The 57,671-nt window shown below is 36.7% G+C and carries 52 protein-coding genes and 1 tRNA gene (2 of these 53 only partly in view); 18 read left to right on the top strand and 35 right to left on the bottom strand.

The annotated features are described in order from the left end of the window. A protein-coding gene (nadK, locus tag ACGH47_RS05245) for an NAD(+) kinase (protein ID WP_411622892.1) crosses the window boundary here: on the bottom strand, positions 1-584 show its 5' portion. Its footprint begins 295 nt before the window's first position; the window shows 584 of its 879 coding nt (coding positions 1-584); its start codon is at positions 582-584; the stop codon falls past the left edge of the window. Between the two features lie 157 nt (positions 585-741). Between nadK and grpE the strand changes: the two genes are divergently transcribed. Next, positions 742-1,326 carry a nucleotide exchange factor GrpE gene (gene grpE / locus ACGH47_RS05240; protein ID WP_065558494.1) on the top strand — a complete coding sequence of 195 codons (585 nt, stop codon included), beginning with the start codon at positions 742-744 and terminating at the stop codon, positions 1,324-1,326. Between the two features lie 92 nt (positions 1,327-1,418). Here grpE and mobB read toward each other — a convergent pair whose 3' ends face one another. Beyond that, a complete protein-coding gene (mobB, locus tag ACGH47_RS05235; RefSeq protein ID WP_411622891.1) occupies positions 1,419-1,925 on the bottom strand; it encodes a molybdopterin-guanine dinucleotide biosynthesis protein B in 507 nt (168 codons plus the stop codon). 85 nt (positions 1,926-2,010) lie between these two features. On the opposite strand from mobB, the gene ACGH47_RS05230 reads away from it, so the two are divergent. Beyond that, complete coding sequence (locus ACGH47_RS05230) at positions 2,011-3,039, top strand: threonine aldolase family protein (RefSeq protein WP_411622890.1); 1,029 nt, start codon at positions 2,011-2,013, stop codon at positions 3,037-3,039. 24 nt (positions 3,040-3,063) lie between these two features. Here ACGH47_RS05230 and mobA read toward each other — a convergent pair whose 3' ends face one another. Continuing rightward, positions 3,064-3,648 (bottom strand): molybdenum cofactor guanylyltransferase MobA, encoded by a 585-nt coding sequence (gene mobA, locus ACGH47_RS05225; RefSeq protein WP_411622889.1) that lies wholly within the window; start codon positions 3,646-3,648, stop codon positions 3,064-3,066. 286 nt (positions 3,649-3,934) lie between these two features. On the opposite strand from mobA, the gene ACGH47_RS05220 reads away from it, so the two are divergent. Together ACGH47_RS05220 and ACGH47_RS05215 are read left to right on the top strand one after the other, a co-directional pair. Then, on the top strand, positions 3,935-4,201 hold the full coding sequence (locus ACGH47_RS05220; protein WP_065558498.1) for a YihD family protein: 267 nt from the start codon (positions 3,935-3,937) through the stop codon (positions 4,199-4,201). A gap of 16 nt (positions 4,202-4,217) precedes the next feature. Further along, a complete protein-coding gene (locus tag ACGH47_RS05215) occupies positions 4,218-4,919 on the top strand; it encodes a DsbA family protein (protein WP_411622888.1) in 702 nt (233 codons plus the stop codon). A gap of 156 nt (positions 4,920-5,075) precedes the next feature. Here the strand turns inward: ACGH47_RS05215 and ACGH47_RS05210 are convergent, their stop codons facing one another. Further along, the gene (locus tag ACGH47_RS05210) at positions 5,076-7,046 is read right to left on the bottom strand and encodes a MacB family efflux pump subunit (RefSeq protein WP_411622887.1); all 1,971 of its coding nucleotides are present in this window, start codon (positions 7,044-7,046) and stop codon (positions 5,076-5,078) included. A gap of 1 nt (position 7,047) precedes the next feature. Beyond that, on the bottom strand, positions 7,048-8,244 hold the full coding sequence (locus ACGH47_RS05205; protein WP_411622886.1) for an efflux RND transporter periplasmic adaptor subunit: 1,197 nt from the start codon (positions 8,242-8,244) through the stop codon (positions 7,048-7,050). A gap of 265 nt (positions 8,245-8,509) precedes the next feature. Here ACGH47_RS05205 and ACGH47_RS05200 point away from each other — a divergent pair, with 265 nt between their 5' ends. Further along, on the top strand, positions 8,510-8,764 hold the full coding sequence (locus tag ACGH47_RS05200) for a YfhL family 4Fe-4S dicluster ferredoxin (RefSeq protein WP_220216264.1): 255 nt from the start codon (positions 8,510-8,512) through the stop codon (positions 8,762-8,764). A gap of 4 nt (positions 8,765-8,768) precedes the next feature. Here the strand turns inward: ACGH47_RS05200 and ispH are convergent, their stop codons facing one another. From ispH to folE, 6 genes are all read right to left on the bottom strand, one after another. Then, entirely contained in the window at positions 8,769-9,716 is a 948-nt protein-coding gene (ispH, locus tag ACGH47_RS05195) for a 4-hydroxy-3-methylbut-2-enyl diphosphate reductase (RefSeq protein ID WP_065558502.1), read from the bottom strand. A gap of 1 nt (position 9,717) precedes the next feature. Then, positions 9,718-10,188, bottom strand: a complete 471-nt coding sequence (lspA, locus tag ACGH47_RS05190; protein ID WP_411599273.1) for a signal peptidase II — start codon at positions 10,186-10,188, stop codon at positions 9,718-9,720. Between the two features lie 105 nt (positions 10,189-10,293). Then, positions 10,294-13,101: an isoleucine--tRNA ligase gene (gene ileS / locus ACGH47_RS05185; RefSeq protein ID WP_267350225.1), complete on the bottom strand. Its 2,808-nt coding sequence runs from the start codon at positions 13,099-13,101 to the stop codon at positions 10,294-10,296. A 38-nt stretch (positions 13,102-13,139) separates the two neighbouring features. Continuing rightward, the gene (gene ribF / locus ACGH47_RS05180; protein WP_267350226.1) at positions 13,140-14,078 is read right to left on the bottom strand and encodes a bifunctional riboflavin kinase/FAD synthetase; all 939 of its coding nucleotides are present in this window, start codon (positions 14,076-14,078) and stop codon (positions 13,140-13,142) included. A 199-nt stretch (positions 14,079-14,277) separates the two neighbouring features. Then, positions 14,278-14,790, bottom strand: coding sequence for a hypothetical protein (locus ACGH47_RS05175; protein WP_411622885.1), 513 nt, complete (start codon positions 14,788-14,790; stop codon positions 14,278-14,280). A gap of 14 nt (positions 14,791-14,804) precedes the next feature. Then, a complete protein-coding gene (gene folE, locus ACGH47_RS05170; protein ID WP_220216270.1) occupies positions 14,805-15,464 on the bottom strand; it encodes a GTP cyclohydrolase I FolE in 660 nt (219 codons plus the stop codon). A 203-nt stretch (positions 15,465-15,667) separates the two neighbouring features. Between folE and polA the strand changes: the two genes are divergently transcribed. From polA to asnB, 6 genes are all read left to right on the top strand, one after another. Beyond that, the gene (polA, locus tag ACGH47_RS05165) at positions 15,668-18,442 is read left to right on the top strand and encodes a DNA polymerase I (protein ID WP_411622884.1); all 2,775 of its coding nucleotides are present in this window, start codon (positions 15,668-15,670) and stop codon (positions 18,440-18,442) included. A 269-nt stretch (positions 18,443-18,711) separates the two neighbouring features. Continuing rightward, positions 18,712-20,142: a glutamate--tRNA ligase gene (gltX, locus tag ACGH47_RS05160; protein WP_411622883.1), complete on the top strand. Its 1,431-nt coding sequence runs from the start codon at positions 18,712-18,714 to the stop codon at positions 20,140-20,142. A gap of 59 nt (positions 20,143-20,201) precedes the next feature. Continuing rightward, positions 20,202-21,812, top strand: coding sequence for a YdbH domain-containing protein (locus tag ACGH47_RS05155; RefSeq protein WP_411622882.1), 1,611 nt, complete (start codon positions 20,202-20,204; stop codon positions 21,810-21,812). A gap of 14 nt (positions 21,813-21,826) precedes the next feature. Beyond that, a complete protein-coding gene (locus ACGH47_RS05150) occupies positions 21,827-22,012 on the top strand; it encodes a YnbE family lipoprotein (RefSeq protein WP_065558684.1) in 186 nt (61 codons plus the stop codon). Between the two features lie 112 nt (positions 22,013-22,124). Continuing rightward, the gene (locus ACGH47_RS05145) at positions 22,125-22,469 is read left to right on the top strand and encodes a YdbL family protein (RefSeq protein WP_220216274.1); all 345 of its coding nucleotides are present in this window, start codon (positions 22,125-22,127) and stop codon (positions 22,467-22,469) included. Between the two features lie 232 nt (positions 22,470-22,701). Continuing rightward, complete coding sequence (gene asnB / locus ACGH47_RS05140; RefSeq protein ID WP_220216275.1) at positions 22,702-24,375, top strand: asparagine synthase B; 1,674 nt, start codon at positions 22,702-22,704, stop codon at positions 24,373-24,375. Between the two features lie 91 nt (positions 24,376-24,466). On the opposite strand, the gene satP is transcribed toward asnB, so the two are convergent. Further along, the gene (gene satP / locus ACGH47_RS05135) at positions 24,467-25,045 is read right to left on the bottom strand and encodes an acetate uptake transporter (RefSeq protein ID WP_411622881.1); all 579 of its coding nucleotides are present in this window, start codon (positions 25,043-25,045) and stop codon (positions 24,467-24,469) included. A gap of 233 nt (positions 25,046-25,278) precedes the next feature. Between satP and dnaK the strand changes: the two genes are divergently transcribed. After that, the gene (gene dnaK, locus ACGH47_RS05130; RefSeq protein WP_065558514.1) at positions 25,279-27,198 is read left to right on the top strand and encodes a molecular chaperone DnaK; all 1,920 of its coding nucleotides are present in this window, start codon (positions 25,279-25,281) and stop codon (positions 27,196-27,198) included. Positions 27,199-27,321: 123 nt separating this feature from the next. After that, positions 27,322-28,455, top strand: coding sequence for a molecular chaperone DnaJ (dnaJ, locus tag ACGH47_RS05125; RefSeq protein WP_411622880.1), 1,134 nt, complete (start codon positions 27,322-27,324; stop codon positions 28,453-28,455). A 515-nt stretch (positions 28,456-28,970) separates the two neighbouring features. Here dnaJ and grcA read toward each other — a convergent pair. Next, positions 28,971-29,354, bottom strand: a complete 384-nt coding sequence (gene grcA / locus ACGH47_RS05120; protein WP_220216278.1) for an autonomous glycyl radical cofactor GrcA — start codon at positions 29,352-29,354, stop codon at positions 28,971-28,973. A gap of 203 nt (positions 29,355-29,557) precedes the next feature. Between grcA and ung the strand changes: the two genes are divergently transcribed. Continuing rightward, positions 29,558-30,235, top strand: a complete 678-nt coding sequence (gene ung, locus ACGH47_RS05115; RefSeq protein ID WP_411622879.1) for a uracil-DNA glycosylase — start codon at positions 29,558-29,560, stop codon at positions 30,233-30,235. Positions 30,236-30,365: 130 nt separating this feature from the next. Here ung and ACGH47_RS05110 read toward each other — a convergent pair whose 3' ends face one another. Then, a complete protein-coding gene (locus ACGH47_RS05110; protein ID WP_267379573.1) occupies positions 30,366-30,713 on the bottom strand; it encodes a DUF805 domain-containing protein in 348 nt (115 codons plus the stop codon). Between the two features lie 260 nt (positions 30,714-30,973). Here ACGH47_RS05110 and upp point away from each other — a divergent pair, with 260 nt between their 5' ends. Further along, positions 30,974-31,600 carry a uracil phosphoribosyltransferase gene (upp, locus tag ACGH47_RS05105; protein ID WP_065558519.1) on the top strand — a complete coding sequence of 209 codons (627 nt, stop codon included), beginning with the start codon at positions 30,974-30,976 and terminating at the stop codon, positions 31,598-31,600. A gap of 86 nt (positions 31,601-31,686) precedes the next feature. Next, positions 31,687-32,955 carry a uracil-xanthine permease family protein gene (locus ACGH47_RS05100; protein ID WP_411622878.1) on the top strand — a complete coding sequence of 423 codons (1,269 nt, stop codon included), beginning with the start codon at positions 31,687-31,689 and terminating at the stop codon, positions 32,953-32,955. A 623-nt stretch (positions 32,956-33,578) separates the two neighbouring features. On the opposite strand, the gene lysS is transcribed toward ACGH47_RS05100, so the two are convergent. From lysS to tyrA, 21 genes are all read right to left on the bottom strand, one after another. After that, positions 33,579-35,093: a lysine--tRNA ligase gene (lysS, locus tag ACGH47_RS05095; RefSeq protein ID WP_411622877.1), complete on the bottom strand. Its 1,515-nt coding sequence runs from the start codon at positions 35,091-35,093 to the stop codon at positions 33,579-33,581. Between the two features lie 30 nt (positions 35,094-35,123). Further along, positions 35,124-36,222, bottom strand: a protein-coding gene (gene prfB, locus ACGH47_RS05090; protein WP_324101002.1) for a peptide chain release factor 2 whose coding sequence is annotated in 2 segments (ribosomal slippage) — positions 35,124-36,146 and positions 36,148-36,222 — 1,098 coding nt in all. Because the reading frame shifts where the segments join, the coding sequence is not laid out codon by codon here. 168 nt (positions 36,223-36,390) lie between these two features. Continuing rightward, positions 36,391-37,017, bottom strand: coding sequence for a Fe-Mn family superoxide dismutase (locus ACGH47_RS05085; protein ID WP_220216282.1), 627 nt, complete (start codon positions 37,015-37,017; stop codon positions 36,391-36,393). Positions 37,018-37,373: 356 nt separating this feature from the next. Further along, on the bottom strand, positions 37,374-38,102 hold the full coding sequence (locus ACGH47_RS05080; RefSeq protein ID WP_411589568.1) for a type 1 glutamine amidotransferase: 729 nt from the start codon (positions 38,100-38,102) through the stop codon (positions 37,374-37,376). A gap of 210 nt (positions 38,103-38,312) precedes the next feature. Continuing rightward, positions 38,313-38,388 (bottom strand) — tRNA-Asn (locus tag ACGH47_RS05075). A gap of 95 nt (positions 38,389-38,483) precedes the next feature. Beyond that, positions 38,484-39,059 carry a YiiX/YebB-like N1pC/P60 family cysteine hydrolase gene (locus ACGH47_RS05070; protein ID WP_411622876.1) on the bottom strand — a complete coding sequence of 192 codons (576 nt, stop codon included), beginning with the start codon at positions 39,057-39,059 and terminating at the stop codon, positions 38,484-38,486. Continuing rightward, positions 39,043-39,630 (bottom strand): biotin transporter BioY, encoded by a 588-nt coding sequence (locus tag ACGH47_RS05065; protein WP_267358952.1) that lies wholly within the window; start codon positions 39,628-39,630, stop codon positions 39,043-39,045. Before ACGH47_RS05065 ends, ACGH47_RS05070 begins: the two co-directional genes overlap by 17 nt. Positions 39,631-39,781: 151 nt before the next feature. After that, entirely contained in the window at positions 39,782-40,414 is a 633-nt protein-coding gene (locus tag ACGH47_RS05060) for an MBL fold metallo-hydrolase (protein WP_267358950.1), read from the bottom strand. Positions 40,415-40,418: 4 nt separating this feature from the next. Then, a complete protein-coding gene (locus ACGH47_RS05055) occupies positions 40,419-41,822 on the bottom strand; it encodes an MFS transporter (RefSeq protein WP_065558527.1) in 1,404 nt (467 codons plus the stop codon). A 371-nt stretch (positions 41,823-42,193) separates the two neighbouring features. Continuing rightward, positions 42,194-42,979 (bottom strand): TatD family hydrolase, encoded by a 786-nt coding sequence (locus tag ACGH47_RS05050; protein ID WP_411622875.1) that lies wholly within the window; start codon positions 42,977-42,979, stop codon positions 42,194-42,196. A gap of 8 nt (positions 42,980-42,987) precedes the next feature. Then, positions 42,988-46,182: an exodeoxyribonuclease V subunit gamma gene (gene recC, locus ACGH47_RS05045; protein WP_411622874.1), complete on the bottom strand. Its 3,195-nt coding sequence runs from the start codon at positions 46,180-46,182 to the stop codon at positions 42,988-42,990. Positions 46,183-46,594: 412 nt separating this feature from the next. Continuing rightward, positions 46,595-47,020, bottom strand: a complete 426-nt coding sequence (locus ACGH47_RS05040) for a F0F1 ATP synthase subunit epsilon (RefSeq protein ID WP_220216301.1) — start codon at positions 47,018-47,020, stop codon at positions 46,595-46,597. 26 nt (positions 47,021-47,046) lie between these two features. Then, positions 47,047-48,429, bottom strand: coding sequence for a F0F1 ATP synthase subunit beta (gene atpD, locus ACGH47_RS05035; protein ID WP_065558531.1), 1,383 nt, complete (start codon positions 48,427-48,429; stop codon positions 47,047-47,049). 49 nt (positions 48,430-48,478) lie between these two features. Next, on the bottom strand, positions 48,479-49,348 hold the full coding sequence (atpG, locus tag ACGH47_RS05030; protein ID WP_411622873.1) for a F0F1 ATP synthase subunit gamma: 870 nt from the start codon (positions 49,346-49,348) through the stop codon (positions 48,479-48,481). Between the two features lie 14 nt (positions 49,349-49,362). Continuing rightward, positions 49,363-50,904, bottom strand: a complete 1,542-nt coding sequence (atpA, locus tag ACGH47_RS05025) for a F0F1 ATP synthase subunit alpha (protein WP_411622872.1) — start codon at positions 50,902-50,904, stop codon at positions 49,363-49,365. Between the two features lie 11 nt (positions 50,905-50,915). Beyond that, on the bottom strand, positions 50,916-51,449 hold the full coding sequence (gene atpH, locus ACGH47_RS05020) for a F0F1 ATP synthase subunit delta (protein WP_267350255.1): 534 nt from the start codon (positions 51,447-51,449) through the stop codon (positions 50,916-50,918). Between the two features lie 13 nt (positions 51,450-51,462). Continuing rightward, complete coding sequence (atpF, locus tag ACGH47_RS05015) at positions 51,463-51,933, bottom strand: F0F1 ATP synthase subunit B (RefSeq protein WP_065558535.1); 471 nt, start codon at positions 51,931-51,933, stop codon at positions 51,463-51,465. A gap of 24 nt (positions 51,934-51,957) precedes the next feature. Then, the gene (gene atpE / locus ACGH47_RS05010) at positions 51,958-52,185 is read right to left on the bottom strand and encodes a F0F1 ATP synthase subunit C (RefSeq protein ID WP_370632135.1); all 228 of its coding nucleotides are present in this window, start codon (positions 52,183-52,185) and stop codon (positions 51,958-51,960) included. A 34-nt stretch (positions 52,186-52,219) separates the two neighbouring features. Continuing rightward, a complete protein-coding gene (gene atpB / locus ACGH47_RS05005; RefSeq protein ID WP_065558537.1) occupies positions 52,220-53,002 on the bottom strand; it encodes a F0F1 ATP synthase subunit A in 783 nt (260 codons plus the stop codon). 258 nt (positions 53,003-53,260) lie between these two features. Then, positions 53,261-54,592: a phosphoglucosamine mutase gene (gene glmM, locus ACGH47_RS05000; protein ID WP_267358943.1), complete on the bottom strand. Its 1,332-nt coding sequence runs from the start codon at positions 54,590-54,592 to the stop codon at positions 53,261-53,263. Between the two features lie 118 nt (positions 54,593-54,710). Continuing rightward, the gene (gene tyrA / locus ACGH47_RS04995) at positions 54,711-55,832 is read right to left on the bottom strand and encodes a bifunctional chorismate mutase/prephenate dehydrogenase (RefSeq protein ID WP_411622871.1); all 1,122 of its coding nucleotides are present in this window, start codon (positions 55,830-55,832) and stop codon (positions 54,711-54,713) included. Positions 55,833-55,947: 115 nt separating this feature from the next. Here tyrA and xthA point away from each other — a divergent pair, with 115 nt between their 5' ends. Next, positions 55,948-56,754 (top strand): exodeoxyribonuclease III, encoded by an 807-nt coding sequence (xthA, locus tag ACGH47_RS04990; RefSeq protein ID WP_411622870.1) that lies wholly within the window; start codon positions 55,948-55,950, stop codon positions 56,752-56,754. Positions 56,755-56,784: 30 nt separating this feature from the next. Further along, positions 56,785-57,671: the 5' portion of an exodeoxyribonuclease VII large subunit gene (xseA, locus tag ACGH47_RS04985; RefSeq protein ID WP_267379607.1), read on the top strand. Its footprint extends 445 nt past the window's final position; the window shows 887 of its 1,332 coding nt (coding positions 1-887); the start codon lies at positions 56,785-56,787; the stop codon falls past the right edge of the window.

Genomic DNA, 57,671 nt, shown 5'->3' with positions numbered 1-57,671 from the left:
CCAGCAGACAAGGAGTAGGCGGTAGAGCCGGTTGGGGTTGCAATAATTAAACCATCCGCACGCTGTGAGAATGCATTGCGTTCATTGATATACACATCGTAATCAATCATATGCGCAACCGTGTTGGGCGTAACGACAATTTCATTAACGGCAAAACCGGAATTGATGAGATTGCCATTATCATAAATTGAAACTTCAAGTAAAAAGCGAGGGTCATCGTCATATTCTCCGGCAATAACTGGACTTAACTGTTCCACGACTTGCTCATGCGAAATGTCGGTTAAAAAGCCCAAATTACCCCGATTCACGCCGATTACTCTAATTTTATAGTGTGATAAATAGCGAGCCGAACGCAACATATTGCCATCGCCACCAACAACAATGGCCAGATTAGCTTGTTCTCCAATCGTATCCAAATTGGCATAGACATTGGCTGGAAATTTAATAAATTCCGCTAATCGGTCTTCAACTAAAACACGAATACCTAATTTGATTAACCAATCATAAAGCACTCTGTGGGTTTCGATAGCGTCTAATTTGCGTGGAATGCCAACTAAACCAATACATTTAAATGGTGCACCCATAAAATATCCTTGTCATTTTTTTATTTAAGTATCATTGATTTTTTTAATTAAAAATAAAAAAATATATATTAACCTATAGAGATAACCTTGCAATAACAAAAATCGTCCCCATAATAACCTTAATTCACTAAGTTTTCGACTATATTTGGAGTACCTTATGACAGAGCAAGACAAGAACATGTCAGAAAATGAACCTAACATTGATGTAGCGGTAGAAGAACCAAAAGAATCAGAAGCACCAGCTGAACCGAATTACGAGGAGCAATTAAAAGCGAAAGATGCACGTATTGCTGAATTAGAACAGGCATTACAAATTGCGAAAAAAAATGAGAGTGAGGCGATGATTCGTGCCCGTGCTGAGATTGATAATGTTCGTAAACGTGTTGAACAAGACGTTGATAAAGCACGAAAATTTGCGTTAGAAAAATTTTCGAATGAACTGTTGCCAGTTATCGATAATTTAGAGCGAGCTCTAGAATCTACCGATAAAAATAATCCTGAACATCAAGCAACTGTTGAAGGATTAGAGCTTACCTTAAAATCATTTTTAGATACCGTCAAAAAGTTTGGGATTGAAGTGATTAACACAGTAGATTCACAATTAAATCCTGATGTTCACCAAGCGATTAGCATGGTTGAATCGCCAGATCATCAATCAGGTCAAATCGTCAATACCATTCAAAAAGGTTATACCTTAAATGGTCGTTTAATTCGTCCGGCAATGGTGATTGTTGCGAAATAAATAAGCGATTATGCTGAAATAAAAGGGAAATGAAGTATTTCCCTTTTTTGTTTCAGTTTGCTTAAAAGATAGGTTAATACACCCTTTATTTTCTATTTATGCTGTTTTGGCAATGATAAATATCCTTTTATAAACTCAACGATTGGATCGGCTTGATTGATATCAAATACAGGTAGATGACTCTCTAATGGTTCATCACTGGCGATGGCTAAGGTATATTCGTCAATATACAGCTGAGGTTGATTTGTATGCCGATGACAAATAATTTTAGGTATTTTCTCTTCTTTAAATCCTTCAACCAAAACGATATCGACATGGCTAAATTGGTTAATCAGTGTCGTTAAATCGACAGGATTGTTTGGGGTCTCTTCAATAAATGCATAGCGGTTATCACAAGCAATAATGGTTTGTAAAGAACCGGCTTTTCGCAGTTCATAACTATCTTTTCCGGGAATATCTAGTTCAATATTATGATGCGCATGCTTTAACGAGCCAATGCGAAAACCCTGTTCGACCAATAAAGGAATTATTTTCTTGAGAAGGGTCGTTTTACCACTGCCACTATAGCCACTAATTCCAATCATTTTTGTATTGTTCATAGACTCTCTGCTTTATCGTGTTATATTGAAGATGCGATTAATATAACATCATATTAAAAAATGAAGGCGGAATAAAGGTAATGATATGTATGATTTTTTGAATGATTATAACCAAACAATGCATCCAAGCTTGTTAAAAAGCTTTGTTGAAACGACCAATAAAAAGTTAAGTGGCTATGGTTTAGATGAGTGCTGTCATCAAGCTAAAGAAAATATCAAAAAGCGTCTAAAATCGCCGAATGCAGATATACATTTTATGCCAGGTGGAACTATCACGAATTTAACAGTTATTTCACATATTTTAAAACCTTATCAAGCGGTTATTGCGACCGAAAGTGGACATATTAATGTGCATGAAACAGGGGCGATTGAAGCAACAGGACATAAAGTATTAACGGTGAAAAGCCAAGATGGAAAATTGACGCCTGAATTGCTAAAACCCGTTTTGGCACATCATCATGATGAACATATGGTACAACCTAAATTAGTGTATATTTCAAACACCACCGAACTTGGTACTATTTATAGTAAGCAAGAGCTTAAAAAGCTATATCAATTTTGTCAAAATAATCAACTTTATCTGTATTTAGATGGTGCACGTTTGGCAATGGCATTAGCGGCTAAAGATAATGATCTAACCTTTCCGGATTTAGCTAAATATACCGATGTTTTTTATATAGGTGGCACGAAAGTGGGGGCATTTGCGGGTGAAGCATTGGTGTTTAATAACCTGACGATTAACCAAGATTTTCGATTTAGTATGAAGCAAAAAGGCGCAATTTTAGCTAAAAGTTGGATTGTTGCCGTACAGATGAATGCGTTGATGCAAAACAACTTGTATATCAAACTGGGTAAGCATAGTAATTATATGGCAGATAAACTGCAAACACTGTTTGAAAATGCTGGATTTTCATTCTTAAGTAAACCACAAAGCAATCAATTATTTGTTAGTGTGCCAAAACGATTAGCCAAGAAAATCCTTGCACATTATTCGGTCGATAATCTTGGGGCAATTGATGAGGCACATATCGGGTTACGTTTTTGTACTTCTTGGGCAACACAGGATGTTGAAATAGACGATTTTGCTAAACACCTAACAAAATGGATTAAATAGCAGTTTAATCTAGAAATAAGAGATTTATTTTTTTGATTGAGTGAGTTGCTCAAGTATCTCAGGGGTATTAATATTGGTAAAACATGATGGTTTATCACTAAAATCGACAGCATAAGCATTGATTTGTTGTAAAAATAACATCAATTTACGTTCACCTTGTGCCAAATAAGTTTTAAGTGGGGTAATTATGGTTTTATGAATCAATAAAATGGTTGGATGATGATACCGCCCGTCAAAGGGATAAATAGCGTAATGTGTCGTGGTGTGTTGGGTTAAACGAAAGATTAAATCGTCAGGTAAAAAAGGCGTATCACAACTGACAAATAAGTTCCAGTCGGTAGTGCTACGTAATAACCCACTGTAAATGCCGGAAAGGGGGCCATGATAACCCGCTAAATCATCAATGAAGGTAGGATAGCCTGCCTTTTGATATTGATTCAGATTGCGATTACAGTTGATCATGATGAAATCTGTTTGTGATTCAATACGATCAATGACATGTTGATAAAGCGGTTTACCATTTAGCTGTAATAATCCTTTATCGTTACCATTCATTCGGGTACTTTTTCCGCCAGCTAAGATAATTGTTGTAATAGGTAGTTTGCCCATAAAATGTCTCTGTTTCACATTGCGAAAAATCTAAATAGCATTACTATATAGCAAAATTAATTTAAGTTATAAGGGAAATTAGACATATCACAATTATTTCATAGACATTAAATTGTATTGAAAGATAAGTCGATACCCATGACTTTTAACGTGTCGTTTGTATTTAGTAAAAAGAATCGCTACTATTGTTTATGTTTCTGTGACAGAATTTATAGCGTTAAATATTTAATATTAATTTTATCTCATCATCTTCAATTAATTTGAAGTATACAAAAAGGTATGAATTATGAAATGTCATCGTATTGATGAATTAATGGAGTTATTACAGGCAGCCTGGGAAAAAGACTCAGATCTGAATCTGTTACAATTTCTTGCACAGTTAGGGCAAGAAGCAGGTTTTGAAGGCGACTTAAAAGAGTTAAGTGATGAGGTTCTGATTTATCATTTAAAAATGCGTGACGCTGATAAAAATGAAGCTATCCCCGGTCTGAAAAAAGATTATGAAGATGATTTTAAAAGTGCCTTGTTAAAAGCGCGTGGCATTATTAAATAATAAGGAGAATTGACTAATGAAAAAGACGTTTATTGCTTTGGGAGTATTACTTTTTTCGGTAAATAGTTTTGCAGAGCAAGCCCCCGCAAGTATTGACTCTAAGGAAGATCAAACACCGACTATTACGGCACCATTAGCACCGATTGAAAAAGGTGTTCAGTATGTTGTACTACCGACTAATCCATCACCAGACAAAGAAGTGATTGAGTTTTTTTCATTTAATTGTCCTAGTTGCTACCGATTTGAAACAAAATATCATGGTGCACAACTTATCAGCAAGGATTTACCAGAAGGGGTAAAATTTAAACGTTATCATTTAGAGGATTTTGGGCCACTTGCCAAGGAACTTGCTCAAGCATGGGCGATAGCTAATGTACTTGGTATTCAAGATAAAGCTTCAGACGCTTTTTATCAGGCAATACAAGAAGAGCGTAGCATAAAAACTGCTGACGACATCAAAGCGGTATTTTTAAGGTTAGGTGTGGATAGTAAAACGTTTGATGAAACGAAAGACAATTTTTTAGTTAAAGCTTTTATGGCACAACAAACCGATGCCATTAAAGAATTGAAACCAAACTCAATACCTTCTGTTATCGTTAATCGCAAGTTTTATGTCAATTCCAAAGGACTTAATATATCTGATGAACAAGCATTTATTAATGATTATTTAAGAGTGACTTCGTTCTTAGTCGGCTTAGATCCGAAAACCAAAAATTAAGCGAGTGTTATTGATTAAAACATCTGTTTTGAGTGCGATAAATTGTCATAGTATTTGAATGTAACATGATGACAATTTTTAAGGTTGTTATTTTAAATCCCTTTGCAATATCATGATTGCAGAGGGATTTTAATTTTAGGTGAGGTTTTAAAAACGTTATTCTCGTTCTAAAGCATAAATCGGATCAAGTTTGGCGGCTCGTTTAGCTGGAAAATAACCAAAAATTATGCCAATGACACTTGAACAACTAAAGGCAGCGATAATTGAAATGATAGAAAAACGCATCGCAAAGGATGTGACAACATAATTGAAAATCCCACCAACCACAAATGATAATAAGATGCCTAATGTACCACCGATAAGACATACTAATACCGCTTCGATTAAAAACTGTTGCAGTATATCACTTGAACGAGCACCCACTGCCATGCGTACGCCAATTTCTCGGGTTCTTTCAGTGACAGAGACCAACATGATATTCATAACACCAATCCCCCCCACTAACAGTGAGATAAATGCAATGGTTGAAATTAATAATGTTAATACCCAAGCTGAGGAGTTAACGGTTTCACGAATGCTATCTGAATTAAAAATAAAAAAGTCTTTAACACCATGACGTTGTATCATGATTTTATTAATCGCTTGTTCAGCAATCGATAAATCAACATTATCATTGACCCTAACCGTAATACTTCTTAACGAGGTTTGTCCTACCATGCGATTAATGACTGTGGTGTAAGGAAGCCAGATGTTAAGGCTTTCATTATTACCAAAACCTTGTTGTTGTTTTGTGGCAACACCAATTATTCGTACCGGTAATTGACCCACCATCAGAATTTTGCTGATTGGATTTTCATTCTTAAATAGCTGTTTAACGGTATTTTCATCGATAACGGCATCTTGTGCTGACGAAGCAACACTGGTCTGATCAAACGCAATACCTTGGGTAATGTTATAGCCACGAACGGCAAAAAATTGCTCTCCCACACCATTTACAGTCCCCGTTACAGCCAAATTTTTAACCCGAAAATAGACTGATGTTGCCAGATTTGGGGTCGTGCTATGTACAAAACTTTGTTTTGCTAAAAAGTCGGCGTCGGATGAGCGTAAGGTGGTAATTTTATCTGCGTTGCGATCCCCAAATCCGCTTCCGGGATAAATTTCGAGTGTGCTTGTCCCTAACGAATTTATATTCGATAATATTTTTTGTTTTGTGCCTTCGCCTAAGGCAACCATTGAAACTACCGAGGCAATACCAATGATAATACCAAGCATGGTAAGAAAAGTTCGTAATCGTTGAGAAAGCATCGACAATATTGCCATATTAAAGGCATCTCGAAAACGATTATACTTAGCTTGAAAGTTGTCTTGGGTTTTAGTCGTTTCGATCTGTTTGACTTGGCGATGATCCTCTTCTTCTGCGTGATAGTTAGGATTGATTGAGTCAGAGATAATATTTCCGTCACTGATTTCAATAATCCGTTCTGCACTTTGGGCAATATTGCTATCATGTGTCACAATAATGACGGTATGCCCTTGTTTATGAAGTTCTCGCAAGATAGCCATGACTTCTAAGCCGCTTTTACGGTCAAGTGCGCCCGTCGGTTCATCTGCTAAAATAACTTGTCCGCCGTTTATTAAGGCTCGAGCAATACTGACACGCTGTTGTTGACCGCCAGATAATTGACTGGGTTTATTATTAATCTTATCTTCAAGCCCTAAACGGGTTAATATTTCAATAGCTCGTTTTTTCCGTTGTTCATTGGTGATTCCGGCATAAATAGCTGGGATTTCAACATTACCTTGTGCCGTTAAGGCGTTTAGCAAATGATAACGTTGAAAGATAAAACCAAAGTGTTCACGACGTAATTCAGCTAATTCATCAGGTGATAATTGATTGGTGGTTCGTCCTCCAATGGTATAGACACCAGAGCTTGGTTTATCTAAACAACCTAAAATATTCATTAATGTTGATTTGCCCGAACCAGACGCACCAATAATGGCAACCATTTCGCCAGCATTAATCGTTAGATTGATGCTTTTAAGCACTTGTATGGTTGAATCGCCAGCTGGAAATTCACGAACAATGTTTTCAAGTTTGATCAGCGGATTATTAGTGTTTGTCATATCAGAATCTTATCCTCGGCGTGCGTCCATTAGGATTGAATAATGCGCCATTGTCACTACCAATAATGACGACTTCCCCTTCTTTAAGTCCGGATTTGATTTCCACATTAATATTATTATTGATACCTAAACTGACTTCTCGTTCTTCAGCATTATTTTGTTGATTAAGTACATAGACAATTGCTTTATTACCTGTCAAATTTTTTTGGATTGCTTGAGATGGGATTGCCAATACATCTTTTGCTTCAGATAAAACAATATAAACTTGGGCTGTCATGGAAATTCGTAAAATATGATCAGGATTATCAACATCGAATAATCCATTATAGTAAATTGCTGTTTTGGTGGTGGATGACGAAGAACTTAAACTTGATGAACTTTCCGTATTAATCGAATCTGGCGCAGGTTCAATGGCGCGTAATGTTAAACCGTCAAAACGTCTATTAGGTTCGCCTAATATGGTGAAATAGACGGGCATTCCTTTTTTTACATTAATGACATCCGCTTCTGAAATTTGTGCTTCAACGGTCATCTTATCCAATTGTGCAACTTTCACAATGGTTGGTGCACTTTGCACAGAGTTAACGGTTTGACCTTGATCAACGGGTATGGCGACAATCACGCCATCAATAGGTGATCGTATTTTGGTATAACCAAGATTCACTTTGGCTGTATCAACAGCGACTTGTGCACTGATGATATTTGCATCTAAGGCAGCGATATCGGCTTTGATTGCATCGAGATCGGCTTTGGCTGAATCTAAATCGGATTGAACGCCGACCCCTTTATTGACGAGTTTTAATTGGCGATTATAAGTCAGTTGGTAATTAATTAAGTTGGCTTGTTTTGATTTACGTTGTGCTTCAAGGCTACTAAGCGAAGCTTCGGCTTGTTTCAAATCATTGCTTTGTTTTAAGTCATCAATTTCAGCAATCATGTCTCCTTGTTTAACTTGATCACCTAATTCAACATATAACTTTTTGATCTGACCCGAAACCTGCGCACCCACGCTGACTTGCTTGAATGCGCTAATTGTTCCATCAGCCAGTACCGTTTTTTCAATATTAACTTTAGTCACAGGTGAGGTAATATAATTCACTGGCGATTGTGACGGAAAAACGATCAGCTTGATAATATAGAGAAGCACAAACAGAAAAATAGCAATCACTATATTTTTGAATTTAATTAACTTTAACAATATCTTTTCATCCTTTTATTCTATTCTTTAATCGTTTTAGCATTGTAGCGTAATAATATAAATGTTATTGATAACTATTCTTAATAAATTGTAATTATTATGAAAATAATACAGGCTAAATTATCTAATTTATATTGAAATATTTCAATAAATTCAAACTTATTTGGTTTATCATGAACATGATAGCTGTATTCTTTTTTAGAAATTAGGAAGGATTGCGCTATAATGGCGCAAATTTTTTGGAGATGATAAAGTTAATTGAGCAATGGCATTAAAAATAACCAGTAAATGTATTAATTGTGATATGTGTGAGCCTGAATGTCCTAACGAGGCTATCTCTATGGGGTTTGATACTTATGAAATCGATCCCAACAAATGTACTGAATGTGTCGGTTATTATGATCATTCAACTTGTCAGCGTGTTTGCCCCATTCAAAATGCTATTATTGCTGATCCTGAGCATATCGAGACCCATGATCAGCTATTGGCAAAATTTGAGCAACTAAAACACACAAATTAACCCGTTAGTTTGCTTTTACTTCAATACGCAATTCTTTAGGAATTTCAAAGGTAATATTTTCTAAAATTCCGTCTGTTTCGATCAGTGATGTGCAACCCAAACTTTTCAAATGTTCAATAACCTGTTGCACTAAAATATCGGGCGCAGATGCGCCTGCTGTTACGCCCACCGTGCGAGCATTAGTTAGCCATTCTTGCTCAATATCGGTGGCATAATCAATCAAATAGGCATTTTTACTGTTGCGTCTGGCAAGTTCAGCTAATCGGTTGGAATTGGATGAATTTTTTGAACCGACGACAAGTATCACATCTGCTTGGGATGAAAGTTGTTTTACGGCTTGTTGTCGATTGGTTGTAGCATAACAAATATCATTTTTACGCGGGCTACGGATTTTAGGAAATCGTACTTTTAAGGCAGCAATGATTTCCGCCGTATCTTCCACTGATAAGGTTGTTTGGGTGGTAAAGCATAGGTGATCTTCGTTTTTGACTTGTAATGTTTGAACATCGTTTATCGATTCAATCAAATAAATACCACCATTAGGATTATTGTATTGACCTAATGTACCATCCACTTCAATATGCCCGGCATGACCGATTAAGACCACTTCTTCACCACGATAACTGGATCTTGCCACTTCCATATGAACTTTAGTCACTAATGGGCAAGTCGCATCAAAGATACGAAGTTTTCGTTTTTTTGCTTCTTCACGCACCGCTTTAGATACACCATGCGCAGAAAAGATAAGAATACTATCGTCAGGGACTTCGTCAATTTGTTCAATAAAAATTGCGCCTAGCTCTTTCAAGTTGTTAACCACATAGCGGTTATGCACCACTTCATGGCGAACATAAACAGGTGCGCCAAAGAGTTCAAGTGCGCGTTCAACGATCGTGATAGCTCGATCAACACCAGCACAAAAACCTCGAGGGTTAGCTAAAATAATTTGCATGTTATTCGGTCTTTTGGGGTTTTTTATAACTACTTAAAATAAATAATCCAATACCGATACAAATCGCACAATCAGCAATATTAAAGGTTGGGTAGTGCCAGCTACCGAAATTTACATCTAGAAAATCAACCACAAAACCATGATAAAGGCGGTCAAATAGGTTGCCTAAAGCACCACCTAATATAAGTGATAGTGAAAAATTTTCTAATTTTTGCTGTCGTTTGTTACGATAAAGCATATACACAATGGCACCACTAATGAGTAAAGCAACGGCTGCAAGCATCCAACGTTGACCTTCAAAAATACTAAATGCAGCACCAATATTTTGTACATAAGTAATCGAGAAGAAAGGTAACACGTTGATTGATTCATAAAGGTTGAATTTAGTTAGGATCCAAAATTTACTAGCAATATCAACAAAGAACACAATTGTGCTAATAAGTAACCAGTAAAGTCCATTCTCTTTTTTCATAAAGTTCATGCTCATGATGATATTTCGCCGACTGTTGTCGGCGCTTAATGTAATAAATGGCTATAAGCTATTGTCTTATAGCCGTGTTTATCTGTCATTCTATTGCTAGGCGAAATGTCTAACTTCACCCTTACCATGAATATTTTCTTCACAGCGTTTACATAAATGTGTTGTTGGTTCATTATCAATGGTGTAATGCCAACAGCGAGGACACTTATCACCCTGCGCTTTCGTGAGCTCGATTTTAAGACCGGCTATATCACTTTGTACTGCCTGTTGTGGCGCACTGTCTAGTGGTTTCACGCTGGCTTGTGAAGTGAGTAGTACAAAGCGTAATTCGTTCTCTAATTTAGCGAGTGCTGTGGCAATCTGATCGTCTGCATAAAGGGTAACAGCGGCTTCAAGAGAACCACCAATCACTTTATCGTTACGACCTTGTTCTAGCACTTTGTTTACTTCGCTACGAATTGCTAGAATTTGCGCCCAATACTCACTATTTAATGTTTCGTTATCGGATAAACTAAATAGTTCGTTATACCATTCATCTTCAAATACAAATTCTGATTTTTCAGCTGAAGGTAAATATTGCCAAATTTCATCAGCGGTAAAAGATAGTACCGGCGCTATCCAACGTACCATTGCTTGAGCAATATGATATAACGCAGTTTGGCAACTATGACGAGCAACGCTATCACTTTTGGCGGTGTACTGACGATCTTTAATAATATCTAAATAGAATGATCCCATTTCGATTGAACAGAATTGCATAATACGTTGTACGACTTTATGGAAATCATAACTTTCGTAAGCTTGGATAATTTGATCTTGTGCCTCTTTTGCCATGCTGACCGCCCAGCGATCAAGTACCACCATATCTTCAGGTTTGATCATGTCTTTAGCTGGATCAAAGCCGTTTAAGTTAGCCAGTAAAAAGCGAGCTGTATTACGAATACGACGGTAACTATCCGCTGCACGTTTGATGATTTCGTCAGAATAGCTCATTTCACCCGAATAATCAGTCGAAGCAATCCATAGACGTAGAATATCCGCTCCGAGTTTACCCATAACTTCTTGTGGGGTAACGATATTGCCTAACGATTTAGACATTTTTCGACCTTGACCGTCAACCACAAAACCATGCGTTAACACTTGCTTATAAGGGGCTTTGTTATCAATCGCTGTTGATAGCATTAATGATGACATAAACCAACCACGATGTTGATCTGAACCTTCTAAATACATGTCAGCTTCGTGCCCTTCAAACTCAGGGCGTACACCGACTACCGAAAAGAAAGTTGATCCTGAATCAAACCAGACATCAAGGGTATCTGGCACTTTGCGATAATCGTCTGCATCGGGACCAAGCAAATCTTTGATATCTGCATCCCACCAAGCTTGGATACCGTGTTGTTCAACTAATTTAGCGACTTTTTCAACCAGTGCTAGGGTATCGGGGTGTAGCTCTTCGGTCTCTTTGTGGACAAATAACGTCATCGGTACGCCCCATGTACGTTGACGAGAGATACACCAGTCAGGGCGATTAGCAACCATTGTCTCAATTCGTGCTTGTCCCCAATCCGGAATCCAGCGAACTTGTTTAATTTCTTGTAATGATTGGGCACGTAAACCTTGTTTATCCATGCTAATAAACCATTGCGGTGTTGCACGATAAATAACTGGTGTTTTGTGACGCCAACAACATGGATAGCTATGTTCAATATTTTCAAAATGAAGTAGCGCATTGTGGTCTTTTAATATGTCGATCACAACTTTATTCGCTTTAAATACAAATAAGCCATCTAAACCTGCACCTGTGCCCGGTAAATAGCACCCATTGCCACCAACAGGGTTAGCAACTTCAAGCCCATATTTTTGACCAACTAAAAAGTCTTCCGCACCATGGCCGGGCGCAGTGTGCACCGCACCAGTACCAGCGTCAACCGTAACATGTTCACCAAGTACAATGGGTTCATCAAAATCAAGGAAAGGGTGCTTAAAGCGTAATAGCTCAAGCGCATCACCTTTACAGCTGCCAAGAATTTTCCATTCTGAAATTTCGGCACGTTTCATGACGGATTCGACCAGATCAGTGGCTAAAATTAAGCATTCTTTATCGTTTATTTGTACCAGTTGATACTCAAACTCAGCATTTAAGGCAATACCTCGGCTAGCGGGTAATGTCCAAGGTGTTGTCGTCCAAATCACGGCATAAATAGTTAAATCGGTATGAACGCCAAATTTACTCGCAACAGCTTGGTTATCCACCGCTTTAAATTTTACATCTATAGCGGGTGAAGATTTATCATAATATTCTACTTCTGCTTCTGCTAACGAAGACATACAATCTGTACACCAGTAAACAGGTTTTGCCCCTTTGACTAAATGCCCGTTTTTGATGACTTTACCTAACGCTCGAATAATATTTGCTTCCGTATCGTAATTCATTGTGCGGTAGGGATTTTGCCAATCACCCAATACACCCATACGTATAAAATCAGCTTTTTGTAGTTCAACTTGAGAAGCAGCATAGTCACGACAAATTTGACGAAACTCAGCCGGTGTCACTTTTACGCCTGGTTTGCCAACTTGTTCTTCAACTTTTTGTTCGATTGGCAGACCATGACAGTCCCACCCTGGAATATATGGGGAATCATAACCGCTTAAACCTTTTGATTTAATGATAATATCTTTGATAATTTTATTAACTGCATGACCAATATGAAGTTTGCCGTTTGCATAAGGAGGGCCATCATGCAAAATAAAGGCTTTTTTCCCTTTTTTTACTTGGCGGATTTTGCGATAAAGTTCTTTATCGTACCAGTTTTGCAACATCGCCGGTTCGCGTTTGGCAAGATCACCTCGCATTGGGAAACCGGTTTCCGGTAAATTCAATGTATTTTTATAATCTGTCATGCTGATTTATTCCAGTTAATTTTGTTGATACTACTTTCTTAATTGGTTAATTGTGCACTGATCTTTTTCGCAGTGCAAACATCTTGTGTAATTTGTTCTTTCAACGCTGTTATAGAGTCAAATTTTTTCTCGTCTCGTAATTTTTCGAGGAAGGTTACGTCTAAATATTGTCCATAAATATCACCCGAAAAGTCAAATAGATTCACTTCTAAAATGGCTTTTTTTCCTTGAATAGTTGGTCTTATACCAATATTAGCAATGCCATAATAAGATTGTTGGCTACAACAATTTTTGACGTTAACTAAATAGACACCGTGTAAGGCTGGTTTTTTGCGGTGTAGTTGAATATTTGCCGTAGGAAAACCTAATTGCCTTGCTAATGCATTGCCATGAATAACACGCCCTTGAATGCTATACGGACGCCCTAATAGGCAACGTGCTAATTCAAAATCATTGTTGAGTAAAGCTTTACGCACCGCGGTACTACTAATTCGTAACTGATTCCAAACGTAGGTTGGCATGCTTTCGACAGTAAAATCATTTTTTTGTGCATAATGTTCAAGAAGATGAATATCCCCTTTACGTTCAAACCCAAACCGAAAATCATCACCAATAATAATATATTTGGCCCGTAACTGATTTATCAACCACGCTTGAATAAAGTCATCAGCAGACATTTTGGCAAAGGTTTGAGTAAACGGAACAGCAATAATATAGTCGATACCGAGTTTTTCAATAAAAATCACTTTTTCTTGAAATGAGGTTAATCGGGAAGGGGCATTTTCCGAACAAAAAAACTCTAACGGTTGCGGTTCAAATAGCATAACCACGGTTGGTAGATTTAATTTTTTACCTTGGGTGATTAAATGGTTAATTAATTGCTGATGTCCTAAATGTACGCCATCAAAATTGCCCAATGTCAGTACGCACTGGGAAAATTGATTTTTTAAATTAGCAATACCGCGAATGATCTTCATGAAAATGTGTTATTTAACTGTGTAATTTAACTCAAGTAGCCGAGAATTATACCAATCTTTCTTGAAGATGCACGTAATATAAAGCTGATTTTCGGTTGTTTTGTATTTGAGTTTTAGGTTTTGATTATTGTTAAATATTCAATTCCCATAAGATTGTTACAAAAATCCGCTGAATTTAGGTTTACGTCAATTTTGATTGTTACCAAAAAATCCGACAATAAGCCAGTTCATTTGCCCGTTTTTTATATTCAGCTTGTTGCGCTATAGGAATAAAAAAACGGTTTTTTTCTATCTCTTCGCACTCTTTTACATCACGTTTAATTTGTTCTGCTTCTTCTTTTGAAATTCGAAAGAAAACTGTATTAAATATACCGATTTTTGAATAGTTATCACCATGAAAAGTCACTCTGTTTTCTAAACCAAAATTTCTTTCTGATGGATAAGCGAGTCCATCGAAATTGTCTTGGGGTTTTGTGACTTTTCGCATCGCAATGGTTTGATCATTACCATAAACATAGTTTTCATTAATAAAGTAATTATCCCCTTGTTTACTTATTTCAACAAGATTGGCATAGGTTGCAGTATATTTAAAATCGGGACCACCTTCTACCCAAAAACCAATAAATTTATCGTTATTATTAGAATTATTAGACTCCTGTTCAGAGCATGCTGTTATCAATAATATCATAAAAATGAGTGATAAAAATTTCATTGAATATCCTTATATTAATAGTGATGTAATGCTCTTAAAAATTCTTGTCTGGTACTTGGATTGGTTTTAAATCCGCCACCCAGTGCAGTCGTGGTTGTCATACTGCTTGAATCTTTAATGCCTCTGGCTTTCACACAATAGTGAGTCGCATCGATTGAGACCGCCACATTTACTGTGCCAAGTAAGGTTTGAAGGGCAACAAGTATTTGTTGAGTTAACCTTTCTTGTACTTGTGGTCGCTGTGAAAAAAATTCAACAATTCGATTAATTTTGGATAAGCCAATAACTTTATCTTTAGGGATATAAGAGACGGTGGCTTTGCCGTCAATGGTGACAAAATGGTGTTCGCATACACTGGTTAAGGTAATATCACGAACGGTGATCATCTCGTCGACTTGCATTTTATTTTCAATGAGTGTGATTTTGGGAAAATTTTCATAATAGAGCCCAGAAAAAATCTCATCAACATACATTTTAGAGACACGATGTGGTGTTTCGGCAAGACTGTCATCAGTAAGATCCAACTCCATTAATTTCATGATCTCACGAAAATGTTCTTCGATTTTTGCCTTGCGCTCACTATTATCCATTGCTAAACGACAAGAAGGGGTTTCAAGATTTTTAGCTGCCAGTGCATCTTTAACTTTTTGTGCAGCAAGACTTAACTGTGTCATTAATCGTATACTCAGGTTAAAAAAGATACAGTATTATATAATACTCATTTTGCAATATACAGTTTTTTAAGTTAAAACTTTCTATTAAAACATTGTGTAAATATGAAAGATTTTTACATTTTATTGTTGTAGATAATAAGAATATTGTTGTTAATTGGGGTATACTGTTAACCATTATAGCGAATAACCTTTGGGTAATACTAATGCCAAATAAAACACCAATTATCCTGATTGATGGATCTTCTTATCTCTATCGTGCTTTTTTTGCATGTCCGCCGTTAACCAATGCCAAAGGTGAGCCAACAGGGGCTATTTTTGGTGTCATCAATATGATCCGTAGTCTGATTAATCAGTACAATCCGACACATATTGCTGTTGTTTTCGATGCTAAAGGCGGCTCTTTCCGTAACGAAATCTATAGTGAGTATAAAGCCACACGTGAGGCAATGCCGGAAAATCTTCGTCCGCAAATTGAACCAATTCACACTATTTTAAAAGCTATGGGGCTGCCTTTACTCTGTATTGAAGGTGTGGAAGCGGATGATGTGATTGGTACATTAGCAAGGCAGGCTGAAAAAGAGAATCTGGACGTTTTAATCAGTACCGGTGATAAAGATATGGCACAGCTTGTCAGTGATAAAATTACCCTGATTAATACCATGAATAATACGGTGCTTGATCCGAAAGGCGTGATGGAAAAATTTGGTGTGCCACCCGAAAAGATTATTGATTATTTAGCATTAAGAGGCGATTCGTCTGACAATATCCCAGGAGTTCCGGGAGTAGGTGAAAAGACGGCTCAAAGTTTATTAACTGAATTTAACAGTGTTAAAGATATCTATCAGCGTTTAGATGATATTGAAAAATTATCAATCCGTGGCGCAAAATCGTTAAAACAAAAATTGATTGATAATCAGAAAGAAGCCGAGTTGTCTTATTTGTTGGCAACGATTAAAACCGATGTGCAATTAGATTTTACTAATGAACAGCTCATGTCGAGCGATATGGATGTTAATGCATTAAACGAATTATTTGCTTATTATGGCTTTCATCGTTGGCAAAAAGAGTTGATATCGGGCAGTTTTTTAAAAAATCAAAAAGCATCAGCGGTCAATGTGAACCAGAATATGCCGTTATTGGCGCAAGAACATTCATCCGCCAAAAATAAGCAGACTGATTATCAATGCATTTTGACTGATAAACAATTAGATCAGTGGGTAACCAAATTATCCCAAAGTCAACAATTTGCATTCGATACTGAAACGGATAATGTCGATCATGTGCATGCTAAATTAGTCGGGCTTTCGCTCAGTATCACTCCGTATGAAGCAGCTTATATTCCGCTTGCTCATCAATATCTTGGTGTTCCCGAGCAGTTACCGCTTGATAGCGTGCTGGCGAAATTAAAGCCAGTGCTTGAAAATCCGAAGATTAAAAAAATCGCGCAAAATGCTAAATTTGATTACAGCGTACTGGCTAACTATGGTATTAAAGTACAAGGTATTGCCTTTGATACCATGCTTGAATCGTATGTACTAAATAGTACAGAAAGACACGATATGGATAGCATGGCTAGTCGTTATTTGAATCATAAAACCATCACTTATAATGAGCTAACCAAGCAGGATAAAAAACAAGTAACGATTGATGCTATTGATGTTGAAAAAACGACACAATACGCAGCAGAAGATGCAGATATCACGTTACAATTACATGAAAAACTGTGGCCAGAGTTAGAAAAAGATTCAAAATTAACTAAACTGTTTACTGATATTGAAATGCCTTTAGCCATTGTGTTGGCTGAAATGGAAAGAACAGGGGTATTGGTTGATGCTAAACAGTTAAATGATTATTCCCATGAACTTGCCAAACAGTTAATGGCGACGGAAGCCGAACTTCAATCATTGGCCGGTGAAAAATTTAATCCTGCTTCACCAAAGCAGATTCAAGCAATTTTATTTGATAAGCATCAATTGCCCGTATTGAAAAAGACGCCAAAAGGTGATCCGTCAACCAGTGAAGATGTGTTGAGTGAATTGGCTAATGAGTACGAATTACCGCGTATGATTCTATTTTATCGTGGACTGGCCAAGCTTAAAAATACCTATACAGATAAATTACCTTTAATGATTAGTCCTATCGATCATCGTATTCATACAAATTATAATCAAATTGGGACAGTAACAGGACGTTTATCTTCCAATGATCCTAATTTGCAAAATATTCCGGTACGCAATGAAGAAGGGCGTCGAATCCGCCAAGCATTTATTGCACCAGAAGGGTATAAGATTATTTCTGCTGACTATTCACAAATTGAATTACGCATCATGGCACATCTATCGCAAGATAAAAGTTTACTCAACGCGTTTGCCCATGACAAAGATATCCACCGTGTGACGGCGAGTGAAGTATTAAGTAAACCTGAATCAGATGTGACGTCGGAAGAACGTAGACGCGCTAAAGCAGTCAATTTTGGTTTGATTTATGGAATGAGTGCTTTTGGCTTATCAAAACAAATCAATATTCCTCGAAAAGAGGCGCAATTTTATATCGATCGCTATTTTGAACGTTATCCGGGGGTACAAACTTACATGGAAGAGACCCGTCAATTGGCAGCACAGCAAGGTTATGTCGAAACCTTATCTGGTCGACGTTTATATCTGCCTAAAATCACCTCGACTAACGGCATAGAAAAACGAGGAGCCGAACGAGCAGCAATTAATGCGCCAATGCAAGGTACAGCGGCGGATATTATTAAAACTGCGATGATAAAAATGAGTGATTGGATTAACAACCAACCGTCTGGCAATATTAGAATGGTGATGCAAGTACACGATGAATTAGTGTTTGAAGTCAAACAAGAATTGGTTGATAAGTACAGTGCGCAAATCAAATCCATTATGGAAAATTGTTATCAATTATCTGTGCCATTAAAAGTTGATGTTGGCGTCGGTGATAATTGGGATGAAGCACACTAATTTTTCATCAGCATTAGTAAATTATAAGATGTTTACGGTTTTAGATTTAAATGCAAGCTTAAGCTTAAACATCTTGAAAATTTGTGATCGATTTTAAGGCGTGAATAGGCTATTGCTCAAACCTTTTAGCGTGTTAGAATAAGTAACGAAACTGAATTTATATCAAAATGTTATTATTCTGGTTAGTTAGTTAACCGAATTGAATAAAAGAGCGCAGTTAACGCTTTTTTCGTTTACGTGCTCTTTTTTATTATTATTAGGATTATTTCATGAAAATTAAAACCCGTTTTGCACCAAGCCCAACCGGTTATTTACATGTTGGAGGAGCACGTACTGCGCTCTATTCTTGGCTTTATACCCGTCATGCACAAGGTGCATTTGTCTTGCGTATTGAAGATACTGATCTAGAGCGTTCAACGCCAGAAGCCATTGAAGCGATCATGGAGGGAATGAATTGGTTAGAATTATCATGGGATGAAGGTCCTTATTTCCAAACTAAACGTTTTGATCGCTATAATCAAGTGATTGATGAAATGCTTGCCAAAGGAACAGCTTATCGTTGCTATTGCTCAAAAGAACGCCTTGAAAAATTACGGGAAGAGCAAATGGCTAAGGGCGAAAAAGCCCGTTATGATGGTCATTGTCGTTGTGATGAAGTCCAAAAACAACATAACCATAGTGAACCGCATGTTGTCCGTTTTGCCAATCCGATTGACGGTATTGTCGTATTTAACGATTTAATCCGTGGTCCTATTGAGATTGCCAATAAAGAGCTTGATGATTTAATTATTCGACGAACAGACGGTTCACCAACTTACAATTTTTGTGTTGTAGTGGATGATTGGGATATGGAAATTACGCATGTGATTCGTGGTGAAGATCATATCAATAATACACCTCGTCAGATTAATATTCTCAAAGCATTAGGCGCACCGCTTCCTGAATATGGTCATGTATCCATGATTTTAGGAGATGACGGGCAAAAATTATCTAAACGTCATGGTGCGGTGAGTGTTATGCAATACCGTGATGATGGCTACTTACCGGAAGCTTTACTCAATTATTTAGTACGCTTAGGCTGGTCACATGGTGATCAAGAGATATTCTCCGTGCCTGAAATGATTAGTTATTTTACATTAGATGCAGTAAGCAAATCAGCTAGTGCGTTTAATACTGAAAAATTATTGTGGTTAAATCATCATTATATTAATCATTTAGATGCTGATTATGTCGCTCAACATTTAGTTTGGCATATGAATCATCAAGGCTATGATTTAACACAAGGCCCGGATTTAATCACAATTATTAAATTGTTTGGTGAACGTTGTAAAACACTTAAAGAAATGGCGGAATCATGCCGTTATTGTTATCAAGATTTTGATGATTTTGATGCTGATGCCGCTAAAAAACATTTGCGCCCCGTAGCTAAAGAGCCGTTAGAACTCATCAAAGCTAAAATTGGTGCAATTGCTGATTTTGACTGGCAAATTGATAAAATTCATCATGCTATTGAAGCCACGGCGACTGAACTTGATGTTGGAATGGGTAAAGTGGGGATGCCATTGCGTGTTGCAGTAACAGGAATTGGGCAATCGCCATCCGTGGATGCAACGGTATTTGCCATTGGCAAAAAACGAACACTATCTAGAATTGATAAAGCATTAGCTTATATCGCACAGCGAGAACAGTCACCAGCGTAATATTATTGTATTGCCGAGCAACACTCGGCAATAAACCTTGCTAAGTAGAGAGTTTATTTATGGCTCGCTTGAAAAAACGCTATTGGTTTTCATTTATTTTTATGCTGATTATTTCATTGCTAGGTCTGTTTGGATGGCATTATTGGTTGTCTTTTAAGCAAAAAAATCAGTTAACCTTAGATTGGCATGGCTTCAATATTAGTTTGGATGGGCTATCATTTGATACTTTTACCGTTTCTCAGCAATCACAATTATCCTTAACGGCAAAAAATTTGCATGTTTCGTGGTCAAATCTATCAGCAGAAAATGTAGATATCTATTGGCAGCCCGTTAACGCTAAAGTAGAGAATATTAGCGATCATGGAGTTGATGGCGAGGCTGATCATCTTGATCGATCTGAATTTGATACCTCATCTTTTTCATCAATGTTGTATTGGTTACCTAAAGCTATTCATATTCATTCGTTGCGATTTTATCAAAACAAAGTGCCTTTGTTTGATATCAAGCTAGATATGAATAAACAGCCACAAGCTATACAGCTTGAGTTATCCACCAATACCCAATATGCTGCAAAGTTATCGACTGTTTTACAATTTAATGAAGCCGATTCCCGTATTGAGATTCAACATGGCATGTTAACGACCTCATTAGCTCAATTTGGCATACAAAATAGCGATTTATCCTTACCGTTTAAAGGATCGATAACTCAAAAACAGCTTACACTAACCAATTTGGATAATGCGTCATTTAGCTTAAAAAAAGCGAATGTTTCGGAAGATTTCATTGTTAATGATCTAAGAGGAAATATCCGCTTTCAAGTTCAGTCACCGCTTCCATTTCAATTGAATCAAACCTCAGCGACAGGTCAATTAACGATTAGTGAGTTTAATGGTCTTTATAAAAATAGTGAGATTAAATCGGCAACAGGTAATATTAATCTTTCGGTTAACAACAATAATTTTACGCTTTCCACATCTGATTTACATATCCAAGAAATCAATCTTGGCATCGGTTTTGAAAAAGTTAATGTTGCTGGCGCTTATTCATCAACTTTAACTGCTCCGACAAGAGGCATCATTACGTGGAAAAAATTACAAGCGAGGCTATTTTCTGGTCAGCTGTTTGTTGATAAAGGAAAATTGAATTTAACCAGATTGCCTCAACAAATTAATGTCAGACTAAAACAAATACAGTTAAAAGATGTGTTAGCCAAATATCCGGTTGAAGGGCTTGCCGGTAATGGGGCGATAGATGGCATCTTACCAATTACATTAAGCGAAGTTAAAAACAACAATGAGCTATCATATAAGTTGGTAATTAAAAATGGTCAACTAGTTTCAACTAATCAGGGTGAATTACAGTTTGAAAATTCAGCGCTAAAAGATTATGTAAAAAATAATCCAAATATGAAAATACTCACTGATATTCTTAAAAATTTTCATTATACTAAGCTATCGAGTAAAGTTGATTACGCTAATGATATTGCTAAGTTGGGTCTGACTATTCAAGGAAATAATTTAGATGTGCAAAATGGTAAAGCGGTGAATTTAAATATCACGCTTGAAGAAAATATCGCTAAATTAATGACCAGTTTACTCTTATCAGACCAAATTAGTGAACCGATTCGTAAACGAATTGAAGCACGATTGAAAAAAAATCATGATAAATGAAAGAGGCTATTTTTATGATACGGAATGTGATTGCAGTCATGGTAGTGAGTAGCGTATTAATGGGATGCTCACCGACGGTTAGAGTTCAGGCTCCCAATGAACCAATAAACATAAATCTAAATGTTAAAATAGACCATGAAATCAACATAAAGGTTGATAAAGCGTTAGACAATGTAATTAATAAATCTGGTTTATATTAATTATTTATTAAAGATTCACGGTTATATTTTGGTTGGCGTTGTCAAAAGTGAATTAAAAGTGTAAATCACTTTGGCGTTAATGAAATATAAAGTATTTATTAAAGGGGTTATTATGACTATTTATAAAAAGTTAACGATTGCATTATTAACAGCAGCTTTATCTTTACCCGTGTTTGCATTAAATTTAGATCAAGCGATTAACGCATTAAGTCAAGCAAAAGCAAGTGGTTTAGTGGGCGAACAAGAGGATGGCTATTTAGGTGTAGTTAAAAACGAAAGCAATGCAAGTGAAATAGCGCAACTCATTAATCAAGCGCGTAAACAAGAATATCAAAAAGTTTCTGCTGAAAGTAACGTTCCTTTGAACGAAGTTGAAGTGAGAGCAGGAACAAAAGCTCAGGAAAAAACACCTGCTGGACAATTTATAAAACAACAAGGTCAATGGAAAAGAAAGTGATGATGTCATAAAGTCGTTAAGTTCTTTTTGCAACGATAGGAAAAGTATCACGACTTGGGACTTTAATTGTTTATAAATAGTGTGTATGCTGTCTACCTTTATTATTTGCGCTTTAAGCTGGGTAAGAATAAAGGGCAAAGTAATTTAAAATTAAAAAAATTTTTCAAATTTTCATATAGTTATTTTTACGTACAAATAGTATCGCGTTTGCGATTTTAAGTGGAGAAAATCAATGTGTTCGATTTTAGGTATTCTTGATATTAAATCAGATCCGGAACAACTACGAACAAAAGCATTAGAACTATCAAGTCTACAGCGTCATCGTGGACCGGATTGGTCTGGTATTTTTGCTTCTGATAAAGCAATTCTTGCTCATGAACGTTTATCAATTGTAGATGTTAATACAGGATCTCAACCGCTTTATAATAAAGATAAAACTCTCGTTTTAGCGGTAAATGGCGAAATTTATAATCATCAAGAACTCCGAAATCAGTACAAAGATCGCTATGAATTCCAAACAGGTTCTGATTGTGAAGTCATCTTAGCGCTCTATCAAGAAAAAGGAATTGATTGTCTTGATGAACTACAAGGTATGTTTGCTTTTATTCTTTATGATATTAATAAAGGCACTTACTTTATTGGTCGTGATCACATTGGTATTATCCCGATGTATATGGGACACGACGAAAATGGTACATTCTATGTCGCCTCTGAGATGAAAGCGTTAGTACCCGTTTGTAAAACGATTGAAGCTTTTCCTCCTGGATGCTATTTATCGAGCACTGAAGGTGAAATTAAAACCTACTATAAACGTGATTGGATGGATTACGAAAATGTCAAAGATAATAAAACAGACATTAATGCGCTTCGTATAGCATTAGAAGAGTCTGTTAAAAGCCATCTTATGTCAGATGTGCCTTATGGCGTTTTATTATCTGGTGGGCTTGATTCTTCCGTTATTTCGGCAATCACTAAAAAATTCTCAGCGCGTCGTGTTGAAGATCATGAAAAATCTGAAGCTTGGTGGCCACAATTGCATTCATTTGCAGTGGGTTTAAAAGGTGCGCCAGATCTTAAAGCAGCACAAGCGGTTGCCGATCATCTTGGTACAGTTCACCACGAAATTAACTTTACTATTCAAGAAGGTATTGATGCCATTCGTGATGTCATTTATTTTATTGAAACTTATGATGTCACAACTATCCGTGCTTCTACGCCAATGTATTTAATGGCAAGAAAAATTAAAGCAATGGGTATTAAAATGGTGTTATCTGGTGAAGGAGCTGACGAAGTATTTGGTGGTTACCTCTATTTCCATAAAGCGCCAAATGCTAAAGAGTTCCATGAGGAAACAGTGCGAAAATTAGCCGCGTTACACATGTATGATTGTGCACGTGCTAATAAAGCGATGGCGGCATGGGGCGTTGAAGCTCGTGTTCCATTCCTTGATAAGAAATTCTTAGATGTGGCAATGCGCCTTAATCCGAAAGATAAAATGTGTGGTAGTAACGGAAAAATGGAAAAACACATTGTTCGTGAAGCATTTGAATCTTATTTACCTGCGTCTGTGGTTTGGCGTCAAAAAGAGCAATTCTCTGATGGTGTTGGATATAGTTGGATTGATACTTTAAAAGAGATTGCAGAAAGCAAAATCACGGATCAACAATTGGAAAATGCAAAATTCCGCTTCCCTTATAATACGCCAACATCGAAAGAAGCTTACATGTACCGAGAAATTTTTGATGAGCTATTCCCCGTTGAAAGTGCAGCACATTGTGTGCCGGGTGGTCCAACTGTTGCTTGTTCTACGGCAAAAGCGATTGAATGGGATGAGTCATTCAAAAATCTTAATGATCCATCAGGCCGTGCGGCAGTAGGTGTACATAATGATGCTTATAAAAAATAAGCGTTAAATGTTGTTATTCATTGATATAAAAAAACGGGGAAATTACCCCGTTTTTTATTGCTCTCATCACTTGTTTTAATAACAGCGACAATTAGTGAGCAGCGCCTTTAGGTGTACCAATTGGTAAAATAGTGCGTCCGTATTGTTCGTTAAGTACTTCAGCCATTGCTAAATAAATCGCACTTGCACCACAAATAATCCCTTCAAAGCCTGCGATATGAATGATGCTGTGATTACCAGAAATATTACCAATTGCTAATAAAGCAAACAGGACAGTTAAACTAGCAAAAACAAATTGTAATACTCGATTACCTTTTAACGTACCGATAAACATGAATGCGGTGAAAATCCCCCATAATGCGAGGAAGATACCAACAAAGGTTGCATCGGTTGGTGCTGTTGCTGGGGAGGTTGGTAAATACCAAATGCCAACAAGCGCAATCCAAAAGAAACCATATGAAGTAAACGCTGTTGTCCCAAAAGTGTTACCTTTGCGAAATTCTAAAATTCCAGCGATCACTTGTGCTAGTCCACCATAAAAAATACCCATAGATACGATTGCTGTCATCACAGGGAAAAATCCCGCATTATGAATATTCAATAAAATGGTTGTCATACCAAATCCCATTAGTCCTAGTGGACCTGGATTTGCAAGTTTAGTTTGTTCCATAAGGATCCTATAAAATGTGTCTTAATAAAAAAAGAGCGGCAATAATAAGTGTAGAAAACTTTATAATCAAGATTTATGCAAAAATAATTTTTCATTCCCCCCCTTGATATTAATAATAATGTTCCCATCTATGTGGAAACACTAACATTTCTTTGACTAAATTAAAGACTTGAAAATCACAATTTCAGTCTTATATATAAGAAATAAAATACAGGTTTTGAGGAGAAAAGATTATGGGTAAAATTATTGGTATCGATTTAGGTACAACAAATTCATGTGTTGCAGTAATGGATAATGGTCAAGCTAAAGTTTTAGAAAATGCTGAAGGCGACCGTACAACCCCGTCGATTATTGCTTACACACAAGATGGTGAAATTTTAGTTGGTCAACCAGCAAAACGTCAGGCAGTAACAAATCCACAAAATACATTATTTGCCATTAAACGTTTAATTGGTCGTCGTTATGAAGATGCTGAAGTACAACGTGATGTGGGTATTATGCCATATAAAATTGTTAAAGCTGATAACGGCGATGCATGGGTAGATGTAAAAGGTCAAAAAATTGCGCCACCACAAATTTCTGCTGAAGTACTAAAGAAAATGAAGAAAACTGCAGAAGATTATCTTGGTGAGCCAGTAACAGAAGCGGTTATTACCGTTCCAGCTTATTTTAATGATGCTCAACGTCAAGCAACTAAAGATGCGGGTCGTATTGCTGGTCTAGATGTTAAACGTATTATTAACGAACCAACAGCCGCTGCACTTGCTTATGGTTTAGATAAAGATGTGGGTAACCGCACAATTGCAGTCTATGACCTTGGTGGCGGTACATTTGACATTTCAATTATCGAAATTGATGATGTCGATGGCGAAAAAACTTTCGAAGTATTAGCAACTAATGGTGATACTCACTTAGGTGGTGAAGATTTTGACTCTCGATTAATTAACTATTTAGTTGATGAGTTTAAACGTGAACAAGGTTTCGATCTTAAAAATGATCCACTTGCAATGCAACGTTTAAAAGAAGCAGCAGAGAAAGCAAAAATCGAATTGTCATCAGCGCAACAAACGGATATCAACTTACCTTATATCACAGCTGATGCATCAGGCCCTAAACATTTAAATATCAAAGTGACACGCGCTAAACTTGAATCTTTAGTCGAAGATTTAGTTAAACGCTCTATGGAACCAGTGAAAACAGCATTAAAAGATGCAGGTCTTACTGTTTCTGATATTAAAGATGTGATTTTAGTTGGTGGTCAAACCCGTATGCCAATGGTACAAAAAGCGGTTGCAGACTTCTTTGGTAAAGAACCACGTAAAGACGTTAACCCTGACGAAGCAGTAGCAGTAGGTGCTGCGGTACAAGGTGGGGTATTAGGTGGTGATGTTAAAGATGTATTATTACTTGACGTTACACCATTGTCTTTAGGTATCGAAACGATGGGTGGTGTAATGACTACCTTAATTGAGAAAAATACGACTATTCCAACTAAACATAGTCAAGTGTTCTCAACGGCTGAAGACAACCAATCTGCGGTAACGATTCATGTATTACAAGGTGAGCGTAAACGTGCTGGTGATAATAAATCACTAGGTCAATTTAACCTTGATGGTATTCAAGCTGCACCACGTGGTATGCCACAAATTGAAGTGACCTTTGATATTGATGCCGATGGTATCTTACATGTATCAGCAAAAGATAAAAATACTGGTCGTGAACAAAACATTACCATTAAAGCTTCTTCAGGTTTAAGTGAAGAAGAAATCCAAAAAATGGTCAATGATGCGGAAGCGAATGCTGAAGCTGATCGTAAGTTTGAAGAGTTAGCACAAGTACGTAACCAAGCAGATCACCTTGTTCACTCAACTCGTAAACAAGTGACTGATGCAGGCGATCAATTATCTGCTGATGATAAAAAAGCGATTGAAGATGCGGTAACTGCATTAGAAAATGCTGCTCGTGGTGAAGATAAAGCTGAAATTGAAGCTAAAATCAATGCGTTAATGGAAGCATCAAAAAAATTACTTGAATTAGCTCAACAACAAGCTCAAGCAGATCAATCTGCAGGTCAAGCAAATAATGGTAGCGCTTCGGCACAAGATGATGTTGTTGATGCTGACTTCAAAGAAGTTGATGATGATAAAAAATAATCGTTAAATAAAATGTTTTTTAATGAGTTATTTCAACGAGTTTTAGACATGTAACACATTAAACGGGCGCGAGGTAACTCAAGCCCGTTTAGTTGTTTATGCAATAAAAAATAAAGGTTAATTATGGCGAAGAAAGATTATTATGAAACATTAGGCGTGAGTAAAAGTGCCAGTGAAGCTGAGATAAAAAAAGCCTATAAACGCCTAGCCATGAAATATCATCCTGACAAAAATCAGGATAATAAAGCTGAAGCAGAAGCGAAATTCAAAGAAGTTAAAGAAGCTTATGAAGTATTAACCGATTCGCAAAAGAAAGCGGCTTATGATCAATATGGTCATGCAGCCTTTGAACAAGGGCATGGCGCAGGCGGCGGTGGTTTTGGTGGCTTCGGTGGTTTTGGCGGAGGTTCTGCATTTGATGATATCTTTAGTGATTTCTTTGGTGGTGGTCGTGGACGTAGTCAAACTTCCTCACGCGGTGCGGATCTGCAATATAATATCTCGTTAACACTGGAAGAAGCTGCTGCAGGCGTCAGCAAAGAGATAAAAGTACCGACTTGGGTAACTTGTGACGTTTGTCATGGACAAGGAACTGAAAAAGCCTCAGATGTAATGACGTGTGAAACCTGTCATGGTGCAGGTGTTGTACAAATGCGACAAGGTTTCTTTGCTGTGCAGCAAGAGTGTCCAACCTGTCATGGTCGGGGTAAAGTAGTAAAAAATCCATGTAAAAAATGTCATGGTGAAGGACGAGTTCAGAAAACTAAAACGCTTTCTGTAACGATTCCTGCCGGAGTTGATACCGGTAGTCGTATTCGACTTTCTGGAGAAGGTGAAGCAGGTTTAAATGGCGCACCAGCTGGTGATTTATATGTTCAAATGCAAATTAAACCACATGCCATTTTTGAACGTGATGGTACTAACTTACATTGTGAAATTCCAATTAATATTGCTTTAGCATCGCTAGGTGGAGAAGTAGAAGTACCAACACTTAATGGTAAAGTAAGCTTAACTATCCCTGCTGAAACACAAACAGGTAAAGTGTTCCGCTTACGAGGTAAAGGCGTTAAATCGTTACGTGGAAGTTCAATTGGTGATCTTTATTGCCATGTGGTTGTTGAAACACCAGTTAATTTAACCAGTAAACAGAAGGAATTGCTTAAAGAGTTAGGTGAAAGTTTTAAAGCCGATAAAAGCTCTAAGCACAGTCCAAAAGAAAAAAGCTTTTTTGATAAAGTGAAGAAGTTTTTTGGTTAAAAAGACGGATTTTCTATAAACGAGATTAGTTTTGCTAATCTCTTTTTTTTATGCTTTTATCTTTGATTTTATTAGATGCTATTACCATAATGTTTAAACATACTCTTTATTATCTACTTTTCGCTGTTTTAAGCGTTATATCTTCTCAAATTTAGTAGTACAGCTGTATAAATGCTATTAATAGGTATCCTTCAAGAAGGAAATCTATTGAGATATCGATCGATTTGATTAATCAGAAGATGCAATTAATGCAACTCTAGAAACTAATAAAAACAGAATTCATTGCCAGAATATAGTTAACAGTTGTTAGAAGTAGGTTGTGGCTTGGTAAAGATGAGGTATTAGCCATTTATCTTGCTCAGTATATCGCAAGACAAAATAAGATGCTTTCTATATATTTAATGTGATTTCGTTCCAGTTTGATCACACGATTGAGGCTGGGTTGATTGAGCTGATGAATAACAGATAAAAATAAACCCAGTAAGTACTGGGTTTGTATAATGTGTTATCAAAAATTACATTTTAGTTGTAAATGTACGAGCGATAACGTCGCGTTGTTGTTCTGCTGTTAATGAGTTGAAACGTACCGCATAACCAGAAACACGAATAGTTAATTGTGGATATTTTTCTGGGTGTTGTACGGCATCTTCAAGTGTTTCACGACGAAGTACGTTAACATTTAAATGTTGTCCACCTTCAACTTTGATAGTTGGTGCAATATCTAAAGGAATTTCACGATATTCAAACTGACCAAGTTCAGCTGTTGGAATAACTTGATCTTCTTTATATACTGATTTAGCTGCGACACAACGCGCTTCATTAGTTGAGTCATCTAATAACCAAAAAGAATTAAGAAGTGCTGAGTTGTCAGCTTTAGTAATTTGGATACCTGTAATCATTTTAAAACCTCCTATGAGCGTTATTGCCCCTAAAATATTAGGGTTAATATAACACTTATATAATTTGATTAAAGTCAAAAAAAGCTATTAATACGATAAGCAGTACCTTTTATTTAACTTTTAGAGCACTATAGGTTATGATGAGTAAAAATGAGAATTTTTTAGCAAGATATATTCAGTAATTTTTACGGCGTGGACAAACTATGACAACACAATTAACATGGCATGATGTTATTGGTACTGAAAAAGACAAACCTTATTTTCAAAAAATCATGCAATTTGTTACCGCTGAGCGTAATAGCGGTAAAATCATTTATCCTCCTCAACACGATGTATTTAATGCATTTCGTTTTACTGCTTTTAATGACATCAAAGTTGTCATTTTAGGTCAAGATCCTTATCATGGACCGAATCAAGCACATGGACTTTCCTTTTCCGTGTTACCGGGAGTTAAACCTCCTCCTTCGTTACTAAATATTTATAAAGAGTTATCTACCGATATTCCTGGTTTTCAGATCCCTTCTCATGGTTATTTAGCATCTTGGGCGACTCAAGGGGTACTTTTGCTTAATACGGTATTAACGGTGGAAGCTGGTCAAGCTCATTCACATGCCAAAATAGGTTGGGAGACTTTTACCGATAATGTCATAGCAGCTATAGACAAACATCTTGAGGGAGTGGTGTTTCTGTTATGGGGATCACCTGCGCAAAAAAAAGGGCAATTTATTAATCGGCAAAAGCATCATGTATTAACTTCTGTGCATCCTTCACCTTTATCAGCCCATCGTGGATTTTTAGGTTGTAAACATTTTTCCAAAGCTAATGATCTTATTGTGCAACAAGGTAAAGCAGCTATTGACTGGCAACCTAAATTACCTTGAAATTAGACATAATTATATAAATTATTGGGTTTTTTGAAAGCGATTTAGAAGTGAAGTTAAACTAAAAATAGTCAATACGATAATGTGTTGTTAATATTCTCATCAGGTTAGCTGATGAGAATAAAAAAACTTACTGAATCCCTTTAGGATTTTCGCCATATTGGTTGCTACCAGGTGTTGAATCTGTAGCTAAGTAAACTATATTCATAACAGGAACCAAAAGCCACCAACCTGGTTTGTCTGTATCGTGTAAACGGCGAACACCAACTGATATACATGGTAGTAATAACGCTAACTGAACAATGTATGCAATATAGCCTAATGGAGCAAAGATAAAACTTAGCAATGCAGAAACTATTGAAACAGCTACTACTATGATGCAGTATATTAAAGCAAACATCCAATATTCTTGACGCCTTGCTCGACCATTAAAATTAAAATAATTTTCTTTTGTTAAACAATTAATAAACCAGTTCATCCTATTAATTTCCTTTAAAATTTTATAATTAACATTTAAAAACCACCTTACTAAGGCGGCTGGTTATTCTAATCAAAAAAATTACATAAAACAAATTTTTCATCAATTTTATACTTTTTACATATTATTATCTTTTTTAGTTTTATAAAACTTAGCAATTTAATTTGAGTTTTCTCTCGCTTCTATCTATGTTAAAATCACCCCTCAGTGGTTATTTAAAGTGACCAAAATCTTTCAGCAAAATAACACTGAGGCCCTCCATGAAAATAGTTGAAGTTAAACACCCTCTTGTACGTCATAAAATCGGTTTAATGCGCGAACATGATATTAGTACTAAAGACTTTCGTGCGCTTGCCAGCGAAGTTGGTAGTTTATTAACTTATGAAGCCACGGCTGACTTACCTACTGAAAAAGTGACCATTGAAGGTTGGTGTGGACCCGTTCAAATTGAGCAAATCAAAGGTAAAAAAATAACTGTAGTACCAATCCTTCGTGCCGGTTTAGGTATGATGGATGGTGTGCTTGAGCATGTGCCTAGTGCTCGTATTAGCGTCGTTGGGTTTTATCGTAATGAAGAGACCCTTGAGCCAGTCCCTTATTTTCAAAAATTAACGTCGGACATTGCGGAACGAATGGCTTTGGTTGTTGACCCTATGCTAGCAACGGGTGGTTCAATGGTGGCGACGATTGATTTATTAAAACAAGCAGGGTGTAAAAATATTAAAGTATTAGTTTTAGTGGCTGCACCTGAAGGTATCAAAACATTAGAAAAAGCCCATCCAGATGTTGAACTCTATACAGCATCCATTGATGAACGGTTAAATGAACAAGGTTACATTTTACCAGGACTTGGCGATGCTGGAGATAAAATATTCGGCACTAAATAAAATTTCATTTTTTAAACCGGCTTAGCCGGTTTTTTTATGCTTAAAAAATGAGTTTAAAAGATTAAGTTGAAGTGGAGATGATCAACATGTCAAATAAAATAAATGATATACAAAAATCTAAAACATCACAGGAGAAACCTGCTTGGCAAGATATTTTTACTGGTGCACAAATGCTCTTTGTTGCTTTTGGTGCGTTAGTATTAGTGCCACTATTAACGGGTTTAAATCCTAATGTCGCATTGTTTACAGCGGGTATAGGCACATTATTGTTTCAACTCACCACGAAAGGCAAAGTACCGGTATTTTTAGCTTCCTCATTTGCCTTTATTGCACCGATCTCTTTTGGTGTAGCTCAATGGGGGATTCCTGCAACTCTGGGCGGATTGGTTGCAGCAGGATTTGTGTTTATGTTTTTTGCTTTATTAGTCAAACTAAATGGCAAACATGTTATTGATCGTATTTTACCGCCAGTGGTAACTGGCCCTATTATTATGGTCATTGGTTTATCTCTTGCGCCTGTCGCAGTGGGTATGGCAATGGGTAAAGATAGTGGTCTTCAGGTTAAGGATTATCAATTAATTATGATTTCAATGGCCTCATTATTGACTACGCTGATTGTGGCAATTTGGGCAAAAGGGTTTTTCAAACTTGTTCCAATTATTGCAGGTATTGTCGTTGGTTATGTGATGTCTTGGATAATGGGTATTGTCAACTTTCAACCGGTTATTGATGCGCCATGGTTTAAGATACCGGATTTCACTTTTCCTGAATTTCATTGGCAAGCTATTTTATATATGATACCTATTGTTATTGCACCAACGATTGAGCACGTTGGTGATATTATGGCGATTAGTTCTGTTACAGGCAAAGATTATACTCGTGAACCGGGATTACAACGCACACTTTTGGGGGATGGGTTAGCAACTTCGACCGCAGGCTTTTTTGGTGGCCCGCCTTGTATTACCTATGCAGAAGTGATTGGGGCCGTCACCTTAACACGAAACTTCAAAACTCGTGTAATGACATGGGCAGCAATTTGGGCGATTTTAATGTCATTTATTGGTAAAATTGGCGCATTTTTGAGTACTATCCCAACTGTTGTCATGGGCGGAATTATGGTGCTTTTATTTGGTTCGATTGCATCCGTTGGCATTAATATATTAATCAAACATAAAGTTGATCTTTCCGTTTCGCGCAATATGTGTATTGTTTCATTAGTGTTGGTGTTTGGTATTGGTGGGATGATTTTTGATTTTGGTTCTTACGCATTGCAAGGGATAAGTTTATGTGGCATTTTAGCTATTTTATTGAATTTAATCTTACCTTATCCGAGCAAAACAGTAAAAACTGATTAAGATTAATAGATATCACGGTTAACGAATTAATTGTTAACCGTGATAAATTAAACTAAAGAAAGGGCGCGATATTTTCATAAAATATATCATTCATTTATCAATAAAAAGTGAGTAGACACTCACTTTTTTTAGTTTCTGGTTAATGACTAATGACATGTTATTCGTCGTTTTTCTTAATGGATAAGAAACTTATCCTAATTTTACATTAAATAAAGTTTAATTTTTAGTCCTGATTTTATCACGATGAATGACTATGTTGAGTCCCATTTCTGTGGTTGGTAAGTGATAACTTATTTAATTTTGTAGATTTTAAGAAAATATCATTATTTTTCTGTATTTTATTTATACTGATTCAATTTAAAAAATATTGAATTGTTGAAATACGCTTGATTAAGATGAACTCACATTTTTAGTTGCATGAAAAACATTATTCAGTTTGTATAGAAAAGTCAGTAATGGCTTACTTAATTATTAACAAATTGATAAGCATAAAATATTTTATGAATTTTGGGTATGGTGGAAAGCTAAACTAGAATTATTTTTAGTTGTATAAAAGATATTTGCATTACAATAAAAAACTCACTTATTTGTTGAGATAAGTGAGTTTTCAATAGTAGAGTATCTTATTTTATTGGACGCATGGTTGGGAATAAAATGACATCACGAATAGTATGACTATTCGTAAATAACATCACCGTTCGGTCAATACCAATGCCTAATCCAGCTGTCGGTGGTAATCCATGTTCTAAAGCCGTAATATAATCTTCATCATAGAACATTGCTTCATCATCACCGGCATCTTTTTGTGACACTTGATCAGCAAAACGTTGAGCTTGGTCTTCCGCATCGTTAAGTTCTGAGAAGCCATTGCCAATTTCACGTCCACCAATAAAGAACTCGAATCGGTCTGTAACAAATGGATTTTCATCATTTCGACGAGCCAGTGGTGATACTTCAGCAGGATATTCGGTAATAAATGTCGGTTGAATCAGATTGGCTTCAGCAACCTCTTCAAAAATTTCAGTCACAACTCGACCAAGTCCCCAACCTTTTTCAATTTTGATACCTACTGCGCTAGCAATGGCACATGCTTTATCAAAATCATCCAAATCAGCATTATTGGTTTCTGGACGATAATGGCATATAGCTTCACGCATAGTCATTTTAATAAAAGGTTTACCAAAATCGAAGGTATGTTCACCATATTGAACAACGGTATTACCCGTTACAGCGATTGCCAGACGGCGGTATAATGCTTCAGTTAGCACAATCAAATCTTTATAATCAGCATACGCCATATACATTTCCATCATGGTAAATTCTGGATTATGTCTTGGCGATACCCCTTCATTACGGAAGTTACGATTAATTTCAAAGACACGCTCAAAACCACCGACAACCAGACGTTTTAAGTAAAGTTCTGGTGCGATACGTAAGTACATATCTAAATCAAGGGCATTATGATGCGTAATAAACGGTTTTGCTGACGCCCCACCAGGAATAACTTGCATCATCGGTGTTTCAACTTCCATAAAGTGATTTTCAAGCATGAAATTGCGAATTTCAGTTACCACTTTTGAACGAGCGATAAATGTATTTCTCGACTCTTCATTTGTAATGAGATCCAAGTAGCGTTGACGATAACGCATTTCTTGATCTGCAAGCCCATGGAATTTATCCGGTAATGGACGAAGTGCTTTAGTTAATAAGCGAATTTCTTCACAGTGAATAGAAAGTTCGCCAGTTTTAGTTTTAAATAAATAACCTTTAGCACCGACAATATCCCCTAAATCCCATTTTTTAAATTGCTCGTTATAGTAATTTTCGGGGAGATCATCACGCGTTACATAAAGTTGAATTTGCCCAGCAACGTCTTGTAAAGAGACAAAAGAAGCTTTACCCATTATACGGCGCATCATCATTCGACCGGCGACAGTGACAGTAATTTTATTCTCAATTAATTCTTCGTTGGTTTTATCGTCATACAATTTATGAAGATCACTTGAAATAGCATCACGACGAAAGTCATTTGGGAAAGCAATGCCTTGCTCGCGAATATTTGCTAGTTTTTCACGACGTATAGTTAGCTCGTTATTTAACTCTTCAATATGGTTTTGTTGCTCTTGCTGTGTTGACATAATTTTACCTTTTATTTATCACCAAGCAGTTTATAAACCTGCTTTTAAGCTTTCTTCAATAAATTGATCTAAATCACCGTCTAAAACGGCCTGAGTGTTGCGTGTTTCAACGCCGGTACGCAAATCTTTGATTCTTGAATCATCAAGCACATAAGAACGGATTTGACTACCCCAACCGATATCCGATTTGTTCTCTTCCATCTGTTGCTTTTCAGCATTTTTCTTCTGCATTTCAAGCTCATACAGTTTCGCTTTTAACTGTTTCATTGCTTGATCTTTATTACTATGCTGAGAACGATTATTTTGACACTGGGTAACAATTCCCGTTGGTATATGCGTAATTCGAACAGCAGATTCGGTTTTATTGACATGCTGTCCACCAGCACCTGATGCCCGATATACATCAATACGAAGATCGGCAGGATTGATATCGATATCAATATTATCATCAATTTCTGGATAGACAAAAACAGAAGCAAATGATGTATGACGGCGATTACCCGAATCAAAAGGACTTTTTCGTACTAAACGGTGGACGCCTGTTTCGGTACGTAACCAACCGTAAGCATAGTCGCCTGATACTTTAATGGTCGCCGATTTAATTCCTGCAACATCACCATCAGATACTTCCATGACTTCTGTTGTAAAGCCTTTAGATTCTGCCCAGCGTAAATACATTCGCAGTAACATTTCAGCCCAATCTTGTGCTTCAGTCCCCCCAGAACCTGACTGAATATCTAAATAACAATCTGCGCTATCGTAATCGCCTGAAAACATTCGACGAAACTCTAGCCCAGCCAGTTTTTTTTCTAACTGTTCAAGCTCTAGATTTGCTTCATCAAACGTATCTTGATCGTCGGCTTCAATGGCAAGTTCAAGCAAACCTTCAACATCGTCAAGGCCTTGAGTTAAAGAATCTATTGTATTGATGATTTCATCAAGCGTTACCCGCTCTTTGCCTAACGCTTGTGCTTTTTCGGGATCTGCCCAGACTTCAGATTGTTCTAATTCGGCATTAACTTCTTCAAGTCGCTCTTTTTTTAAATCATAGTCAAAGATACCCCCGAATCACATCAGTGCGCTCGGTAAGTTCGGCTATTTTGGATTTTATCGGATTAATTTCAAACATGTATTATTTAGTTCGGTTTTGCGATTTTCAATTAATCGCCCATTGTAGCGGATTTAAGTATAATTTAGCAATTGCCAATTTGCAGATACGATGATTGGTAAATAATACCAATAAATAAAAATGACGCATTAAGCGTCATTGATAATTGAGTAACTATACTAAAAACAGTTATTTTTTTGCTTGAGCATATAACTCAGCAACTTTATCCCAGTTAATTACATTCCAAAATGCACCAATATAATCAACACGACGATTTTGGTATTTTAAGTAATATGCGTGTTCCCAGACATCTAATGTTAAAATAGGCGTACCTGAAACACCTGAGAATTTTTCGCCCATGACAGGAGAATCTTGGTTTGCGGTTGAAACTACTTCAAGTTTACCATTTTGTAACACTAACCAAGCCCAACCAGAACCAAAACGAGTGGCTGCTGCGTTTGAAAATTTTTCTTTGAATGCGTCTACAGAACCGAAATCTTTTTCAATAGCGGCTTTAAGTTCACCTTTAAGCTCGGTACCAACTTTAAGTAATTCCCAAAATAGGGTGTGATTAACGTGACCACCCACATTGTTTTTGATACCTGTTAGTTTATCAGCTGGCACTTTATCTAAATTTTTAAGTAAAGTTTCAGGACATAATTCTTTAAGTTCTGCCGGTAAAGTCTCTAAGAGCGCATTTGCATTATTGACATAAGTTTGATGATGTTTGTCATGATGAAGATGCATCGTTTCCGAGTCAATATACGGTTCTAATGCGTCATAAGCATAAGGTAGAGGTGCAAGAGTGTAAGCCATGAAGATACTCCTTTCAAAAATTAGATATTCGTTATTGCTATATTTTACAGAGTATACGGTCAAATTGCTTATCTCACAATCTATTATTTGAATAGTTCAGAACTATTTAATGATTGGATAATCAATAAGTCAAATTGCCTAATTGACAAAGCCCTCCACCAATATCTTTCCCAATCTTACCATTATGCAAAAAAACGACCTTCTAAAAAACTTACGATTTTCCATCAGTTAATTTTACGTTTTAAGATTAAATACTCTTTATCTAATTTTAACCTCAATTTACTTCGTTTTTCGGGGTTGTCTACTTTTAATATTTTGCATAATTTCGAACAACCAACCATGAACGATAATAGAATTTAATTTGTAGAAGCAGACAGATAGTATTGACTCAGCTTATCCAAAAAAACAAAGAGTTTATAATTCATTTTACTATAATCATGTAGACGTAATTTTTCCTCTGTATCAACAAAACGAGATTTAGCCGCTTGACTAAGGTCATTTTGCGAATGGGCAATCAACTTTTCAACTACCTCATGGGTTAACTCCATATGACATTGGAAACCATAAACCAATTTGCTATAAGCAATAATTTGTCGAGGACAGCCTTCACTATAAGCAATGATTTGCGCATTTTGCGTTAAACCTGGCATATCATTGTGCCAGTGACCTACTGCTAGCGTATCGCCGAAATGAGAAAAAAGCGGATTTTTTTTGCCTGCTTCCGTTAAGGTAATGGGGAATTTACCGATCTCTTTTTCAGGACTATGCTCGAAATGAGCACCTAGCGCTTCGCCAATTAATTGGGAACCAAGACAAACGCCAATCACGATTTTATTCGCTTTAATTGCTGATAAAATGAAGGTTTGTTCTGCTAATGAATCAAAATGTGCACACTCTTGTTTCGTTGTAGCAGGGGATTGTGGGCCGCCCATAATAATAAGAAAATCAATGTTATCTATCCTTTCAGGAAGTGGCTCGCCCAGATAAACTCTTGAATAGGTAACCGTATGAAGATGTAACTTAGCCCATTGTTCATAAGCACCTGGTGCTTCAAACTCTTCATGAAGAATAAAATGGATATGCATGGATAAAAATTTCCTTTCTTATTAATTTAACAATAATATTATAGATAAATTTTAAACATTTAAAGTGTTATCAAAAGTATTATGGGTCACAATTTTTTTAAAATATTATTAACCATTTTACTTTAAACACAATATTAAAATTTGAAAAGGAGTGTAATTTGTCGGAAATAAAAAAACCTGCTATAAGCAGGTTTTAATAATTCGGTAAGTTGGCTCCTCCAACTGGACTTGAACCAGTGACATACGGATTAACAGTCCGCCGTTCTACCGACTGAACTATGGAGGAACCGAAATGTAGCGCGCATATTATAGATTAAATGGCGCTATGTCAATAGTTAAATTGTATTAAATGCTTTTTCGTTTTAATAACCTCCCTTTATTTTATTCAAGTGTTAGGATTGTCTTGAATAATTCCGTTTGCCTTAAGAGTTGTTGAGGATGAGATCCAAGCTGTTGTTCTGGGATCTTCTCTTTTAGCGAATGATAATAATCGATCCAATAAGGTAAAACTTGATGGGTCGTTAAATCTCTAAAATTCATCGGATATAAAGTAAAATAACTTTCATTGTGTTCGTTTCGAAAAGCGTAGGTAATGAGTTCACTGCAATAAAGTCCAGCTGTATTTGGACGAAAGCTAGGGTTGTAAGGTAGACCAATACATTTTTTAGCTCGCTTGATGGCATTTTCAATCAACGCTAAATTATCAATTCGACCAATGATATTAAATTGCGCTGCATTGATAAAATGCGTCAGTGTTTGGTTAATGACCCCGTATTTTGGCGTTGCTTCAATAACGATATTATTTCCAATATATAATCCTACATGATTGATATTATTGGTTAACTCATCCACGTTACGTGTTGCACCAGAACAGGTGACAGCATCATTAAAGTCATTAACCTCGTTCAGACACTGGAAAATAATATCGCCTTTTTTTAAATCAGTGATTTTTAGCACGGTAACGCCATAAAAGGAACATGACTGAAGTTGCTATGATAAACTTAAGTGCATCAAATCCTGCAAAAGGGAGATATCCGAGTTTTATTGCTTCAATGAGGTTAATATGTAAATAACCAGCTAGATAAAGAACGCCAAATACAAAGATTAATAAATGTGCACAAGCGAATGCGATTAATCCTAAAATAAAATGGCGATCATAACCTTTTTCAGCGGCAAAGCCGGCTAAATAAGCACTAAATACCGCCCCATATAAATAACCGGCAGAAGGGGAATGTAAAGCTATCATGCCACTACTTCCGTTGGCAAACAATGGTAATCCTATCGCACCTAAAAAAAGATATTGAATTATCGCTAATGCACCTAATTTACGTCCTAAAAACGCACCAATAAGGAGTATTGCTAAAGACTGTAAAGTAAAAGGAACAGGATAAGTTGGAATGCTAATGTTAGCGGCTAGTCCTAATAATAATGCCGCACTTGTTGTTACAAAGAGTTTTCGTTGCCAAGAGGATAGCTTAAATAGCGTTGTAATAAATGTTGGATAATATGGGGTAACTTGATGTTTCATAATAATTATACCTTGCTTTTATGTGTAAATATTTTGCTAATAATATAGCAAAGTTTTATTATGTAAACTTATTTTTTATAGAAAGGTTTACTTTTGAGAGGGTTATCACACTCTATGAAAAATGAATGTGATAACAACCGCAATATTTTGATTAAACTAAGAAAGGATTATTCATGCGCTCATGGCCAAAGCTAGACATAGGGCCATGTCCGGGAACAAAAACGAAATCATCACCAAGTGGTAATAATTTATGTTTAATTGAAGAAATCAAATCGGCATGATTGCCTCTCGGAAAATCTGTTCTTCCTATACTACCGTTAAATAACACATCACCAACAAAAGCGATTTTATCAGAATGATTAATAAAAACGATATGACCGGGTGTATGACCTGGGCAATAAAGTACATCGAGTGAAATATTGCCGACTTTGATTTTATCTCCTTCTTTTAACCAATGATCCGGTAAAAAGGGTTCAATATAAGGAAAACCAAATTGAATACATTGCTGAGGTAATCCACTAAATAAAAATTCATCTTCTTGATTTGAGCCGATGATTTTTACATCATAATGTTTTGCTAATTCTACAGCCGCGCCAACGTGATCCAAATGTCCATGCGTTAATAGGATTTGTTTAATATTCACGCCCAGTTTTTCCACGGCTTTTTTGAGTAATTCGGGTTCACCACCTGGATCGATAAAGGCTGCTTCTTTTGTTTCATCACACCAAATAATGCTACAATTTTCCTGAAAAGCAGTAACCGGAATGATTTGGTATTGAAACATATTGTTATCTCCTTGTTTCTTGATGATGAGCGGTTAAGTTTTGCCCATCTTGTTTTTTTAAAGCTGCAAACACAATGCTAGAAAGTATTGTGATAATTCCTAATATCATAAAAGTAATTTGAAAAGACTTAATGGTAGCGGTTTCCTCACCGACTAACCTAACAAGCACAGCACCTAAGGCGATACCGAAGCTAATAGCAAGTTGCTGGTTTACCGCCATTAAACTATTCCCACTACTGGTTGTTTCACCTTGTAAATCAGCTAAAGTGATACTGTTCATTGCCGTAAATTGTAATGAATTGGTACAACCAATGCAAAAAAGTAATAGACACATCAGGATGATCGGGGTGGATAAACTTAATTGTGACATTAATAAAATGAACGTTCCAGCCAATATAGTATTGCCAATCAAGACGTTTCGATACCCTAATTTAGCTAAAATTGTAGGAATAAACGATTTAATTGCCATTGAAGCTAACGCCATAGGAATTAATATCATTCCTGCTTCAATTGCTGAATAACCAAAGCCAACTTGTAATAGTAATGGAATTAAAAAAGGAACCCCTGAAATACCTAATCGACTTATCAAATTACCGATAATACCGATTTTAAAAGTGCGAATACTAAATAAAGATAATGGGAATAGAGGGGTCGTTGCTTTTTGAGCGTAGAATCGGTAACCAAACAGAAAGATTAAACTTATTATTGCCAAAAATAGTGAAATATAACTACTTTGTCCCTCACTTAGCAGCTCCAAACTTAACGTGGCACTAATAAATGTTATGGCAATAATAACAAAGCCCCAAAAATCAAAATAGATGCGTTCACCTTTAAGGTTTGGCATATATTTCCAAGCAATAATGATCCCAGCAATACCAACAGGGATATTAATTAAAAATACCCAATGCCAACTGATCATTTCAGCTAAATATCCGCCAAGAACAGGGCCAATTACAGGGCCTACCAGTCCTAAAATGGATGAGGTATTTAGCGCTGATAAAAATTCATTACGCCGATAAGATTTAATTAAGACTAATCTGGAAACAGGTACCATCATTGAACCGCCAATACCTTGTATAACCCTCGAAATATCCATAAAAATAAGGGTATTTGATAGGGCACAAGACAGCGATCCCGCTGTAAAAAGAAACACGGCGGTCACAAAAACATTTTTTGTTCCAAAGCGATCGGACAATAAACCACTAATCGGAATAAACAATGCTAAAGTTAATGCATAACAGATTACCGCAGATTGCATATTTAAGGGGGATTCATGGAGATCTTTAGCAATCGAGGGGAGTGCCGTATTTAATATTGATGTATCGAGTGATTGCATTAAAAATGCGACTGCCGCAATCCACGGCAACATTCGATATACCATAGGGGATAATTGAATATCATTGCTCATTATAGTGATTACCTATTATTGTTGCGATGATAGTTTTAAGGCTATCAATAAGATGATAGAAGACAATTTATCTCATATTACCTCGAAACGACTTTGTCGTCGATGAAATAAACCAGAAAGCATAATTTATTTAAGTTTTCTTTACAGTGAATTGGTGATATTTGTCGGTTTGGATTTGGTCGGTTTATCTTATCAATACTTGGCAAGTAATAGATAGCGATTACGCATTGTGTAATATTCATAATGAAATTAAGTGGGTAAGAGACACAATCGCAAAGTCTAAAAAACGATTTTAAGCAGTCAAAAAAATTGCCTTTTATCGCTAATGTTTGACGGTGATAATGCACATATAATTATAAAGCTATTTATAATTAATGCTTCAATGCTTTTTGATTGATTCGACTAAATAGCGTTAAGGTATTCGATAAGATTGTACGAAGTATTTCTGGTTGGGGTTCTTTGCGTAATTGACTTAAAACATTAAATATTTCAATTAGATATTCTGGGCGATTAATTTGACCTTGTCGACCACTTAATGGCATATCGGGGGCGTCGGTTTCAAGTACAAGACTTTCTAAAGGCAGTTGGGCAATGGTTTGGCGAGTTTTATTAGCGCGTGCGTAACTTATCACTCCCCCGACACCAATATAATAACCGAGTTTCACAAATTGCATCGCTTGTTGATAACTGCCCGAAAATCCATGTATGACACCCCGACAAGGTAAATTTGCTTGATGAAGTTCGTGGTACATAATGTCATGCGTTTTACGTGAATGAATCAAAACGGGTAAATCATATTTTTTAGCCAAGGTAAGCTGGGAACGAAAATAAAATAGTTGTTGTTGCCAATCAACGGTAAGATTGTATTTATCCAGACCAATTTCGCCCATTGCTACTAATTTTTTGGGGTTTTTATTAATAATATCGGATAATTTTTCTAAATCTGATTCTGTGTGTTGATAAATGGGATGTAAACCAAGCGCCGCATAAACTTCATTATATTGTTCGGCAAGGTGTAATATTGTATGAAAATGATTCGCAGCGACAGCTGGCACAATGAGCGCATCAATTTTTGCTTGCTGTATTTTGTCGATAGAATTAGTGATATCTGCGGTAAAAATCGGAAAATCAAAATGACAATGTGTATCAATAAACATAATGCCTCCTATTTTACCTTTTCTTGATGTAATAAAATGGGTAATAAAAATTGTCGAGCCGAATAAATAATCTGCTCAATAAGTGGATTGGTTAATTCAGGATATAATCGGGCATAATAATTATCACATTCTGCTGAATTGAATCCCCCTCCTTGCCAAGTGTTTTTAAGTTGATTGATAGCTTTTTGACTGATTTCAATCTCATTTGTTTTAGAATTATACGCGGATACTAACCAATTCCATGCACTTTGAATTGGAAAGAGTAACGGTTGATTAATACCTTGCAAATAGCCTTCGATTAAAGTTGTTAAAATAATTTGTGCTTGCTCAGGGTTTAAATATTCGAAACGCCATTCACTCTCTTCCCGACCATAGATGCGACTATAGCTATTCGTGTTTTCAGGATTGGAGATGCAATAAATAAGATGATCGATCCATAATGTCATGCCATCACGGATCGAAAGTTTCGATGGTCGCCATGTTAAAATCCCATCCTCTTGAACATGGGTTAACCAGCCTTGCAGTATGTAATGTTGTCCATTAGCAAAAAGGGTTAAATTGACCTCTTCGGCAGTTTGTATCAGGCGTTCTTGGCAAATTTTATTCGCTAACGATTGCATGGATTCATTTTGTTCATCATAAATAATCTGACCAAAGGCGCCGTCTGGTAACTCGCCGGTTAATGCTAATCGATGATACAAATCTGATTCTTGGATAGTGTGATCAATCAATTGATTTAAAATTTTTACATTAAGCTGGTATCGTTCAAAATTATCCAGATTAAAATTTTCAGCATCCGGTAAAGTATCATCAAGATAATTAATATAGAAATTGAATCGTTTTTGTAAAAAAAATCGTATGGAGTGTTGATAGAATCGTTTTAATTCATCAAGACTAATGTTATCAATCGTCATCGCCGAAATATCACTAATGAAGGATTGACTTTCACCTTGCTGTTGTGCTGCCGGTAGCCATTCATTGGCATAGCTTTTAGGCGGATTTAAATAATTTTGAGGATTAAATGGTGTGCGCGTATGGATGACACGTAAATTATCGAAACCGTTTGTACTATCTTTGGTATCATTATAGTATTGAATGATATAGTCCCATAGTTCATCAATTAATACTGACGGATAACGTTCAGTATTATCTTTAATTTCTCGCCCAATATAACTCATGTAGAGTTGTTTTTGAGCCGATAAAATTGCTTCTAAAAAGAGATACCGATCATCTGTGCGACGACTTCGATCCCCTCGTCTTGGGTACTGAGCAATCAAATCAAAATCAAGCGGTAGCGATGTTCTAGGATAATCACCATCATTCATGCCTAATAGACATACCACTTTAAAGGGAATCGAACGCATTGGCATCATAGTACAAAAATTGATTTTGCCCACTAAAAAACGATGAGCTAAATGATTTTGTTCTAAACGTGATTGCATCGCATCATGTAAAATAGTCATCGATATGTTATCCGCAAAATTTGCTAACAATCCACTGTCAATCAGCTTTTGCCACTCATCTTGAATCATCAATAAAATAGATTCACGTTGTTCATTACTAATAAAAAAATCATTGAGTAATTCAAGGCAACAACTTTGCCATTCAACTAATGGTTTGGCTTGACTTAACAATGTTGACCATTTACGGACTATACTAATAAATTCAGCTAATTGACCAATAAGTTCAGCATCCAAACCAGTCGCACCATCATACGGGAGTATTTGCTGCCAGCTTCCTTGCTCACTGCTCATCGTATAACCAAGCAACAAACGTTCAAGTCCAAATAACCAACTATGGGCATTTTCAAGACCAAAACGAATACCCGATTCAATGATCCATGTCCTTAAAAGCGTTAATTGTGATTCATTGATCGAAAATTTTTCCGAAATTGCTGGAATCTCCAGTAAATTAAATAACTCTTCTGCTGTAAATCGACTTTGAGGGAAATTTAAAATCGCAAAAAATGCTTGCACAATGGGATCAATATTTCGAGCTTTCTGATCGGAAATAGTGAAAGGTAGATAACGTTGACCTTCAGCATTACCAAAAACGGCACGAATATAAGGGATGTATTTATCAATATCTGAAACCATCACAATGCAATCACGTAACTCTATGGTTGGATCAGCATCAAAGACAGATAGTAAATAGTCATAGAGTACTTCGACCTCACGCTGTTCGCTATGGCATGCATGAAACGAAATTGATTTATCGGTTGAGTTAATGTGAAGTGCAGTTTTATCTGACGGATATAGCTCCAGTATATCTTGCTGAATAGCATGTAATAAACAAGTGCGATCGTGATCAGCAAACACATCAATATCTTGTTTGTTTTGGAATTCCTGTAATAAAAACAGACAATCCCGACCTAGTTTTCCCCATGACGTTAAGAGTGGATTTGGGATTTTATCGGGTGTATTTTGTATGTCAGTTAGCTGTTTTTCGACAATATCTCCCCAATACCATTTGCAAGGATTGTTAAACATTAAATGTACATCGATATGTTTTCCAAGTGCTGAGAGTAGCGAAAGATAAATGGGTGGAAGGGAAGTAATACCAAAAATAAAAATACGGTCGGGTAACGTATTTAACCGTTTTTTATCAAAATGGTCATCCAGTAGGATATCAAGCATTTGCTGGTAGATATTTGCACGGTGATACGGCTGACTAATGGCTATTAATTGTCTCCACAGCTCAGCTTGCCAAATTTCATCGGGATGATGATTTAATTCGACCACGGTTTTATTCGATTCCCATTTTGCTAGCCAGTCAGGGCGATAAACTAAGTACTGATCGTATAAACGAGCAATACGTGTTGCCAGTTGATATAACTTTCTTTCTGTTTTATCTATATTGAGATAATGTTTGAGTGCGCTAAATTCCTGCTTATCAATGAGTTGAGGCAGCAAATAAAATAGACGCCAAGTCATGGCTTCAGGATTAAAACTGTTTTCAATAGGCGAATCGGGTAATAAAGCTTGATAAACTTGCCAGATAAACTGAGTTGGATAAGGAAAAGCAATGTTTGCCACAATACCGAGTGCATCTGCAAGCTCGATCTGCAACCATTGCGCCATGCCTTGGCTTTGCACGATCACCATATCGGGCATGAACACATTTTCTAATGGTTGTCTTTGCATCAATTCACTCACCAATGATTTGAGCAGATCGACTTGATTTGAATGATAAATGGTAAACATAGTCGCTTTAAATTCGAAAAGATTATTCAAAATTATCGCTGATAGTGAGTAATAAATCTAGTAGCCTATCATTAGAGACAATAGATTTTGAGTCATTTTAGTTTTTAACGTAATGGATATCACCAAAGAAGCAGGCACACAAAACATTCATAATTTATCTTACTCAAAGTAAATTTTGCAGTTTGCTTAGCAGTATTCTCATTTTTAATTATTTTTATTTACGACATAAAAATTTCACAATATAAAAAAAGATGAGTTAATTATTCAATTCAATTATAAAAGTAATAAACGGTTTTACTTCACAGTGTGAATATGAAGACTTGTTGTTATTGGGGTACTGAACAGGACTATTGGAAAAGCAGAAAAGATTACAAAATTAATTTTTGTAATCTTTTTGATTTTAATAACGAAACTATTGTCCAATACGGCGTGTTAATTCGATAACACGCATTTTAGCTAAAGCTTTTGACAATTCAGCAGAGGCTTGTGCAAATGACATATCATCACTTGGGTGATTAATATGTTCTTGGGCACGTCTGACTGCTTCTTGTGCTCTGGCTTCATCTAAATCTTCGCCTCGAATAGCCGTATCAGCTAAGATTGTTACTATATTAGGTTGAACTTCTAATATACCACCCGATAGGTAGATAAATTCTTCTTCACCATTGGGTTTCACAATACCCACCATACCTGGTTTAATGGTAGTAAGCAGTGGCGTATGACCCGGGTAAATACCGAGTTCACCTTCAATACCTGTGACTCTGATTCGCTGAACATCACCCGAAAATAGGTGAGATTCAGCACTAACAACTTCTAATTGATAGGAAGTTAGTGCCATAATACTATCTCCGTTCAATGAATCTCTTACAGAGATTTCGCTTTTTCAATCGCTTCATCGATTGAACCAACCATATAGAATGCTTGTTCAGGAATGTGATCATAATCACCGTTCATGATACCTTTAAAAGCACTGATTGTATCTTTTAATGGCACATATTTACCCGGTGAGCCAGTGAACACTTCGGCAACGAAGAATGGTTGAGATAAGAAGCGTTGAATTTTACGTGCACGAGCCACGGTCAATTTATCGTCTTCTGATAACTCATCCATACCAAGAATAGCGATAATATCTTTTAATTCTTGATAACGTTGTAAAATTGATTGCACGCCTCGTGCACAATCATAGTGTTCTTGACCAACAACCAATGGATCTAATTGACGACTGGTTGAATCAAGTGGATCAACCGCAGGATAGATACCTAATGAAGCGATTTGACGACTTAATACGATTGTTGCATCTAAGTGAGCAAAGGTTGTCGCTGGTGATGGGTCTGTCAAGTCATCGGCTGGTACGTATACGGCTTGAATTGATGTAATTGAACCAGTTTTAGTCGATGTAATACGTTCTTGAAGGATACCCATTTCTTCGGCTAATGTTGGTTGATAACCTACTGCTGATGGCATACGACCCAATAGCGCCGATACTTCTGTTCCGGCTAAGGTATAACGATAAATATTATCGATAAATAAGAGTACGTCTTTACCTTCATCACGGAATTTTTCAGCCATCGTTAATCCTGTCAACGCTACGCGTAAACGGTTTCCAGGTGGCTCATTCATCTGACCATAAACAAGCGATACTTTATCAAGTACGTTTGATTCTTTCATTTCATGATAAAAGTCATTACCCTCACGAGTACGCTCACCAACACCTGTAAATACAGAGTATCCAGAATGTTCGATAGCAATGTTACGGATTAACTCCATCATGTTAACGGTTTTACCTACACCTGCACCACCGAAAAGACCGACTTTGCCCCCTTTTGCAAATGGACAAATTAAGTCGATAACTTTAATACCGGTTTCAAGTAACTCAGTTGAGTTAGCCAGTTCTTCATAGGTTGGCGCTGCACGGTGAATAGCCCAGCGCTCTTCTTCGCCAATTGGACCTGCTTTATCAACAGGATCACCAAGTACGTTCATAATACGACCTAGTGTTTTAGTACCTACCGGTACTTCAATGCCGTGCCCTGTGTTGACGACTTTAAGTCCACGTCTTAAACCATCAGATGATCCCATTGCGATACAACAAACAACGCCACCACCTAATTGTTGCTGAACTTCCAGAACTAATTTTTCGGCGCCAGTTTCCACTTCTAATGCATCATATACCTTTGGTACTGCATCTTCTGGGAATTCGACATCAACCACCGCACCGATGATCTGGACAATCTTTCCAGTAGCCATTTTTATTCCTCTACGTCTTTTTCTTAACTATAAGCCAATATATTTAGCATTAACCTGAAACAGCAGCTGCGCCCGATACAATATCAATCAATTCATTGGTAATCGCACCTTGACGTGCTTTGTTATACACAATCTGTAATTCATTGATTAAATTTGCACCATTATCGGTTGCTGCTTTCATGGCCACCATTCTTGCTGCTTGTTCACTCGCTAGATTTTCTACCACAGCTTGATAAACCTGTGATTCAATATAACGACGTAAAATCACATCTAAAAGCGATTTAGCTTCAGGCTCATAAATATAATCCCATGTTGAAGCAGTGAGTTTTTTATCTTCTGAATGCGGTAATGGTAATAATTGCTGAATAGTCGGTTTTTGCGACATGGTGTTAATAAATCTATTCGTTGCGATATATAATCTATCAATTTTCCCATTGTCATACGACTCAAGCATCGTTTTTACTGGACCTATCAGATCAGATAATTCTGGTTCATCACCTAAATTAGTCACTTGGGTTAAAATATTTGTTTTTACTGATGAGAAAAACGAAACCCCTCGTGAACCAATTAATGCGACATCTGCTTCTACACCTTTTTCCTGCCATGCTGACATATCAGCAACAACAGTTTTAAAAAGATTGATATTTAAACCACCACATAAACCACGATCGGTTGAAATAATAAGATAACCAACTCGTTTTACATCCCTTTCTTCTAAATAAGGATGTTTGGCACCTATTTGAGCTAACGCTAAATGTCCAATTACTTCACGAATCATTTCTGCATATGGACGAGAAGATGCCATTCTATCTTGCGTTTTACGCATTTTGGAATTGGCAACCATTTCCATTGCTTTTGTGATCTTTTGCGTACTTTGGATACTGGCAATTTTCGTTCTGATCTCTTTTGCATTAGCCATTTGTTACCTCACCCTTACCAAGTTTGAGTTGATTTAAAGCTATCAAGCATTGCTTTTAACTTACTTTCAATCTCATCATTGTAATTGCCTGTCTCGTCAATCTGTTTAACAAAATCGGCATATTGACTATGCGCATAAGCTAGTAGTGCTGCTTCAAATGGTAAAACCTTAGCGAGTTCAACATCTTCAAGATAACCACGCTCTGCTGCATAAAGAACAATTGATTGTTCAGCAACTGTCATTGGTGAGTATTGCTTTTGTTTCAATAATTCAGTTACTTTTTCACCATGACTTAATTGGTTTCTTGTTGCTTCATCTAAATCAGATGCAAACTGAGAAAACGCCGCTAATTCACGATATTGTGCAAGGGCTGTACGAATACCACCAGATAATTTTTTCATTATCTTAGTTTGAGCCGCGCCACCTACACGAGAAACCGAAATACCTGGGTTAACCGCAGGACGGATACCAGAGTTAAACAAGCTGGTTTCTAAGAATATCTGACCATCAGTAATTGAAATTACGTTAGTTGGTACGAACGCTGAAACGTCACCAGCTTGGGTTTCAATAATCGGTAGAGCCGTTAATGAACCTGTTTTACCTTTCACTTCACCTTTGGTGAACTCTTCAACATACGCTTCGTTAACACGTGCTGCACGTTCAAGTAGGCGAGAATGTAAATAGAATACATCACCCGGATAAGCTTCACGCCCAGGTGGACGACGAAGTAACAATGAAATTTGACGGTAAGCAACCGCTTGTTTAGATAAATCATCATAAACAATTAATGCATCTTGACCACGATCACGGAAGTACTCGCCCATTGCACAACCTGCGTACGGCGCTAAGTATTGTAATGCCGCTGATTCAGAAGCGGATGCAACAACCACAATGGTATTTTTTAGTGCACCATGTTCTTCAAGTTTACGTACAACATTGGCAATGGTTGATTGTTTTTGACCAATGGCAACATAGATACATTTAACACCTGAGTTACGTTGGTTAATAATTGCGTCGATTGCTAATGCGGTTTTACCGGTTTGTCGGTCACCGATGATAAGTTCACGTTGACCACGTCCGATAGGAATCATTGAGTCAACGGCTTTATAACCGGTTTGCAATGCTTGGTCAACCGATTGACGGTCGATAACACCAGGTGCGACGACTTCTACAGGAGAAAAACCATCATTTTGAATTGAACCTTTACCGTCGATTGGTTCACCAAGGGTATTAATAACCCGACCTAATAGACCATCGCCGACAGGTACTTCTAAAATACGACCAGTACATTGTACTTTCATCCCTTCGGATAGATCTTCGTATGGTCCCATAACGACTGCACCGACAGAATCTCTTTCAAGGTTTAACGCCATTGCGTAACGATTTCCGGGTAGTGAAATCATTTCACCTTGCATGACATCGGTTAATCCGTGGATTCGAAGGATACCATCACTTACCGATATGATCCTTCCTTCATTGTGAGCGTTACTCACAATATTGAACTGAGCAATACGCTCTTTAATTAGTTCACTTATTTCAGTTGAATTTAGCTGCATTATCAGTCCCCTTAAGACTGTAGAGCGTCATTTAATCTTGTTAAACGCCCTCTGATACTACTATCAATAACCATATCGCCCGTACGAATAATAAAACCAGAAATGAGCGATGGATCAATATGACATTTTAGTTTTACTTTTCGTGATAAACGTTTTTCGACAGCGATAGAAATCTTATCAAGTTGTTCGTTAGACAGTGCTTGTGCCGAAATGACATCGACATCTGCTTGCGCTTCTCTCTCTAAACAATATTGTTCAAACAGTGTAAGCACTTCGGGAAGAAGAGATAACCGTTTGTTTTCAGACATAATCTTAATAAAATTTGTACTAAACTCATCTAATACATCTTGACAGATATTGATGAGTAAGTTTGCAACCGAATCGGCTTTCATGTCAGATGTCAAAATACTACGTATTTGTTCGTTTTGACTAACTTGAGATGTTACCATTAGCATTTTATGCCATGATTCGATATTGTTTTTTTCTACCGCAAACTCGAAAGCAGCTTTAGCATAAGGGCGAGCAATTGTAATTAAGTCTGCCATTGCTCTAGTCTCCTTATAATTCAGCTACGAGTTTATCAATGATGTCGCTATTTGCGGCTTCATTAACAGAGCGTTCAATAATTTTTTCTGCACCAGCAATAGCAAGTGTAGCGACTTGTTGTTTAAGCTCTTCTTTAGCTCGTTTACGTTCAGCCTCTACTTCAGCAAATCCTTGCGCAACAATTCGTTCTTTTTCTCGAATTGCTTCTTGTTGTGCTTCTTCAAGAATAATTGCTTTGCGTTTATTGGCTTGCTCTATAATTGCATTAGCCTCAACCTTAGCCTGTTGCATTAAGTCAGATGTATTTGCTTTGGCTAGTTCCAAATCTTTTTTTGCTGTTTCTGCTGAAGCAAGTCCATCAGCTATCTCTTTTTGACGTTTTTCAATCGCAGCGATAACAGGAGGCCAAACAAACTTCATACAGAACCAAACAAACAATACAAATGTAATTGCTTGGCCGAGGAGAGTTGCGTTCATATTCATGAGACGATTCCTCTTAGATTTTTATTAGCCGGCAACAGCAAAGATGATATAAAGCGCAATACCCACACAAATCATTGGGATCGCATCCACTAGCCCCATAACAATGAAAAATTGAGTTCGTAACATAGGGATTAATTCCGGTTGACGTGCTGCACCTTCTAAGAATTTACCACCTAGTATACCGATACCAATTGCGCCTCCTACAGCAGCTAATCCCATCATTATGCCTGCGGCTACATATAAAATTTCCATTATATACTCCAGTTTAATATAAAAAATATTGAAATTAATGTTCTTCCGTTGTCGATGCCATTGCTAAATAAACGATCGTCAACACCATAAAAATAAAAGCTTGTAACGTAATAATTAAAATATGGAAAATGGCCCACGGTAAAGATAATACCCATTGTGACCACCAAGGTATTAATGCCGCAATTAAGATGAAAATAAGTTCACCTGCATACATATTGCCGAAAAGTCGTAGACCTAAAGATAGTGGTTTAGCTAATAGACCGACAAGTTCAAGTACTAAATTGATTGGTGCAAAAGCCCAGTGATTAAAAGGATGAAGGGTGTAATCTTTGATAAACCCTGAAATTCCTTTGTACTTGATAGAATAGAAAATAATTAAAATAAAGACGCCTAAAGCCATTGACATAGTAATGCTGACATCTGCTGTTGGCACTACTCTTAAATGAGATAAACCTAAGTATTGTCCTGCGTAAGGGAGGAAATCAACCGGGATAAGATCCATGAGATTCATAAAAAAGACCCAAATAAATACCGTTAATGCTAACGGTGCAATGAGCTTGTTTTGACCAGTGAACATGTCTTTGACAGTATTATTAACAAATTCAAAGATCATCTCGACAGCACATTGTAATTTACCTGGTACCCCACTTGTTGCTTTTTTGGCAACACGATGAAAAATCCACAAGAAAATAACACCAAGAAAAATTGAAAAAAACAATGAATCAAGATTAAAGGTCCAAAAACCTGAACCTACTTGTAAGTTTTCAAGATGGTGCTTGATATAAGCCTGTGGCGAAGCCGGAGAGGAAACTGCCATATAACCTTCTTACTTATTCCTAAAAATAAAAAATATTACAATGTTTTATCTATATTAAAAGGTATAGACAATCGCTGTAATAACCCTAAGCTAGTATTTTAAACCCAATTACCTATATAAAGTCAACAAATTATTAACAAAATAAATAAATTCAACACTTTTTACTAAAAAATTGTAAATAAACAGAGCTTGCTTAATAAACTCATTAAACGTATTGACTTATTAAAAACTTATTATTACATATAAAAAATATTATTTTTAAGCTTTAACAGCTAGTGCAATACGTTCTGCCAATTTTTGTACTTCGGCTTCTTCACTGCCTTCAACCATTACTCTAATGAGAGGTTCTGTTCCAGATTTGCGAATTAATACCCGCCCGTTACCATCTAGTTCTTTTTCAACTTGCTCTATTGCTAGTTTTACTGCTGAATTTTTTAATGGATCACTTTTTTCGGTATAGTGAACATTAATTAATACTTGAGGTAACATTATCATGCCACTACATAAATCTGATAAAGACATATCGTTGCGAACCATAGCACTTAAAACTTGTAGACCAGCAATAATGCCATCGCCAGTTGTTGTTTTGTCTAATAGCAAAACATGACCTGAGTTTTCAGCCCCTAAACGCCATTTCTTCTCAATAAGCTTTTCAAGAACATAACGGTCACCAACTTTAGCACGAGCAAAAGGTATGCCAAGGTTTTTAAGTGCTATTTCCAGTCCCATATTACTCATTAATGTACCGACAACGCCACCTTTTAGTTGACCTTGTCTGAGTGCTTCGCGAGCAATGATATAAATAATCTGATCGCCATCAATTTTTCGACCTTCATGGTCAACCATTATAATGCGATCACCATCCCCGTCTAATGCAAAACCTAAATCTGCTTGTTCATCAATAACTCGTTTTGACAATGCTCTAACATCAGTAGCACCACAATTTTCATTAATATTAACGCCGTCAGGTTCACAGCCAATTTTGATGACTTTTGCGCCGAGCTCACGCAATACTTTTGGCGCAATATGATAGGTTGCGCCATTCGCACAATCGACTACAATTTTCAGACCCGATAGACTTAGCTCATGATCAAAGGTGCTTTTACAAAATTCGATATAACGGCCTGCTGCATCAGTAATACGGCTAGCACGTCCTAATTGTTTGGATTCGACACAATCTATATCTTTTTCTAATTCTGCTTCAATTTCTAATTCAATCGAATCAGCAAGTTTTTTTCCTTCGGTAGAAAAAAATTTAATACCATTATCGTAAAAAGGATTATGTGAAGCAGAAATGACAATACCCGCATCAGCTCGAAAAGTACGAGTTAAATAAGCGATAGCAGGCGTTGGCATTGGTCCGGTAAAGGCAGTAGCAACACCGGCAGACGCAAAACCAGCTTCAAGTGCTGATTCAAGCATATAGCCTGATATACGCGTATCTTTTCCGATTAAGACTTTTTTCACACCATCTTTAGCTAATATGCGTCCAGCTGCCCAACCTAATTTAAGAGCAAAATCGGGAGTGATAGGATATTGTCCAACTTTACCTCGTATCCCATCAGTACCAAAATATTTTCGATTAGACATTTTATTTCCTCATACTAAATTTTATTTCTAATAATAATTTTATTGATAAATAATTACATAAGATTTTTGTGCTAATTATAATTAATGATGTCGGATGTTATATTTATGCATAATAAAATTATTCTCTATTATCATTAGCGAATTTTAATAAAACTTGGCTTTCTTTGATAAAACGTTGTGCATAGCTACCAAACCATTTGGTGACTTCATTAAAATTCTCAACAAATTTTGCCTTATCGCGTTGCTCAATCAATTCAACCATCTGTCCAAAGCGCTGATAATAGCGTTTAATTAATTCGATATTATCATCTGATGCCATAATGATATCGGCATAAAGTTCAGGATCTTGAGCAAATAATCTGCCAACCATCATCAGTTCAAGGCGATATATAGGAGAAGAAAGGGCGATTAGTTTTTCTAAATCAACATGTTCTTGCTGTAAATTAACACCATAAGAAAAAGAGGTGAAATGGCGTAATGCTTGAATAAATGACATGCATTTGTCATGCTCTTTGGCACTGATAGCACATAAATTTGCACCCCAAATGCGCATTTGATCAATAAGCCATTGGTATTTTTCAGGCTCTCGTCCTTCACAATACACTATAATTTGTTTTGCTAAATTAGGTACATCAGGACCAAACATAGGGTGTAAGCCAACGACAGGGCCAGGATGTTTTTCTAACATGGCTTGAAGCGGTTTTACTTTGATAGAAGTGAAATCGGTTAATATACAATTTTTAGGTAGAGTCGGTAATTGTCGAATGATTTCACAGGTTTTATTAATTGGTACGGTCACAATGACTGCAGCGGCATCGGCAACTACCTGCGAGGCTTGGTGCATAGTTTTGGAACCTAATGTTTTAACTTCATAGCCAGATAGGGTGAATAATTGTGCAAACAACCGCCCCATTTGACCATTACCACCGATAATGACAATTGATCCTTTACCTGTGTAAACTTTTTTAAAACCTTTGTCGTTTTCACTAATATAAGACTCTCGCATTAGTCGTCGTAATATATCTTCGATTAGCGCTGGAGAAATACCTAAATTTTCTGCCTCTTGCCGTCTTTTCGCTAACATCTCAGCTTCACGCTTCGGATCATAAATTGGAATACCATATTTGCTTTTTACTTCGCCAACTTCGGCGACTAAGGCTAATCGCTGAGTAATGAGTGACAAAATTGATTTATCGACCTCATCAATTTTATCGCGTAGTTCAAGTAATTCCGTGGACATATTCGGTGATTCCTTTATCACAAATGGTAGCTTTTACTGTAATAGCTTAACAGTATATCGTATTTTTGATAGCATGGTTAAATCTAAACATCAATTCGAATATAATAAATTTATCATGAAAGTTATCTCATTTAATATTAATAGTCTGCGTGCACGCATTCATCAGTTAGCCGCAATTATCGATAAACATCAGCCCGACATAATTGGTTTACAAGAAACCAAAGTTCATAATGATCAATTTCCTCTCGAAGAGTTAGCACAATTTGGTTATCACTTACATTATCATGGTCAAAAAGGGCATTATGGTGTTGCGTTATTAACCAAACAAAAACCAATATCAGTGCAGTGTGGCTTTCCAACCGATAGTGATGATGCTCAGTGCCGTTTGATTATGGCAGAGTTACCGACCAACCAAGGAAATTTAACCGTGATAAATGGCTATTTTCCGCAGGGTGAAAGTATGCATCATGAAGTTAAATATCCTGCCAAACGTAAGTTTTATCATGATTTGATTGATTATTTACGGCAACATCAATTGAGTAATCAGTTATCCTTGATAATGGGAGATATGAATATTTGCCCAACCGATTTAGATATTGGTATTTCTGATGATAGTCGTAAACGTTGGTTACGAACTGGTAAATGTTCATTTTTACCCGAAGAGCGGGAATGGATGGATAATTTAATGTCACTAGGCTTTATCGATACTTACCGTCATGCACATCCAACTGAACAAGACTATTCATGGTTTGATTATCGATCTAAAGGTTTTGATACCTTTACTGGACTGCGCATCGATTTAATTTTAGCTAGTCAAAAATTGTTATCCTATTGTCAACAAACTGGCATTGATTATGATATTCGAGCCATGGACAAACCATCTGATCATGCGCCAATTTGGGCAGAATTCGATTTAACGTAAATTTTTAGTGTCATTAAGAAGGATGAGTACATGTTGAATAATTCGATTTTATCGGTAAAAGATCTTAATCAAATGGTCAAAGATCTACTTTCTGATGCGATTGGTCAAATTTGGTTAGTTGGCGAAATTTCGAATTTTTCTCGTCCATCTTCAGGGCATTGGTATTTTACGCTTAAAGATGATGCTGCCCAAGTGCGTTGTGCGATGTTTCGAAATAGTAATTTTCGAACAGGATTTACACCGCAAAATGGGCAACAAGTTTTAGTTCGAGCGATGGTGACATTGTACGAAGCACGTGGAGAATATCAATTAGTCATTGATAAAATGCAACCGGCTGGAGCAGGATTACTGCAACAAAAATTTGAGCAATTAAAACAAAAACTATCTGATGAAGGACTCTTTGATCCTATCTATAAAAAAAGTTTACCGGAAAATATTCGTACTGTTGGTATTATTACCTCGGCAACTGGGGCGGCATTGCATGATATTTGTCAGATTTTAAAACGCCGGGATCCCAGTTTACAGGTAATCATTTATCCGACCCAAGTTCAAGGTACAGAAGCTGCTGGTCAAATTGCCAAGATGATCCAAATAGCAAATGTACGTCAAGAGTGTGATGTATTGATAGTTGGGCGAGGTGGTGGATCGCTTGAAGATCTTTGGTCATTCAATGAAGAAGTGGTTGCAAGAGCGATATTTGCTAGTCAACTACCTATTGTAAGTGCAGTTGGACATGAAATTGACTTCACAATAGCTGATTTTGTTGCTGATGTGAGAGCTGCAACGCCTTCCGCTGCCGCAGAGCTTGTTAGTCATGATAATAAAGAACAGATTCGGCGAATTTTGATACAAGAACAACATTTATCGATGGCGATGGATTATTACTTAACAAGACAACGCGAAATATTGAATACATG

Source organism: Gilliamella sp. CG16, from assembly GCF_046635785.1.
GTDB lineage: Bacteria > Pseudomonadota > Gammaproteobacteria > Enterobacterales > Orbaceae > Gilliamella > Gilliamella apicola_I.
Note: the sequence above shows the minus strand (reverse complement) of the source record. Positions and strands in the feature narration are given on the sequence as shown.

Bases quoted from the DNA above. Each gene is read 5' to 3' on its own strand.
- glmM (WP_267358943.1), bottom strand. From the start codon at position 54,592: ATGTCTAATCGAAAATATTTTGGTACTGATGGGATACGAGGTAAAGTT.
- ACGH47_RS05215 (WP_411622888.1), top strand. From the start codon at position 4,218: ATGAAAAAGACGTTTATTGCTTTGGGAGTATTACTTTTTTCGGTAAAT.
- ACGH47_RS05155 (WP_411622882.1), top strand. From the start codon at position 20,202: ATGGCTCGCTTGAAAAAACGCTATTGGTTTTCATTTATTTTTATGCTG.
- tyrA (WP_411622871.1), bottom strand. From the start codon at position 55,832: ATGTCCACGGAATTACTTGAACTACGCGATAAAATTGATGAGGTCGAT.
- ACGH47_RS05085 (WP_220216282.1), bottom strand. From the start codon at position 37,017: ATGGCTTACACTCTTGCACCTCTACCTTATGCTTATGACGCATTAGAA.
- gltX (WP_411622883.1), top strand. From the start codon at position 18,712: ATGAAAATTAAAACCCGTTTTGCACCAAGCCCAACCGGTTATTTACAT.
- ACGH47_RS05080 (WP_411589568.1), bottom strand. From the start codon at position 38,102: ATGCATATCCATTTTATTCTTCATGAAGAGTTTGAAGCACCAGGTGCT.
- ileS (WP_267350225.1), bottom strand. From the start codon at position 13,101: ATGACAGATTATAAAAATACATTGAATTTACCGGAAACCGGTTTCCCA.
- ACGH47_RS05230 (WP_411622890.1), top strand. From the start codon at position 2,011: ATGTATGATTTTTTGAATGATTATAACCAAACAATGCATCCAAGCTTG.
- lspA (WP_411599273.1), bottom strand. From the start codon at position 10,188: ATGAAAAAAGAGAATGGACTTTACTGGTTACTTATTAGCACAATTGTG.
- atpG (WP_411622873.1), bottom strand. From the start codon at position 49,348: ATGGCTAATGCAAAAGAGATCAGAACGAAAATTGCCAGTATCCAAAGT.
- atpE (WP_370632135.1), bottom strand. From the start codon at position 52,185: ATGGAAATTTTATATGTAGCCGCAGGCATAATGATGGGATTAGCTGCT.
- dnaJ (WP_411622880.1), top strand. From the start codon at position 27,322: ATGGCGAAGAAAGATTATTATGAAACATTAGGCGTGAGTAAAAGTGCC.
- ACGH47_RS05210 (WP_411622887.1), bottom strand. From the start codon at position 7,046: ATGACAAACACTAATAATCCGCTGATCAAACTTGAAAACATTGTTCGT.
- atpH (WP_267350255.1), bottom strand. From the start codon at position 51,449: ATGGCAGACTTAATTACAATTGCTCGCCCTTATGCTAAAGCTGCTTTC.
- ACGH47_RS05100 (WP_411622878.1), top strand. From the start codon at position 31,687: ATGTCAAATAAAATAAATGATATACAAAAATCTAAAACATCACAGGAG.
- asnB (WP_220216275.1), top strand. From the start codon at position 22,702: ATGTGTTCGATTTTAGGTATTCTTGATATTAAATCAGATCCGGAACAA.
- ACGH47_RS05060 (WP_267358950.1), bottom strand. From the start codon at position 40,414: ATGTTTCAATACCAAATCATTCCGGTTACTGCTTTTCAGGAAAATTGT.
- recC (WP_411622874.1), bottom strand. From the start codon at position 46,182: ATGTTTACCATTTATCATTCAAATCAAGTCGATCTGCTCAAATCATTG.
- atpF (WP_065558535.1), bottom strand. From the start codon at position 51,933: ATGAATATGAACGCAACTCTCCTCGGCCAAGCAATTACATTTGTATTG.
- grcA (WP_220216278.1), bottom strand. From the start codon at position 29,354: ATGATTACAGGTATCCAAATTACTAAAGCTGACAACTCAGCACTTCTT.
- mobA (WP_411622889.1), bottom strand. From the start codon at position 3,648: ATGGGCAAACTACCTATTACAACAATTATCTTAGCTGGCGGAAAAAGT.
- ACGH47_RS05110 (WP_267379573.1), bottom strand. From the start codon at position 30,713: ATGAACTGGTTTATTAATTGTTTAACAAAAGAAAATTATTTTAATTTT.
- ACGH47_RS05220 (WP_065558498.1), top strand. From the start codon at position 3,935: ATGAAATGTCATCGTATTGATGAATTAATGGAGTTATTACAGGCAGCC.
- ACGH47_RS05055 (WP_065558527.1), bottom strand. From the start codon at position 41,822: ATGAGCAATGATATTCAATTATCCCCTATGGTATATCGAATGTTGCCG.
- upp (WP_065558519.1), top strand. From the start codon at position 30,974: ATGAAAATAGTTGAAGTTAAACACCCTCTTGTACGTCATAAAATCGGT.
- lysS (WP_411622877.1), bottom strand. From the start codon at position 35,093: ATGTCAACACAGCAAGAGCAACAAAACCATATTGAAGAGTTAAATAAC.
- grpE (WP_065558494.1), top strand. From the start codon at position 742: ATGACAGAGCAAGACAAGAACATGTCAGAAAATGAACCTAACATTGAT.
- ACGH47_RS05065 (WP_267358952.1), bottom strand. From the start codon at position 39,630: ATGAAACATCAAGTTACCCCATATTATCCAACATTTATTACAACGCTA.
- ACGH47_RS05050 (WP_411622875.1), bottom strand. From the start codon at position 42,979: ATGTTTATTGATACACATTGTCATTTTGATTTTCCGATTTTTACCGCA.
- dnaK (WP_065558514.1), top strand. From the start codon at position 25,279: ATGGGTAAAATTATTGGTATCGATTTAGGTACAACAAATTCATGTGTT.
- atpB (WP_065558537.1), bottom strand. From the start codon at position 53,002: ATGGCAGTTTCCTCTCCGGCTTCGCCACAGGCTTATATCAAGCACCAT.
- ACGH47_RS05175 (WP_411622885.1), bottom strand. From the start codon at position 14,790: ATGAAATTTTTATCACTCATTTTTATGATATTATTGATAACAGCATGC.
- atpA (WP_411622872.1), bottom strand. From the start codon at position 50,904: ATGCAGCTAAATTCAACTGAAATAAGTGAACTAATTAAAGAGCGTATT.
- ispH (WP_065558502.1), bottom strand. From the start codon at position 9,716: ATGCAAATTATTTTAGCTAACCCTCGAGGTTTTTGTGCTGGTGTTGAT.
- mobB (WP_411622891.1), bottom strand. From the start codon at position 1,925: ATGAACAATACAAAAATGATTGGAATTAGTGGCTATAGTGGCAGTGGT.
- ACGH47_RS05200 (WP_220216264.1), top strand. From the start codon at position 8,510: ATGGCATTAAAAATAACCAGTAAATGTATTAATTGTGATATGTGTGAG.
- xthA (WP_411622870.1), top strand. From the start codon at position 55,948: ATGAAAGTTATCTCATTTAATATTAATAGTCTGCGTGCACGCATTCAT.
- satP (WP_411622881.1), bottom strand. From the start codon at position 25,045: ATGGAACAAACTAAACTTGCAAATCCAGGTCCACTAGGACTAATGGGA.
- folE (WP_220216270.1), bottom strand. From the start codon at position 15,464: ATGACACAGTTAAGTCTTGCTGCACAAAAAGTTAAAGATGCACTGGCA.
- polA (WP_411622884.1), top strand. From the start codon at position 15,668: ATGCCAAATAAAACACCAATTATCCTGATTGATGGATCTTCTTATCTC.
- ACGH47_RS05040 (WP_220216301.1), bottom strand. From the start codon at position 47,020: ATGGCACTAACTTCCTATCAATTAGAAGTTGTTAGTGCTGAATCTCAC.
- atpD (WP_065558531.1), bottom strand. From the start codon at position 48,429: ATGGCTACTGGAAAGATTGTCCAGATCATCGGTGCGGTGGTTGATGTC.
- ACGH47_RS05150 (WP_065558684.1), top strand. From the start codon at position 21,827: ATGATACGGAATGTGATTGCAGTCATGGTAGTGAGTAGCGTATTAATG.
- ribF (WP_267350226.1), bottom strand. From the start codon at position 14,078: ATGAAGATCATTCGCGGTATTGCTAATTTAAAAAATCAATTTTCCCAG.
- ACGH47_RS05145 (WP_220216274.1), top strand. From the start codon at position 22,125: ATGACTATTTATAAAAAGTTAACGATTGCATTATTAACAGCAGCTTTA.
- ung (WP_411622879.1), top strand. From the start codon at position 29,558: ATGACAACACAATTAACATGGCATGATGTTATTGGTACTGAAAAAGAC.